The following is a 53,467-nucleotide window of genomic DNA, read 5'->3' on the forward strand; positions in this document are numbered from 1 at the left end:
GCAGCCTTCGACGCGGCGCCCTCGCCGCCGCCGCCATCGCGTTCTCGATCGCCTCGCTCGCCGCGTGCGGTGCCGGCAACAACGCCCAGACGCTCGAGGTCAAGCCGGACAACGCCGCGACCTCCGTCGGGGACATCAAGATCCAGAACGCCACCGTCATCACGCAGCCGGACCGCGAGTCCAAGGGTCCTGCCGTGATCACCGGGACGCTGTTCAACAACGGGGCCACCGCGCAGACGCTCGACTCGATCACCGTCGACGGAGTCGACAAGACCGCGAAGCTGACGGACGCCAAGGGGGGTTCGACGATCACGGTTCCGGCCGGCGGTTCCGTCGTCCTCGGCGGCAAGGGCAACGCCTCCGCCGAGCTGCCCAACAGCCGGACCGCGGTGCTCGACGGCAACGCGCAGGCCGTCACCTTCTCGTTCAGCGAGGCCGGCGACGTCAAGCTGAAGGCCTTCGTGGTCCCGGCCGAGAGCTACTTCCAGAAGTGGGGCCCGACCGAGATGCCGGCCACCCCGACCGCCACCGCGTCGCCCGAGACGTCTCCGACGGAGACGGCGACCGGAGCCGCGGGCCAGCAGGCCTCCGGCTCGGCCACGCCGGGCGCGGACGCCTCGGCGTCGTCCTCGGCGTCCCACGCGGCCGCCGGCCACTGAGCGGCCCGTACGCAGCCGTACAACGCCTGAGGGCGGCCTTCCCGACCGGGGAGGCCGCCCTCAGGCGTTTCGCGGAGCCGTTCTCACTGCGCCGTTCTCACTGCGCCGCAGCGGCCTACGGCTCGAACTTGTAGCCGAGGCCACGCACCGTGACCAGGTAGCGCGGGGCGCCCGGGTCCGGCTCGATCTTGGCGCGCAGGCGCTTCACGTGGACGTCGAGGGTCTTGGTGTCGCCGACGTAGTCCGCGCCCCAGACCCGGTCGATCAGCTGCATCCGGGTCAGGACCCGGCCCGCGTTGCGCAGCAGCATCTCCAGCAGGTCGAACTCCTTGAGGGGCAGGTCGACCTTCGAGCCGGACACCGTGACGACGTGACGGTCCACGTCCATCCGGACCGGGCCCGCCTCCAGGGCCTGCGGGGCGACCTCCTCGGGCTCGCCGCGGCGGCGCAGGACGGCCCGGATGCGGGCGACCAGCTCGCGCGACGAGAACGGCTTGGTGACGTAGTCATCGGCTCCTATTTCCAGGCCGACGACCTTGTCGATCTCGCTGTCCTTGGCCGTGACCATGATCACGGGGACGTTGGAGCGGCCGCGCAGCTGGCGGCAGACCTCGGTGCCGGGCAGGCCCGGCAGCATCAGGTCGAGCAGCACGAGGTCGGCGCCGTTGCGCTCGAACTCGTCCAGGCCGTCGGGGCCGGTGGCCGCGATGGCGACCTCGAAGCCCTCCTTGCGGAGCATGTACGACAGGGCGTCGGAGAAGGACTCCTCGTCCTCTACGACGAGCACTCGGGTCACGGAAGGACCTCCGGGGCGGCAGGAATGGATTCGTATGCGGTTGTGTGGTCGGGCCCGTGTGCGTCGTCATCGTCGCGTACGTTTCCGGGGCCTTCGGTAAGAGCTGTGGCGCGGGTGGCGGCCGCCTCGGGCAGCCGCAGGGTGAAGGTGGAGCCCTGTCCCTCCGAACTCCACACGGTGACCTCCCCGCCGTGCGAGGCGGCCACGTGCTTGACGATGGCCAGGCCGAGGCCGGTGCCACCGGTGGCGCGGGAGCGGGCCGGGTCCACGCGGTAGAAGCGCTCGAAGATGCGCTCCTTGTCCTTGTCGGAGATGCCGATGCCCTGGTCGGTGACGGCCAGCTCGACCAGGTCGCCGCCGGGTGCCGTGACCCGGCGGGCGGCTATCCCCACCCGCGTACGGGCGGGCGAGTAGTTGACCGCGTTCTCGACGAGGTTGCCGAGGGCGGCGGCGAGCTGGCCGCGGTTGCCCCAGACGCTGAGGTCGGCGGTGCCGCCCGCGGCCATCGTGATCTGCTTCGTCGCGGCGGGCTGGCGGCAGCGGTCGATGGCCTCGGCGACGAGCTCGTCGACGCGGACCGGCTCGGCGTCCTCCAGCGGGTCGTCGTTCTGCACCCGGGAGAGGTCGATGAGCTCCTGGACGAGGCTGGTCAGACGGGTCGCCTCGATCTGCATGCGGCCGGCGAAGCGCTCGACGGCCTCGGGGTCGTCGGAGGCGTCCATCACGGCCTCCGAGAGCAGCGAAAGGGCGCCCACCGGGGTCTTCAGCTCATGGCTCACGTTCGCGACGAAGTCGCGGCGGACGGCCTCGATGCGCCGGGCCTCGGTGAGGTCCTCGACGAGCAGCAGCACCAGCCGGGAGCCGAGCGGGGCGACGCGCGCCGACACCGCGAGGGCGTCGCCGCGGCCGGTGCCGCGGCGCGGCAGGTCCAGCTCGACCTGGCGTATCTCGCCGTCGCGCCGGGTGTCGCGGGCCATCTGCAGCATCGGGTCGACCGCGAGCTTGCCGCCGCGGACCAGGCCGAGCGCGTACGCGGCCGAGCTCGCCTTGACCACGCTGTCGGCCTCGTCGAGGACGACGGCGGAGGAGCGGAGCACGGAAAGGACCGTGTCGACGCCGGGCGGAAGGACCGGGTCCGTGTGCAGGGAGGTGCGGGTGGGGCGTTTCTGGTCGCGCTCGCTCCAGCGGAACGCCAGCATGGCGATCACGCCGGTGCACACTCCGGCGATCGCTGCCGCTGCGGCGACCGCCGCGTTCACGTCCATGTCTTCAGGTTATGCGGCTCTGGCAAGTCCTCCACAGCCGTCCGGGTGGCAGCTCGAACACTCGTCGCCCAGAGTTCACCTTGGGTACGGGGGTGGTTCATTTGAGGTGCCGGATCCGGACGCGTACGGGGCCGAACGTGGGACCGTGGGGCTGACCCGGTCCCACGGACAGCATCTGAGAGAGGGCACGTCGTATGCGTGACGCGTACCACGAGGAACTTGACTCGATCGGCGAGGGCCTGGTCGAGATGGCCCGCCTTGTCGGGTCGGCGATCGGGCGCGCCACCACGGCCATGCTCGACGCCGATCTGAAGCTCGCCGAGTCGGTGATCGCGGCCGACCAGAAGGTGGACGATCTCCAGCACGAGCTGGAGGCGCGGGCCATAGCCCTGCTGGCGCGGCAGCAGCCCGTGGCGACCGATCTGCGGATCGTGGTCACGTCGCTGCGGATGAGCGCCGATCTGGAGCGCAGCGGCGACCTGGCCCAGCACGTGGCCAAGCTGGCCCGCCTCCGCTTCCCCGAGCGGGCCGTGCCGCACGACCTGCACGCCACCATCCTGGAGATGGGCCAGCTCGCCCAGCGCCTGATGGCGAAGGCGGCCGAGGTCATCATCACCAAGGACGTCGATCTGGCGATGCAGCTGGAGCAGGACGACGACGAGATGGACCTGCTGCACCGCACGCTCTTCCAGCACCTGATGGACGAGAAGTGGAAGCACGGCATCGAGACGGCCGTCGACGTGACGCTGCTCGGCCGCTACTACGAGCGGTACGCCGACCACGCCGTCGCCGTCGCCAAGCGCGTCGTGTACCTGGTGACGGGCGAGCACGCGGACGACGTGCAGGCCGCGGCCAACGCCGCCGAGGGGGCCTGACCCCCTCCCGTCCAACGCGCGGGGCCCCGCACACCGTGAGGTGTGCGGGGCCCCCGTCGTGCGTCAGCCGCAGCAGCCGCCGCACTGGCAGGGCGCGCCCGACTGGCAGCCGCAGCCGCAGCCCGAGCCGCAGCCGCAGGCTCCGAGCAGCACCAACTCCGGGACGGGACGGCTCACTTCGACGGATGCTTCGGGTGTCTGGTCGGGCCTGGGGGACTCGGCAGCCATGGTTCCCTCCTCGACGGGGCCTCCCTGAACGGAGGTCTCCCCCATTGCATGCCCAGTGGGGTGGGCGCATCAACGGCGCACATGAGCGCGCGAGTTGACTTACGGTGGCGCGATGACTGACGTGATCGTCCTCAACGGCGGCTCCAGCTCCGGCAAGACGAGCATCGCGCGCTCCCTGCAGACGCTGCTCCCGGACATCTGGCTGACCCTCGGCACCGACACGTTCGTGGACGCGATGCCGGCGTCCGGCGCGGACATCGAGTTCGGGGCGGACGGGTCGGTGACCGTGGGGCCGGCCTTCCGGGTGGTGGAGGCGGCGTGGATCGCGGGGGTCGCGGCGATGGCGCGGGCCGGGGCGCGGGTCGTCGTGGACGAGGTGTTCCTGGGCGGCGCGGGCTCGCAGGCGGAGTGGCTCAAGGCGCTGCACGGCCTGGACGTGCTGTGGGTCGGGGTGCGCTGCGACGCGGCGGTGGCGGCGGAGCGGGAGGCCGCCCGCGGCGACCGGGTCGCCGGGATGGCCGCGAAGCAGGCGGAACTGGTGCACGAGGGCGTGACGTACGACCTGGTCGTCGACTCGGCGCGGGGTGACGCGCAGGCGTGCGCCCGGGAGATCGCGGCGCGGGTCACCCCCGGGTGACGGCCTGCCGGGTCACGCCCCCGGGTCCTCCGTCACGGGCAGGCACTCGGCGAGCAGGTCGACGACGTCGCGCCAGGCTCGCCGTGCGTGCCGTGGGTGGTGGCCGACGCCGGGGACCGTGGGGTGGTCGACCGGCGGGTGGTGGAAGGCGTGCAGGGCGCCGCCGTAGACCGTGAGGCGCCAGTCGACGCCCGCGGCCTGCATCTCGGCGGTGAACGCGTCCCGTTGCGCGGGCGCCATGATCGGGTCCTCCGAGCCGACCCCGGCCCACACGGGGCAGCGGATGTGCGCCGCCTCGCCCGGCCGGCCCGTGGTCAGTGCGTTGACCGTGCCGATCGCGCGCAGGCCGGCGCCGTCACGCCCGAGTTCCAGCCCGATGGCGCCGCCGGTGCCGTAGCCGACGGCGGCGATCCGGTCGGGGTCGGTCCGCGGTTCGGTGCGCAGCACGTCGAGCGCGGCACGGCCGATGCCCCGCATCCGGTCGGGATCGGCGAGCAGCGGCAGGCAACGGGCCAGCATCTCCTCCGGGTCGTCCAAGTAGCGTCCGCCGTGGAGGTCGAAGGCCAGCGCCACGTATCCCAGCTCGGCGAGGGCATCGGCCCGGCCGCGCTCGACGTCGCTGAGCCCCGTGCCCTCGGGCCCGACCAGCACCGCGGGCCGACGGCCTCCACCGGCCGGGAGCGCGAGGTGCCCGAGCATCGTCAGACCGTCGGCCGGGTACGCGACCGTCCGCGTCGTGATCGTCGCCTTCGTCGTGATCGTCGTCATGCGTCTCGACCGTAGTGAGCGCGGGGCCCGGTCCGGCCGGTGTTCTGCCGGCGGCAGACAAACCCGGGCCACTCCGCGTGCGGACCTCGCGGCGGGAGGGGCCCGGGACGCGAAAATGCCCCCCATCCGCGCGGTCTGCGCAGGTGGGAGGCATGATCACGAAAGCTACTTCTTCTTGCCCTGGTTCTTGACCGCCTCGATCGCCGCCGCGGCCGCGTCCGGGTCCAGGTACGTGCCGCCCGGGTTCAGCGGCTTGAAGTCGGTGTCCAGCTCGTAGGAGAGCGGGATGCCCGTCGGGATGTTCAGGCCCGCGATGTCGGCGTCGGAGATGCCGTCCAGGTGCTTGACCAGGGCGCGCAGGCTGTTGCCGTGGGCCGCGACCAGGACCGTCCTGCCCGTCAGGAGGTCGGGGACGATGCCGTCGAACCAGTACGGGAGCATGCGGACGACGACGTCCTTGAGGCACTCCGTCTGCGGGCGCAGCTCCGGCGGGAGCGTCGCGTAGCGGGGGTCCTCGAACTGCGAGTACTCGGCGTCGCGGTCGAGCGCCGGCGGCGGGGTGTCGTACGAGCGGCGCCAGAGCATGAACTGCTCCTCGCCGAACTCGGCCAGGGTCTGCGCCTTGTCCTTGCCCTGGAGGGCACCGTAGTGACGCTCGTTCAGGCGCCAGCTGCGGTGGACCGGGATCCAGTGGCGGTCGGCCGACTCCAGCGCGAGCTGCGCCGTGCGGATCGCGCGCTTCTGGAGCGACGTGTGGACCACGTCGGGGAGCAGGCCGGCGTCCTTGAGCAGCTCACCGCCGCGGACCGCCTCCTTCTCGCCCTTCTCGTTCAGGTTGACGTCCACCCAGCCGGTGAACAGGTTCTTCGCGTTCCATTCGCTCTCGCCGTGGCGGAGGAGGATCAGCTTGTACGGTGCGTCGGCCATGGGGCCGAGCCTAATCGACCGGTCTGCTCCCCGCCGATTGACGGTGGCCGTCAACTGATTGGCGCGCGCGTTAACCCGGGTCGTAAGTTACGTAAACCTGCCGCACCACTTACACAGCCCCCGGGGGATGCACCCATGTCAGTCGCCTCGCTCAGACGTGCCGCCAGGGAGTCCGTCGCCGGGCTCCCCCGCGAGTTCTGGTGGCTGTGGACCAGCACCCTCGTGAACCGGCTCGGCGGGTTCGTCCTCACGTTCCTCGCGCTGTACCTGACCGCCGCGCGGGGCTTCTCCGCCGCGTACGCCGGTCTCGTCGCCTCGCTCATCGGGCTCGGCGGCGTCATCGCCTCGATGCTCGGCGGGGTGCTCGCCGACCGGCTCGGGCGGCGGCCCACCCTGCTGGGCGCGCAGCTCGCCACCGCCGCGACCGTCGCCGTCCTCGCCTTCGTGCGCGACCCCGTCGCCATCGCCGCCACCGGCTTCGCGCTGGGCCTCGCCTCGAACGCGTCGCGGCCCGCGATCCAGGCGATGATGGCCGACATCGTGCCCCCGCACGACCGGGTGCGGGCGTTCTCGCTCAACTACTGGGCGATCAACCTGGGGTTCGCGGTCTCCTCCGTCTACGCCGGGTTCCTCGTCGCGCAGAGCTACACCTTCGGCTTCCTCGTCGAGGCCGCGATGACGCTGGCCTGCGCGCTCGTCGTCTTCGTGAAGGTGAAGGAGTCGCGGCCCGAACCGGGCCCGAAGGTCGCCGGGGCGGCCACCGTCACGATGGGCACCGTGCTGCGCGACGGCCGGTTCATGCTCATGGTGGGGCTCTCGTTCCTGGTCGCCGTCGTCTTCACGCAGAGCTCGGTGGGGCTGCCCATCGTCATGGGCGAGAACGGGTTCTCCAGTTCGGACGTGGGGCTGGTCGCCGCCGTGAACGGCGTCGTGATCGTCGCGCTGCAGATCCCGCTGACCCGGTACATCGAGCGGCGGGACCCGGGCCGGCTGCTGACCGTCTCGTCGCTGCTCGTCGGGTACGGCTTCGCGCTCACCGCGTTCGCCGGGTCGCTGGCCGCGTACGCGCTGACCGTCGTGGTGTGGACGCTGGGCGAGATGGTCAACGCGCCCACCCAGTCCGGCCTCGTCGCCCGGCTCGCGCCCGCCGAGGGGCGCGGCCGCTACCAGGGCGTGTACACGACGTCGTGGTCGGCCGCCGCCCTCGTCGCGCCGCTGGGCGGCGGCTGGGTGCTCGACTCGGCGGGCGCCGACTGGCTGTGGGCGGGCTGCGCCGTGCTCGGCACGGTGACCGCGTTCGGGTACTGGGTGCTGATGCGGGGGCTGCCGCAGGAGACCACCGCCGTCCATGAGGCGGTCCCTGAGACCGTCCAGGAAACCGTCCAGGAGGCCGTCCTCGTACGGGAGTCGGGCGCCGCGCCCGAGAACGCCCCGGCGTGACGGGCCCTTCGGGCGGGTACGGGTCCGTACATGTCCGATGTTCCGAGGACCGACGATCCGCCCAGAACGCTGGTGGGCGGTGTCGAGGTCGACGTCCCCAACAGCATTCCGGCGATCCGTGCGGCGCTCCCGGCGAAGCGCCGCACGGAGTTCGACAAGGCCATCAACGCGGCCGGAGTCGACGAGATCCACGCCGTCATGCGGCACTGGATGCTGGAGTCCGTCCCCGACCCGGAGGCCGACGCGATCCTCGCCCGGCTCGCCCGCGACGAGGCGGAGAGGCGGGGCCCGGCTTGAGCCGTCGCCGCAGGCGCAGCCCCTGCCGAATCGCCTACGCCCCGCCCGCCGACGACACCCTCGCCAAGATGGTGAACCCGGACGCGTTCCGCGCCGAGATGGCCCGCACCCTCGCCCACGATCCGTACGGACACGGCTCCAGCTCGGTGGCCGGTGAGCGCGACCGGCGCGAGGCGACCGTCGGCGGGGCGATAGTCCTCTACTACGTCTCCGGGTCCGTGCTCACCGTGACCGTGGTGCGGATGGTCGCGCTCGGCTGACCGGCCGTCCCCAGACGTCCCGTTGGGCGTCGTAGAGGTTGCGCGGGCGCACCGCGTCCGTCGTCCCGTACAGCTCCAGGCGGGAGTTGAGCGCGCCGGTGAAGTCGGGCACGTCGGTCTGGTCGAACTCCCGGACCGTGTTGACGCCGACCGTCGCGCTCCACGGCGCGAGGCCGTCGATCCGCATCAGACCCGCGCGCTCGTTGGTGACCCTGATGTTCCAGTGGGTGAAGCGCGCGCCGAAGAGCGGCCCGGCCGACGCGTCGCCGCCGTGCCTGCCGTTGTTGTTCACCGTGATGTCGGTGCGGACATTGGCGAACGGCATGCCGCGGTGCGAGTCGAAGGTGCCCATCTGCATCGCGCCGCGCGACCAGACGTTGTACGAGGACAGGCCCTCCACGTTAATGCCGTGCAGCTGGGTGCCGGAGGGGGCCGGGACCGTGCGCTGCCGGATCGCGAAGTCCTCGATCAGGTTGTCGTGCGAGCCCTCGCGGCAGAAGTACGGGTGGTGCTCGCCGCGGCCGCCGACCGTGGTGCGGCGCAGCGTCGAGGCGGAGGCGGCGACGAGGCCGAAGCCGTTGTCGACGTTCCACACCGTGACGTCGTCGACCCAGCAGTCGTACGTGCACTGCAGGGTGACGCCGTTGTAGCCCTTGTCGAGGAGGTGCTGCGCCTGCGGCGTCTCGACGGCCTCCAGGGTGAGGCCCGCCACTCCCGCGCCGGTCAGCGCCGTCACGTGCGTGGTGAGGCGCGGGTCCCACTCCGGGCGCACGTCCAGCGGGAGCGGGCGCTCGAAGGTGACCCGGTACCCCTGGACGGAGGCGATGCGCACCGGCCATTCGTAGGGGACGTACGAGGTGAGCTTGGTCTTGTCGTCCCAGTAGTACGCCTCGGGGCCCGGGCCGCCGCCCGCCATGTGCTCCAGGAGCGTGTGGTCCGCGTCGTCGGCGAGGCGGAGCAGGACCAGGTCACCCTTGCGCAGCCGGGACGCGTCGGCGACGGTGACCGACCAGGAGCCCTGGCGGGCCGCGTCGACGGTCGTCAGGGTCTGCCACGCGTCGCGCTTGTTGCCGGTCCAGCCCTCGAACGGCCAGTCCTTGGCGCGGATCGCGTCGGTGAGGGTGCGGAAGCGGTCCTCGGGGCAGAGCCAGATCAGGCCGCCCGCCCAGGACCAGGACGACTTGTCGCCGCCGTAGCGGGAGCCGTAGACGCCGATCAGTTCGGTGAGGTTCCTGGTCGCGTAGAGCTTGGTGCGGGCGCTGCCGGCGCCCTTGAGGACCACGTCGTCGTGCCCGATGTGGATCAGGTCGTCGATCCGGTAGGTGCCCGCGCCGAGGAGCACCGTGCCCCCGCCGGCCCTTCCGGCGGCGGCGAGGGCACGGTTGATCGCGGGGGCGCAGTCGGTCGTGCCGTCGGCGACCGCGCCGTAGGACTCGGCCCGCAGGACGCGGCCGGGGCGGTCGAGGGTGCGGCGGCCCGTGCGGTAGCCGGCCCGGCCGACGTAGGGGATCTGCGGGTGGGCGAACGGGTTCTTGGCGAACTCGCGCCAGATGTCCGGCACTTGGCCCGCGCTCGCGCCCGCGGCGCCCGTCCCGACGCCCGTCACCGCGGCCGCCGCCACGGCGACCGCCCCGCCCAACACACCGCGCCTACTGAGGTCCCGCACCGCTGCCACCCTTCACCGACGTACAGATATATGAACGACGTTCACGTGAGTGCCGGGCGCGAGCATGCCACGGAGACCCCGGGTGCGGAAGGGGTCGCGCGGCAGGGAACGGGCGGTGAACTAGCGGGAGGGCAGCGCTACTTGGCGGGACGCTGGGTCAGATGTGTGAACGCGTCGAGATTGCGCGTGGACTCGCCGCGCGCCACCCGCCACTCGTACTCCTTGCGGATCGCGCTCGCGAAGCCGAGTTCGAGGAGCGTGTTGAAGGCGCCGTCGGCGGCCTCCAGGACCGAGCCGAGGAGGCGGTCGAGCTCGTCGGGCGTGACGGCGGCGAGCGGGAGCTTTCCGGCGAGGTAGACGTCACCGAGCTGGTCGACCGCGTAACTCACCCCGTACAGACGGAGATTGCGCTCCAGGAGCCAGCGGTGCACCCCCGCCTCGTTCTCGTCCGGGTGGCGGATCACGAAGGCGTTCAGGGACAGGCTGTGCTTCCCGACGCGCAGCGAGAGCGTCGTCGAGAGCTTGCGGGTGCCGGGCAGCTTCACGACGTACGAGCCCGGCTCCGGGCTCTCCCACTCCAGCTCGGCGTCCTTGAGCACCGCCTCGACGGTCTCCGCAGCTTTCGGGTGGTCAGCCATGGTGCGAGGGTACGTGACGGCGGTGTTCCTGCATGGCGGCGGTGTAGACGTCGGCCGTGGCGGACGCGGCCGTGCCCCAGCCGAAGGACTGGGCGTGCCGGGCGGCCGCGGCGCCCATGCCGTCCACCAGGTGGGGGTGGTCGGCGAACTCGCGCAGCACGCGCGCGTAGCGGGCCGGCTCGTGGCCGTCGACCAGGAAGCCGGTCTCCTCGTCGCGCACCGCCACGGGCAGGCCGCCCACGGCGGCGGCGAGGACCGGGGTGCCCGCGGCCTGTGCCTCTATGGCCACCAGGCCGAACGACTCGCTGTAGGACGGCATCACCAGCAGGGACGCGGCCCGGAACCAGTCGGCGAGCTGGTCCTGGCCGACCGGCGGGTGGAACCGCACGACGTCCGAGATGCCCAGCTGGGCGGCGAGCTTCTGCAGCGCGGCGGGCTTGGCTAGGCCGCTGCCGCTGGGACCGCCGACCACCGGCACGAGGATGCGCGAGCGCAGCTCGGGCCGCTCGTCGAGCAGCACGGCGACGGCCTTGAGCAGGATGTCCGGCGCCTTGAGCGGCTGGATGCGGCCCGCGAAAAGCGGTATCAGCGCGTCCTGCGGCAGCCCGAGGCGGGCGCGCGCGGCGGCCCGCCCGTCGCCGGGCGTGAAGCGCTCCAAGTTGACCCCGGGGTGCACGACGGCGACCTTGCCGGGCTCGGCCTCGTAGTGCCGGACGAGCTCGTCGGCCTCCTCCGCCGTGTTGGCGATGAGGCGGTCGGCGGCGCGCACGATCTGGGTCTCGCCGATGACGCGGGCGGCCGGCTCCGGGGTGTCGCCCTCGGCGAGCGAGGCGTTCTTGACCTTGGCCATGGTGTGCATGGCGTGCACGAGCGGGACGCCCCAGCGCTCGGCGGCCAGCCAGCCGACGTGCCCGGAGAGCCAGTAGTGCGAGTGGACCAGGTCGTAGTAGCCGGGCCGGTGGCCCGCCCACGCCTGCATGACGCCGTGCGTGAAGGCGCACAGCTGGGCGGGGAGGTCCTCCTTGGCCAGGCCCTCGTAGGGGCCCGCGTCCACGTGCCGCACGAGGACGCCGGGCGCGAGCTCGACCTCCGGCGGCAGCCCGCCGGTGGTGGCCCGCGTGAAGATCTCCACCTCGACGTTGATCGAGGCCAGGCGCCTGGCCAGCTCCACGATGTAGACGTTCATGCCGCCCGCGTCGCCCGTGCCGGGCTGGTGCAGCGGCGAGGTGTGCACGCTGAGCATCGCCACCCTGCGGGGCCTGCGCTGCGCCCCGGGGAACCTCAGCCGGGCCGGAGCCGCCCCGGAACGGCGGAACCTGGTCACGTACTGGCTCACGTGGCGGGCCCTCCTCGGTCGGGCTTACTGCGGGTGCTGCGGGCACGGCTCAGCGAGGGCAGAGGCCCTCGTCCAAGGGCGGCAACGCCGGAGCGCTCCCCTCCATTTCCACTTTGCCGAATCATTACCGTAAAGGGCTCAACCAAAGCCCTCCCCGCGCAGCGCATACCCTCGTAGCCATGAGCCCGCGTTCCCCGTCCCGCCCCGTGGGAACCGTGACGCGCGGCACCACCAACCCCAACCGGCTGCGCCGCATGGACCGCTGGATCGCGGGCGCGCACGGCGCCGCCCTGCGCCGCGCCGCGGACCCGGTGGCCGTCGACCTCGGCTACGGAGCGGCGCCCTGGACCGCCGTGGAGCTGCTGGCCCGGCTGCGCGGGGCCGCGCCGCACGCGCGCGTGGTCGGCATCGAGATCGAGCCGGCCCGGGTCGCGGCCGCGAAGCCGTACGAGCGGGACGGGCTCACCTTCCGGCACGGCGGCTTCGAGCTGCCCCTGGAGACCGCGCCGACGCTGATCCGCGCCGCGAACGTGCTGCGCCAGTACGACGAGGAGCAGGTCGCCGCGGTGTGGGAGCTGCTGTGCGGGCGGCTGGCGCCCGACGGGCTCCTGGTGGAGGGCACCTGTGACGAGATCGGGCGGCGGCACGTCTGGGTCGCGCTCGGCCCCGAAGGACCGCGGACGGTGACGTTCGCGACCCGGCTCGGCTCCCTGCACACCCCGTCCGACCTGGCCGAGCGGCTGCCCAAGGCGCTGATCCACCGCAACGTGCCGGGCGAGCCGGTGCACGCGTTCCTGCGCGACTTCGACCGGGCCTGGGCGGCGGCCGCGCCCTACGCCTCGTACGGCGCGCGGCAGCGCTGGATCCGGGCGGTGCGGGACCTGACGGCGCACTGGCCGGTGGTGGACGGGCCCGGCCGGTGGCGGCAGGGCGAAGTGACCGTGGCGTGGGGGGCGTTGGCGCCTCGCGGGGCCTGAGCGAATCCGAGGGAACGATCTCCGCGCTCCGTTCGTCACACCGTGCGGGGTCTGTCGTATTTGGCGCGCTCGTGGCACCATCCCCGGAGCGCACGCAAGTTACTGACGGTAAATCAGATTCGGGTCCTTGGTTGTCTCGGCTGTGGGGGCGGAGCGGATGAGCAAGCGGAGTACGACGACGATGGCGGCCGTGGCGCTGGTCTGCGCCCTGACCGTCCTGACGGCGCCGGGTGCGGCGTACGCGGCACCGACTCCCCCGCCCTCCCCCTCCGGGCCGTCCGGGACGCCGGCAACGCCCGGCGGCACCAAGGACCTTGAGGCCGTCCGCGCGAAGATCGACGGGCTGTACCACGACGCGGCGGTCGCCACGGACGCGTACAACGCGGCGGAGGAGAAGGCCGACAAGCAGTCCGTCGAGATCGTGCACCTCGCGCAGAAGATCGCCGCGGGCCAGCAGCGCCTGGAGCGCCTGGAGAAGAACGCGGGCGCGGCGGCCCGCGAGCAGTACCGCACCGGCGGCATCCCGCGCGAGGCCCAGTTCATGCTCTCCGGCGACCCCCAGCAGTTCCTCGACAACGCGGGCCGGGCCTACCAGGGCCAGCAGGCCACGAAGAACCTCGTGTCCCAGCTGACCAGGACCCAGAAGGACCTCGCCGACTACGCGGCGGACGCCTCCGCCAAGTGGAAGGAGCTGGAGGAGGGCCGCAAGAAGAAGGCCGCCGCGCAGAAGAAGATCGAGAAGCAGATCAAGGCCGCGCAGAAGATCGAGAGCCGGCTGGAGAAGGAAGAGCGCGAGCGACTGCGCAAGCTGGAGGAGGAGGCCGAGCAGAAGGCGCAGACGGCCTGGCTCTCCTCGGGCGTCCTCAAGGAGATCAACGGCAGGGCGACGAAGGCCGGCAAGGCGGCCGTCCGGTTCGCCACCGCCCAGATAGGCAAGCCGTACGTGTGGGGCGCCGAGGGCCCGAAGTCCTACGACTGCTCGGGGCTCACCTCACAGGCGTGGGCGGCGGCCGGCCGGCCGATCCCGCGGACGTCGCAGGAGCAGTGGAAGCGGCTGAAGCGCATCGACATCAAGGACATACGCCCCGGCGACCTGATCATTTACCACGACGACGCCTCCCATGTCGGGATGTACGTCGGGGACGGCGCGATCATCCACGCCCCGCGGCCGGGGCGGTCGGTGACGGTCGCGGGTGCCGGTTCCATGGCGATCCTCGGAGTGGTCCGGCCCGACGCGTGAGCCGGGTCGGCAGGGCAGCCGCGGTGACCTGCACCACGTGACGGGGCGCACCCGGGCGGCTGCGGTTCCGGCGCCCCGGCGTGATGTTCGTCATCCCGCCGGAGCCCGCCGACGCCCGCAACCTGCCCAATTCCGGTACCGGTTGCGGCATATGACACTGGCGGTTTGCCGCTCGCCATTCCGTTCGAGCCTCGGGTACCGCTAAGGTCCCCGTCGGTGGTTCGAGGACCTTCGTCCCACCGCGCCCTCGGGGGGAGGGAAGGAAACCCAAGCGATGCCCGTACCCGTACCGCGGCAGAGAGCGATCCCGGCCGTGGAAGGTGGTCAGGCTCACGCTGCGCCGACGCCAGCGACTCCACTGTCGGCCGGTCTGCCCAGGCAGAAGACAGCCCACGACACGACCGGGACCACCGACCGCACCGACCACTTCGACAGGACGGACAGGACCGACACCACGGACAGCGCCGGCACCAGCGACGAGCACCACGACAACCGGCTCGACGACAGGCACGACGCCCGGCACGATGGCCAGGACGACACCGGCAGCGGCACCGCCGGCCCGTCCACCGGCCTGACGCTCCTGGTGATCGAGGACGACCCGGCCGGGTCCCTCAGCGTCCCGGAGATGCCCGACGCCGCCGGCAAGCCCGTCCGCGTGCGCACCGCCCGCAACCTCACCGAGGCCGAGCGGCTGCTCACCGACGACGTCAACTGCATCCTGCTGGACCTCGCGCTGCCCCGCGCCAAGGCCGACGAGGACGAGCTGGAGACCCTCCGGCACGTGCTGCGGCTCGCGCCCCGGCACGCCGTCCTGGCCCTGACCACGTCCGGCGACGCCGAGCGCGGCGCCGAGGCGGTGCGCGTGGGCGCCCAGGACTACCTGCTCCGGGACGAGCTGGACGCGCGCCTACTCGGCCGCGCCGTCCGCTACGCCGTGGAGCGCAAGCGCGCCGACGTGGCCCAGCGCAAGCTGACCGAGTCCCGCATCCGCGCCCAGGAGAACGTCCGCCTGGAGCGTGGTCTGCTGCCGACGCCGCTGCTCGACGGTTCCCCGCTGCGCTTCGCGGCGAGCTACCGCCCCGGCCGCTCCCGGGCCCTGCTCGGCGGCGACTTCTACGACACGGTGCGCACCCCCGACGGCACGGTCCACGCGATGATCGGCGACGTCTGCGGGCACGGCCCGGACGCCGCGGCGCTCGGGGTGCAACTGCGCATCGCCTGGCGTGCGTTGACGTTCGCGGGGCTGTGCGGCGACGAGCTGCTCAGCACGCTCCAGCAGGTCCTGGAGCACGAGCGGTCCGACGACGAGATCTTCGCGACGCTGTGCACGGTGGACATCTCGCCGGACGGCCGCCGCGCCGGCCTGTGCCTGGCGGGCCACCCGTCCCCGCTGATCAGCAGCCCCGGCCGGGCCGCGACGCTGCTCCCGTACGAGAACAGCGGGCCGGCCCTCGGACTGCTGCCGCGGGCCCGATGGCCGCGGATGCAGGTGGAGTTGGGCGCGTCGTGGAGCCTGATGCTCTACACGGACGGCCTGATCGAGGGCCGGATCGGCCAGGGCAACCAGCGCCTCGGCCAGGAAGGCATGGTGGAGCTGATCCGCCGCCAGCGCGATCAGGGGCTGGGCGGCGAGGAACTCCTGGAGGCGGCCATGAACGAGGTCCGCGACCTGAACGGCGGCGACCTGACGGACGACGTCGCGGTCCTGCTCCTGGACCGGCACGTGGACCGCTGACGCGGCCCGGGAGGGGACCGGGCCGGGGCCGGGTCAGCGCCCGCCGTTGTACGGCCCGTACGGGCCGTCGCTGCTGGAACCGCCCCTGCGGCCCCCGCCGCCGGTGATCTGCCGGACGGCGGGCCGCACGTCCACCATGTACACGATGGTCGCGACGAGCCCGATGATCGGCAGGAACGACAGGATCGGGAACAGCAGGTTCACGACGAAGGCGATGCCGAGGATGATCAGCCAGAACGGCTTGGTCTTCTTGTCGGCCGCGCGGTAGGCGTCCTCGCGGCGGATCGCCGCGTCGATGAAGGCGAAGCCGCTGAAGACGATCAACGCCATGCTCAGCAGCCACATGAGATTGGCGAACCCCTGCATCAGCACAACGCCACCACCAGAATCGACTTTCCCTAACGGCCCGGACCGGCCGGACGGACTGCGGTCACCGTACCCGCCCAACGAGCCGGACACTCCACAAGTGCCCGGCTCGTCATCGCACCGTCTCCGCCCGGCCTACTTGGCGGGCGGCGTGGAGCCGGGGCTCGTCTTCTTCGCCGTCGTCTTCTTGGCGGCGGGCTTCTTGGCGGCGGCCTTCTTCGCGGGCGCGGACGTCTCGGCGGCGGCCGCAGTGCCCTCCGCGCCCTCAGCGCCCTGCGTGCTCTTGTCCTGCGGCTCCGGCTCGACGGCCACGGCGATCTCGGTGATCTCCTCGGCGGCCTCGCCGCGCCAGTGCTTCACGGCCTCCTCGCCGTGCTCGGCGACCTTCTCGTAGGTCTCGCGCGCCTTCACGGCGGCCTCGGCGGCCAGGCCGACGCCGCGCAGCGCGAGGTCCTGGGCGGTCTCGCCGAACTTCTTCAGATCGGAGTCGAGGACGGCGACGAACTCGTTCACCTTCGCCGCGATGGTGGCCTGGGCCTCCTTCGCGCGAGCGGTCGCCTTCTCCTGGACGTCCTTGGGGTCGGTGTCGCGTACGGCCTCGAAGCGCGCGGGCGCCTCGGCCCGCAGCTGCTCGACGAGCCCCGGCACCTTCTTGGCCTGCTGGAACGCCAACTCGGCGGTGCCGGCGGCGAAGTAGAGCGGGGTCGGGTCGCTGAGGGTCTTGCGCAGGTCGTCCTTGATGGCCATGGCGTGGTCCTCCCGGATCACATCAACTGCTGCTTGAGGGCTCGGCATCGCCACCGGCCTCTTCGGCTGTCTTGTCGGTCCCGGTCCCGTTCTCCTTGCGGAAGGACTCGTAGATCTGCAACAGGACTTGCTTCTGGCGCTCGTTGAGCGAGGGGTCGGCGAGGATCACCGCACGGGTCTCCACCTCGTCCCGCTCCCGCTCCGCGTCGAGGATCCCGGCGCGCACGTACAGCGTCTCGGCGGAGATCCGCAGCGCCTTGGCGACCTGCTGCAGCACCTCCGCGCTCGGCTTGCGCAGCCCGCGCTCGATCTGACTCAGATACGGATTGGACACCCCGGCCGCGTCGGCGAGCTGCCGAAGCGACAGCTGCGCGGTGCGACGCTGCTCGCGCAGGTACTCGCCGAGGCTTCCGACGTTGAGCGATGCCATGTACCGATGGTGCCGCACCCGCGCTAACTTTTGCAAGCAACTGCTTGCAAAAGTGTTCCAGGCCACGTGGCGGGCGCGCGGCCCGCTCCGGGAATCCCGTGCGGCACCACCGGGTTGCCCGCAGGGAGATCCGTACACCGAGGGAACGGGAACCACGCGGTACAGGGAATTCCCATGGCGTCACCGGGTGTGCAGCCCGAACCCCGGCGCGGCGTCGGTCCCGTGGCCCGGCTTCAGCTGGAGCGTGTCGTCGTAGTCGCCGCCGCGCTCCGGCCGGTACGGGATCGGCTCGGCCGTGGCGATGCCGGTCAGGCGGTCCCGGTACGCGTCGGCCAGTCCGGCGAAGCGTTCCGCGGTCAGGTCGACGGCCCGGTGGGCGACGAACGGCTCCAGCACGTCGAACCCGGTGAACCACAGCACCCCGTGGTTGAGGGGGAACAGCAGGTCCTCGATGGACCCGTTCACACCGCGCCCGGTGTAGTTGCTGCCCCGGCCGCCCGTGGTGGTGACCACCATGGCGCGCTTCCCGGCGAACGGCCCGGCGCCGTAGCGCGGCACCCCGGGCCCGTAGGCGAAGTCGAAGGTGAACACCCGGTCGATCCAGCCCTTGAGGATCGCCGGCATCGTGAACCACCAGAGCGGATAGTGCAGGATCACCAGGTCGGCGTCCCTGAGCTTGCGCTGCTCGGCGCGGATGTCCGCGCCGAGCCGGTCGGAGGTGTACGCCGCGCCGGAGGCGCGCATGAAGTCCGGTCCCGTGATGCCGTCGAAGTCGCCGTAGTCGGCCTCCGACTTCCACTTCATGGCGTACAGGTCGCTGACCACGACCTCGTGGCCCTGGTCGCGCAGCGTCCGCACGGCGACGTCCTTGAGGGAACCGGTCAGCGAGTTCGGGTCGGGGTGCGCGTGGACGATGAGTACGTTCATGCCGCCGATCCTGGGTCCGCGCCCCGGCCGGAACCAGAGACCGGGGTGTCCACCGGATCCCGGTTCCTGGGTCTGGCAGGGCCCCCTTCGCCGCTGCCCGCGCGGCCGGCCGGTCCGCATACTGGGGGCATGGACGATCTCGGTGACCTCGGCGCCTTCCTGCAGTCCCGCCGGGCGCGGGTGGAGCCGGCCTCGGTCGGCGTCACCGTCGGCGCCCGCCGCCGGGTGCCCGGGCTGCGCCGCGAGGAGCTGGCGCAGCTGGCCGGGGTGAGCGTCGACTACTACACGCGCCTCGAACAGGGGCGGGCCACCCAGCCGTCGGAGCAGGTCCTCGACGCGCTGTCGCGGGCGCTGCGGCTCGACGACGCGGCGCGCGGCCATCTGCACCGGCTGGCCCGGCTGCGCCACCACCGGCCGCCGCCGTCCCACTACCCCACCGAGATCCGGCCCCAGCTGCGCCAGGTGCTCGCCGCCCTGCACGCGTTCCCCGCGCTGGTCCTCAACCACCGGATGGACGTGGTGGCGTACAACCGGCCCGCCGGGCTGCTCTACGGGGACCTGGACAGGGTGCCGGCGGCCGAGCGCAATCTGGCCCGGGCGGTCTTCCTGGACGGCGGGCGCGGACACGTCTACGTCGACCTGGACGCGTGCAGGGCCGACACCGTGTCCCACCTGCGGCACGCGGCGGGTGAGTTCGCCGGCGATCCGGAGCTGGCCGCGCTCATCGGTGAACTGTCCATCGGCAGCCGCCGGTTCAGCGAACTGTGGGGCGCGGCCGACGTCGGCGTGCGCAGCCACGGGCCGAAGCGCTTCCGGCACCCGATGATCGGCGAGATCACCCTGCACCAGGAGCGCTTCGTGCTGCCCGACGGCTCGGGCCAGGAGCTGCTCACCCTGACCGCCGAACCGGGCGGCACCGACGAGGACAACCTGCGGCTGCTCGCCAACCTCGACGCGTAGCGACGACGGGTCGAGCCGTTCGGCCCACGACCATGGCGCACGTCACAGGAACTCCGCCACGACGGCGGAGAGGTAATGGCTGTGAGGGACACAGAGAACGATCTGCGGCTGCGCGTGCGCGCCGGTGAGCGCGAGGCGTTCGCCGAGCTGTACGAGCAGTGCGCCGCCTCCGTCCATCAGCACGCCCTGTGGCTCACCGGCGACCGGACGACGGCCGAGGACGTCATGTCGGAGAGCTTCCTGGCGGCCTGGCGGGGACGGGAACGACTGCACGAGGAAGGGGGATCCCTGCTGCCCTGGCTGCTGGGGATCGCCACGCACAAGGCGGAGAACGTCCGGCGGGGGCTGCGCCGCCGCCACGCGTTCCTCGCCCGGCAGCGGCAGCAGCCCGTGGTCGCGGACTTCGCGCCCGAGGTCGCCGCGCGCCTCGACGACGCCCGGCGGCTGCGGGCCGTGCAGGGCGCGCTGGACCGGCTCCGACGGCACGAGCGGGAAGTGCTGACGCTGTGCGTGTGGTCGGGGCTCGACTACCAGCAGACCGCGGAGGCGCTCGGCGTCCCCGTCGGCACCGTGCGGTCGCGGCTGTCGCGCGCCCGCGCGAAGCTCGCCCGACTGGCGAGCGAGGCGGCGGACGCGGGGGCGACGGATACGGGAACGACGGATACGGGGGCGGCGGACGCGGAGGCGGCGGATACGGGAGCGGCGGCGCCCGGCGGCAGTGGTGCGCGCCCGACGGAACCGCGCACCGCTCGCGGAGAGATGACCGGTGGGACCGCGATCGCGGCCCTGCCCGTGCGGGAGGAGACGGCATGACCGAGCACGACACCGACGTCGAGGAGATCGCCCGGCTGCTGCCGGCCCCCGACCGGTCCGGCCTCCCCCACGAGCGCCACCTCCACCACAAGGAACAGCTGATGCGACGCATCGACAGCGACCGGCCCGCCACCGGACGCCCCGCCCGCCCGCGCCCCGCCCGCCGCGGGCCCGCCTTCCTGCGCCCGGCCCTCCTGGTCCCGGCCGCGGCCCTCGCCCTGGGCGGGATCCTCGCCACCGGCATCGCCCTCACCGGCACCGAAACCGACTCCGGCCCCGGAACCGGCGGCCGGGCCACCCCTGCCGTGCGCCCGGCCGCGGCGCTCCTCGACCAGATCTCCGACGCGGCGGGCCGCGGCACCGAACTGCACGTCCGCGCCGACCAGTTCGCCTACACCCGGGCCAAGGTCCGCGGGGCGGATCTGACCAGCGGCAAGGCGGTGGTGGGCCCGCTGGAGGAGCGGGAGACGTGGATCTCGCAGCAGCCGGGCCCGCTGCACAAGCTGGGGGTCGCCAGGGCCGACGGCGAGACGCTCCCCCTCAACGCCGAACTCGGCGACACCGACGGCACCCCGGCCGGCTTCAACCGCCCCACGTACGACTGGCTCGCGTCCCTGCCCACCGACCCGGACGCACTCCTCGACCACCTCTACGCCGAGCTGCCGAAGACCAAGGGCGAGGAGCGCGACCAGGCGGTCTTCGACTGGATCGGCGGCACGGTCGGCGAGGTGATGCCGCCCCGGACGGCCGCGGCGCTGTACCGGGCGGCGGCCCGCATCCCCGGCGTCACCAAGGCGCCCGGCGCGCGCGACGTGACCGGCCGGCGCGGGGTGGGGATCGCCCGCGAGGACACGACGTTCGGCACCCGTACGGAGTGGGTCTTCGACGAGCGGGACCTGACGTTCCTCGGCGACCGCAGCTACCTCGTCAGGAACACCGAGTACGGCACGGCGGGGACGCTCATGTCCGGTACGGCGGTGCTCGACCACGCGCTCGTCGACGAGGCGGGCGAGGAGCCGGCGACCGCCCGGGAGAGCTGAGCTCAGCGGCCGACCGACCGTACGTCGGGCCACGCCACGCGCAGCTTGCGCGGCGCCCCGTTCAGCCACTGCGGCACTCCGCCCGGCGGTTCGATCGGGGCGGTCTCGACGACGGTGCCGCCCATCGCGCGGTAGAAGCGGCGGGCCGCCTCGTTCTGCTCCTGCACCCACAGGTACAGGGCGGGTCCCGCCGCCCGTTCGGCGACGGCCGCGGCGGCCCGGCCGAGCAGGACGGTGCCGGTCCCGCCGCGCCTGCGGTCGTTCGTGACGTGCAGGTTGTCGACGAGGCTGCCCCAGCGCCCGTCGTGGTCGAGCACCACGTGCACGAAGCCGACGAGCCCGGCCGCGTCCTCCGCGAGCACGGTCACCCCGTGCGCCGGATCCGCGCCGAGCCGCGCCGTCCACACCGCCCGCCGGTCGGCGACGACGTCGCCGTCGAGGAACGCGTCGGCGTACGCGCCCCGGTAGTGCCGTCGCCAGCTGTCCGCGTGCAGCAGGGCGACGGCCTCGGAGTCGGCGGGTCCTGCAGGGCGCAGGTGCAGGTGCGGGTGCGGGTGCGAGTGCGGGGCGGTCATGCCCGGCAGGGTAGGAACCGGACCGGGCCAGGGTCCACCGGATTCTCCTTCGCCGTCCGCCTCCACCGCCTCTACCGCCTCTACCGCCTCCACTGCCTCCACCTCGGTCACGCGACGTCGAGCGCGGTGCCGTAGAGCCGCGTCACCTTGATCCGGATGACGACGCGCCGCTCGGCGACGGCTTCGGCGAGGAACGCGTCCTCGGCGCCCTCGTCGACGAACTCCCGCGCCATGTCCAGCAGTTCACGCCCGACCGCGTCCCCCGCCTCGACCGTCGGCGCGGTCACCTCCGCCTCGCCCTCGGCGACGGCGAAGGCCCAGTCGTCGCGCCGGACGTGCAGCGCGGCGTGCGGATCGGCCCGGAACTGGCGGGGTTTGAGGCGGTCCTCGGTCGTGGAGATCCGCAGGGTGCGGTCGCCCTGGCTCCAGTGGTAGAGGACGGTCGACAGATGCGGGTGTCCGGTGGCGCGCACGCTGGCGAGCACGCCGAACTTCCCTTCCTTGAGAATCTGTTGGAGTTCCTGCTCGCTGAGGGAGCGGGGTGCGGGACCGGCCATGACGGCCTCCTTCGGTCGAGGTTCGGGAGAGTGGTCCGCGGTACGGGGATCGGGCCGCGGTACGGGGGTCAGGCCGCGGTCACGGTGGTGGCGGGCGCCTCACGGGTCGGCTGCGGAGTCGGTGCGGCGGGCCGGCGCAGCACGAACAGCGCGACCAGGAAGGCGGCGCCGATCAGCCCGGACCCGACGGCGAACGCCAGCCGGTAGCCGCCGGTGAGCGCGGCGGCCGGTGAACTCCCGCTGCCCGCGAGGGAGTCGGCGCGGGACGCGGCGAGCGTCGAGAGGACGGCGACGCCGAGCGCCATGCCGATCTGCTGGGTGGTGTTGAACAGGCCGGAGGCGAGCCCCGCGTCCTCCTCGCTCGCCGCGGACATCCCGAGTCCGGCGAGCGCGGGGAGCACGAGCCCGCCGCCGGACACCAGCAGCATCACGGGCAGCAGGTCGGGCACGTAGGCGCCCTGCACGGGCACCCGGGCGAGATAGCCGAGGGCGCCGGCGAGCAGGACGAGCCCGGCGAGCAGCACCCGCCGCTCGCCGAACCGGGCGGCGAGCCGGGCCGAGGCGCCGAGCGAGACCGCGCCGATCATGACGGCGGCGGGCAGCATCGCGAGGCCGGTCTCCAGGGCCCCGTAGCCGAGCACCTGCTGCATGTAGAGCGCGGCGAGCACCTGGAAGGCGAACATCGCGGCGAGGGTGAGGATCTGGGTGACGTTGGCGCCGACGACGGCGCGGGAGCGCAGGATGCGCAGCGGCATCAGCGGGGTACGGGCGCGGGCCTGCCGCACGACGAACGCGGCGACGAGGGCGAGCCCGGCCACGATCGTTCCGGCCGCCTGCCACGAACCCACGCCGTGCGCCTCGATGCTGACGACTCCGTAGATGCCGAGCATCAGCCCGGCGGTGATCAGCAGCGCGCCCCAGGCGTCGGCCCCGGCGCGCAGTCCGAGCCCGCGGTCGGCGGGGAGCGCGGGGAGCGCGAGCGCGAGGACGGCGGCGCCGATCGGCAGGTTGATGAAGAAGATCCAGTGCCAGTCGAGGACGTCGGTGAGGACGCCGCCGAGGACCTGTCCGATCGAGGCGCCGGCGGCGCCGGTGAAGCTGAACACGCCGATGGCTCGGGCTCGTTCGCGCGGGTCGGTGAAGAGCGTGACGAGGATGCCGAGTCCGACGGCGGCGGCCATCGCGCTGCCGACGCCCTGTAGGAAACGTGCGGCGAGCAGCACGGCCGGGCTGCCGGCGAGCCCGGCGAGCAGCGACGCGGCGGTGAAGACGCCGGTGCCCGCGAGGAACATCCGCTTGCGGCCGAGCAGGTCACCGAGCCGGCCGGCGAGCAGCAGCAGGCTTCCGAAGGCGATGAGGTAGGCGTTCACGACCCAACTCAGGCCGGTCGGCGTGAAGTCGAGGTCGCTCTGCATGGCGGGCAGCGCGACGGTGACGATGGAGCCGTCGAGAATGATCATGAGGGTGCCGGCGGCGATGACGCCGAGGGCGAGCCAGCGGGAGCGGGCGGGCCCTCCGGGCCGTGCGGGTGTGGCGGGCGTGGCGGACATGGCGGAGCCCTTCGGTCGGGGTCGGTCGACCGCCCCTGCCGGGCGGTGACGACGGAGTGACCGTAGCAGATGGTTTCGTTGCATACTATATCTCTCGGAACGACTTATGGACTACCCTGGTCCCATGACCGCCATGACGCCCGCCCCCACCCGGACCAGGCCCGACCTCTCGTACCTCCTGGACCACACGAGCCACGTACTGCGCAGCCGGATGGCCGCGGCGCTCGCCGAGATCGGGCTGACGGCGCGGATGCACTGCGTGCTGGTGCACGCGCTGGAGGAGGAGCGCACGCAGAACCAACTGGCCGAGATCGGCGACATGGACAAGACGACGATGGTCGTCACGGTCGACGCCCTGGAGAAGGCGGGGCTCGCGGAGCGGCAGCCGTCGAGCACGGACCGGCGGGCGCGGATCATCGCGGTGACGGAGGAGGGGGCGCGGACGGCCGCGCGCAGCCAGGAGATCGTGGACCGGGTCCACGAGGAGGCCCTGGCGGCGTTCCCTCCGGGTGACCGGGAGACGTTCCTGCGCCTGATGACTCACTTGGCAGAGGGCCACCTGAGCGAGCCCCTGCCGGGGCCGGCGGGCGTTCGGCGAGCGCGGCAACGGGGTTGACCGAACGGTTCTTCGGCTGCGGGTAGGTGGGCAAGATACCGACCGCGTCTGCCGAGTCGGGCATTCGTCGCCGACCAACGGCCGGTGGGGCTTCTCGCGCAGTTCCCCGCGCCCCCGAGATGCGCGCCCTTCGGGCGGCATCTCCCCGGCGGGGGAAGGCTGCGCGCAGCGCATGCCTTTCAGGGGCGCGGGGAACTGCGCGAGAAGCCCCACCTGCCCGCGGTCGGCTAACGGGCGGGCGCGGCCACGGCGCGAAGCCGTGCTTCTAGGGGCGCGGGGAACTGCGCGAGAAGCCCCACCTGCCCGCGGTCGGCTGACGGGCGGGCGGAGTTACGGGGGGAACGGGAGATCGCGGGCGTGGATCACGTCGAGGCGGGACACGGCCCGGGTCAGCACCACGTACAACCGCTCGAGCCCCCGCCCCACCTCCCCCTCCACGATGGCGACGGGCTCCACCACCACCACGTGGTCGTACTCCAACCCCTTGGCGACCCGAGCCGAAAGCACCGTCACCCGCGCCCCCAACTCCTCCACCCCCGCCACACCGACCCCCGCCGCGCGCAGAGCGCCCCGTACCCGCTCGACGTCCCCCTCCGCCGCGATCACCCCCACGGACCCCTCGTACGCGAGAGCCCGCCGCACCGCCCCCACGGCCCCGCTCACCACGTCCGCCACCCGTTCCACCACCAGCTCACCGTCCGACCGCAGCGACCGCGCCGCGGGCACGTCGACGTCGATGAGCTCCAGGACGCGGTTGGCCGGTGCGAGGACCGCCGCCGGCACCCGGAACCCGGTCGTCAGCGGCACCACCCGCGCCTCAGGTTTCCCCAGGTGAGCGAGGAGCTCGCCCCAACTCCGCGCGGCCCAGGGCGTGGTGCCCTGCGCCAGGTCGCCGAGCACGGTGAGCGATCCGAAGACGGCGCGCCGCGCGATGGCCCTGGCCTGCATCGGTGACAGGTCCTGCGCCTCGTCGACGACGATGTGCCCGTACCCCTCGGGGTGTTCGAGCAGCCCCGCGATCTCGTCGAGCAGGACGAGATCGGCGGCGGACCACCGGGCGGACTTGTACGAACGCGCGGGCTTGTCCCACACCAGCGCCTTCTGCTCCTCACCCGCCAGCACCCCGTCCGCCGCCGCCCTCAACTCCGCGCCTCCGAGCAGCAGTCGGTACAACACCTCTTCCGCACGCACCTTGGGCCACACCGCGTCCACGTACGCCCGCATCGGCCGCGACCGCTCCATCCGCTGCTGCCAGGCCCGGTTCACGGTCCCGCCCCGCCGCTCCGCCTGCTCCTGGAGCGCCCGCACGGCCCGGCTGCGGACGCGTTCGCGCCCCACGAGGTACGGCAGGTCCTCCTCCCGCACCTGCTCGACGATCCGCACCAGGTTCTCGGCCGGCAGCCGCCACCAGGCCCCCTCGTCCTTCACGGCGAGCGAGTCGGTGACGGCCCGCGCCGACACCCGCGCGTACAGCGCGCGCCGCAGCACCCGCGCCATGCGCGGATCGTGCTTGACGACGGCCGCGGCCTCCTCGTCGTTGCCCCGCACCTCCCCGCGCGCCACGAGGTCCTCGACGGTGGACTGCCGCACCCCGTTCTCGCCGAGGGCGGGCAGCACTGCGGAGATGTACGACAGGAAGGTCCGGTTGGGGCCGAGGACCAGCAGGCCGCCGCGCTGGATGCGCTGCGGGAACGTGTAGAGGAGGTACGCGGCCCGGTGCAGCCCCACGGCGGTCTTGCCGGTGCCGGGCGCGCCCTGCACGCAGATCGACGTGCCGACGGAGGCGCGTACGAGATCGTCCTGTTCGGGCTGGATGGTGGCGGCGATGTCGCGCATGGGCCCGACGCGCGGCCGCTCGATCTCGCCGGCCAGGATCCGGCTGGCCCCGGCCGCCTCGCCCGCCCCGAGCCGCTCGTCCTCCATGCCGGTCAGATCGGCGGAGTCGCCGACGCTGCCGGGCGCCCAGCCGAACCGGCGCCGCACGTCCACACCCTGTGGATCGCTCGCGCTCGCCTGGTAGAACGCCCGCGAGACCGGCGCCCGCCAGTCCACGACGAGCGGCGGCACGGCCGGGTGATCACTGATCCGCAGCCGCCCGATGTAGTACCGCTGACCGGCGTGGTCCCCGGCCCCGGCGTGCCCGAAGTCGAGCCGCCCGAAGAACGACGGTGCCTGGGGCAGTTCCTTGAGCCCCTTGGCCCGGCTGCGCAGTTCGTACCCGAGCACCTCGGCGTCGGCGCCCGACGCGGAGGCGTTCTCACCGATGACGACCTGTTCGTCGGCACCCTCGACCATGGCGGTGAGGGCGCTGCGGCACAGGTCGTGGAAGCGGCGCTCGGCGTCGAGGTCAGGGACGGTCCCGGCAGGTCTCATACCCCCACCGTAACGCAACTCGGTTAAATTATTGACCCGGTAACGCGATCCCGCTGCGCACGCCCCTCACCCGTACCGCCGCCCGACCCCCTCCTCCAGCTGCCGGAACCCCAGCTCCGCCGCACGCACGGCATCCGCCTCGACGCCGTCGGCGGTCTCCCCCGCGGTGATCCGCCGCACGTTCTCCTCCGCCAGGATCCGCTGCACCGCCACGATCTGCCCGGCGGCCAGCCGCGCCTCGACCTCCGGCCCGCCGAGCGCCCGCGCCAGCGCCCGCTCCGACCGCTCCTGGTACCCGTGCATCCGCGCCACCAGCGACGGCGTCCCGTACAGCAGCCGCAGGAACGCGAGCACCTCCGGGTGATCGCACAGCCCGGTCACCGGATCCCGCCGGGCCAGCCCCGCCAGGAAGCTCCCCCGCAACGCCCCGACCGCCGACTCCCCGTCCCCGCGCCCCGCCACGACCCGCGCCGCCTCGTCCTCGTGATCGGCGAACCGGTACAGGACGAGGTCCTCCTTGCTCGGGAAGTAGCGGAACAACGTCGGCTTGGACACGTCCGCCGCGGCCGCCACCTCGGCCACGGACACGGCGTCGTACCCCTTCTCCAGAAAGAGCCGAACCGCGGTATCGGAAAGCCTCACCCGAGTCCGCTGCTTCTTGAGCTCGCGCAGGGAGGGGGGTGGGGGGTCGGGGGTGGTCATGGGCAGAGGGTACGGGGCGACGGAACGGTGAGCCTCAGCCGACGGTCACGGGCGGCGCCAGAGCCAGGACGAGGTAGGGGTTGGCCGCCGTGGACGAGCCCGGGGACAGGTCGAGCCAGTCCAGGGCCTTGCGGAGCGTCGTCGAGTACGAGCCCACGGCACGCCGGACGTTGGGGGCGTCGAGCCCACATCCGGTGACCATGCGGTCCAGGTCCACATAGGCGGAGCGGACGAGTTCGAGCCCCTGATAGACGGGGAAGTCCCGCTCCCAGTCGGGAGTGCAGTCGTCCGGCATCATCCGCGCCCAGCGGGCCGTCATCCGCTCCCTGACCTCCCTGGTCGTGGGCGTCAGATGGATGTGCCGCACCAGGTCGTGCAGCGGATCGCCCACCATGGCCATCTCCCAGTCGATGAGCGTGAGGCCGAAGCCCCGCTCCTGGCGCACCATGTTCCACGGATTCAGGTCACCATGGAGCAGGACGGGGCGCCGGTCCTCCACCTCGTGTTTGGCGAGTCTGCGGGCGAGCTCCACCTCGCCGGGAAGCCCGAGCCTTGCTGCGAGAGCCTTCGACGCGGGAGAGAACTTCCCGACCATGCCGGCGAGCCGGCCGCACAACCACTCGTAGAACCCGAGGCCGCCCATGCGTTGAGCGAGCGGCCGGACATCGACCCGGGTCAACTCGGCCAATTGGTCCACGAGACTGTTCACCTCACAGGGCAGGAGCCCGTGCACAGGGTGACGCGGGCGACGGCGGTCGTCGGGCGGGCCCTCGTACGAGTGGATGGTGAACCGGTCCTCGAAGTCGCTGATCCCGAGTGCCAGGACGCGAGGCGCACACACCATGGCCGGGGATTCCTCGATGGCGCGCAGCACCTTGTGCTCCTCGAGGAACCGGGGCTCCAGTGGAGTGGCCGTACCGAACTTCCTGCGCACCATGACGGGCTCCCGGCCCGTGACCCTGACCACCGTCGCCAGATGGGCCGTGCCCTTGTACACCTGCCGCGCAGCCGCGGCGCCCTCCGCCCGCAGCGCGGCCTCGACGGCGGGCCCGGGAAAGGTGTCGCGCAGCGGGACCTTGGCGTCGCACAGCCATCCGACGGTGGCACCGGCCTCCTCGCCGCGCAGACGTGCCCCTCGCGCGACCTTCCACCGGTGGACGAGCCACGCGATCGCCTCCGGGTCCAGTACGTCACGCAGCCCGAGCGGGCTCTGGGCGAGTCTCAGGGCACGGTGGATCTCCTGCGACGCCGCCACCAGTTCAGCGCGGTCGAAAGAGGTGCCCAGGCCGCTGACCGCCCGGATCACGTCCGGGTACACCGACTGGGCGTGTTCGAAGTCGACGTAGTGCTGCAGGTCGTCGTCCAGGCCCACGACGGCCTCGGGCCGGAGGCCGCCCATCCTGATCCGCCACCGCTCGATCACCTCGGCCCACTGGGACTGCGGATACGCCATCCGCACCAGATGGACGGCCAGGTCGTACAGCGGATCGCCGTACGTCGCGAGTTCCCAGTCGACACAGAACAGCGGGACGTCGCCCATGCCGGTCACTATGGCGTTGTCCCGGTGCACATCCCCATGAAGCAGGCTGAAAGGGCGTGACATCAGGTCGGGCACCCAGAGGCATCGCGACGTCAGCGCGTCCTCCGGCACGCCCAAGGCGACGAAGAGCCCACCGAAGTCGGTCCAATTGGGCTTACGAATCTGCTCGTCGGCCTGGATCAGCAGGGTCCGCAGGAAACCACGGCTGTCGCCCTCGCGCGGCCAGTAGGGCGGCAGGGGAGGCAGCTTCGCCCCGGGCACCCGGGCCATGTCCGCGAGCAGTCCCGCGAAGGCGTCGACCAGTGGAGGATCGACCGGCTTGCCATTGGGGCAGGCGTCGGAGAGCGGCCTGCCCTCCATGTAGCTGTGGAAGGCGAGTTCGCCGCGCCGTGCCAGGCACTGCGGCACCGGCCCCAGCGTTCCGTCGATGGCGTCCAGGACCGCCCGTTCGTCCGCCCAGGACCGGATCACCACCCTCGGCGTCCCGGCCTTCCGGCTCCTGACGACGACCCGGGAACCCGGCGGCCTGCCGAGCGCCGCGGCCTCCTCGTCGGTGAGCCGCACCACGAGGTTCGTGTTGTGGTGCCCGCTCCGCACCTCGCCGTGGTGCCGCGCACGCGCAGCGACGACGCCCCACAGATCTCCGGTCTCCTCTTTGGCGACCTCGTCCGATCTCTGGGCGCTCGGGGCGATGACAGCGCCCACAGGCCGCTCCTGGATACTCATGCATCGGGCCGTAACAGGCCCACACAGTAGTACCGGACCGGAAGGCCCACGACCGGAGCACGAGTGTGCCCTGTATCGGTGATGTAAAGAAACCCGCTCGGAGTCCCCTGTTCGACTCTCGACCGATTTCGACTCTCGACCGATTCAGCGCGCCAGGTGATCCCACACCGAGTCGAACCACTCCTGCCAGGTGTCCACGAAGACCGAGCTGCGGGAGCGCGGGTCGGCGTCCTTGACGTAGTGCATGAGCTTGGAGTCCATGGGGACCACGTCCAGCGCACGGATCGTTTCGGTGTCGGGCAGCACGATGGGCCGCTCGGTGATCGTGTACGGCCCGTGCACCGCTTGTGTGCCATTGATCAAGTAGAGCTTGAGCACCGGTGGGATCTTCACATAGCGAATCTCGATGTGAGCCGACTCCAGCAGCCCCTCGGCCTGCAATTGCAGCAGGCTCTGCCGGATGGAAGCGCTGTTGTGGCGCTCGATGTCGTGCAATCGCTCCTTCAGCCGGACGGTCAGCTCGTCGTCCGGCCGGTCTCTCTGCGGCTCGTCCGGACCCGCCAGTGCCCGTGGATACGGCGAATCGAGTGACTGCGCCGGCAGGAGCATGCGGAGGGCGACCTTGCGCGGCGCCACCTTCCGATCCCTGATCCGGTCGACCTGGGTCTTCACCTGGGTGTTCAGGGACTCCGATGTGAGCGTGTAGACGTCCAGCACGATCTCCGGCGCGTCGAATGCCTCGTCGAAGAACTCCCTGAGCGTGACCTGACCTTCCTTTGCGTCCTTGGCGGTGTCCGACTGGACCTGCATCACCTTGACGACCCGCGTTCCGCTCCCCTGGCGCGACTCGATCCAGCCCTCCCCCTTCAGCACCTCCAGGGCCTTCTGGACCGTGTCCCGCGCGACGTCGAACTCTGTCGCGAGCTCACGCTGGGGCGGGAGGAAGGAGCCGAGCGGATACGCCCCGCCGGCAATGCGGGCGCGCAGATCCTCCGCGACACGGAAGACCTCCCTGCCGCCTCCTGCTTCCTGGCTCTTCACCACCCTTGGAACGTACCTCTGCCAGTCCAACCGCACACCGAAACCGGCCAAGTTCCCTACATTCTGAGGGCGTTGCTTAACGATCTGCCTGGACGGGGAAGACCAATTCAAGTCCAGCAGCCCAATTGGGCTGACTGGCAGACCAGTTGTCGGGCCAACGGGTCGACGACGATTCCCCAAGGGGTGGGGCCCATGAACGTAAGCGCACTGCTGCCACCGCTCACGGCCCTGCTGGGCTTCGGGCTGGAACAGTTCGTCCAGTCCGAGTACGGCTTCCTCGGCCTGCTGCTCCTGGCGGGGTTCACGCTCCTGTGGTCGGCCGAACGCAAGTCGTCGCACGGAGCGGTCATCGGCGTCGTGCTGACCCTGCTCGTCCTCGCTCAGGCCTGACCCCGGGCCACGTGGTCCCAGAGCCCGTCGAACATCATCTGCTCCGCCTCCACGAAGGCGGCCTCCTCAGGGCCGCCGTCCTTGTCGAAGACGAACATGGACGTGTCGAAGCCCTCCACGTCGCACAGCGCCACCGGGCTCGCGCCCTCGTAGTCGTCGACCTCGCGCAGGAACCGGCCCGGGACGTAGTGCCCGATGAGCACCTCTCCCCGGTTCAGCAGATACGCCTTCCGGCTCGGCGTGCCGACGGTGTAGCGGAACTCGATGCTCGCGTCGATGCCGCTGCGGCGCAGCCCCGCCAGGTTGTTGCGCAGGACGGTGCGCTGGGCGTCCCGCTGGTTCAGGTAGCGCTGCTTGACCGCCTTGTCGAGGGCCTCGTCGTGGCCCCAGCCCTTCTCGGGCGAGGGATAGTCGAGGTCCTGCTCCAGGCTCGGCAGCAGCACGCGCATCGACACGGACTCCGGTTCGCACGCGCCCTCGTACACCCGCCGCAGCGGCTCACCCAGCGCCGTCATCAGCGTCTCGGCCGTCAGACAGGCCACGTCCACCCGCACGTGCGGCTGCTCGAAGGCGGCCACCAGGCGCGGGCCCAGGATGCTTCGTGCCTTCCGTGACCCCGTCGGGGGCGTCGCGCGGGCCGGCTGGGGGGCCACGGTCGGCGGACTGCCCTTGCTCACGTTCGTCAGCAGCCCGTCGCCCTGCAGCCGCTGCAGGGCGTGCCGGACCGTGCCGCGCTCGACGCCGAACTCGTCGGCCAGCGCGGCCTGGGTGGGCAGTCGGTCGCCCGGCTTGAGCACACCTGACGTGATCCGGCCCCGCAGTTCTTCGGCGATCTCGTCCGAGGTGGCTCTGGGGGTGGAGCCGCTCTTTTCGTCCACCGGACTACTCCCGTCCCGCCGTGCCAAGTCCCGTCAACTCTACGTCAGTTGGCAGCCAACTCCACCCCGCGTATCCACAGGATCTGGATGCCCGCAGGTCAGCGCCGCTTCTGGAGGAGCAACAGGATCGGCTCCAGGGTGGAGAACACGTACGAGGCTCCCGCCACCCTCAACGCCTCGTCCTTGCGCTCATTGCGCGCGTATCCCAGGAACGGAACCCCCACGGCCCGTGCCGCGGCCAGGTCCGTGGGCGCGTCACCGACCATCACGGCGTCGGCCGGCGCGGCCTCCATGGCGTCCAGGGCACATTTGAGCAGGTACGGGTCCGGCTTGATGCGATCCAGGGCCTCGGCGGTGCGCCCGTAGACATGTGGCTCGAAACAGGCGAGAAGGTCGCGTCCACGCAGATAGCTCCGCGCCGCTTCGGCCGAGTTGTTGGTCGTGACGGCCAGGCGTGCGCCCACGGCGTGCCAGGTCCGGATGAGCGCGTCCGCATACGGCGTCGGCCAGGCGCTCGCGGCCGCCCGCACCTCCTGCTGCGTGAGGTGCCGCTCCAGATCCGGCACCAGGTCGTCGGTTCCCGGCTGAGCGGCGACCTGCATCAGCATCCGGTGCGGATCGGTCGATCCGGTTCCCTTCCGCCCTCGCGCCGCCAGCCACTCCTGCTGTTGCCGGGCGATCGCATCGGCCGGCCGACCGGCGAACAGCCGGCAGATGGGTCCGTCGAAGTCGAAGAGCACATAGCGCGCGCCACGGACCACTTCCGCCACGTCCCGTTGTGTTCGGGTCTCTTCAGCCATCCGCCCAGTCTGCCCGGGCCCCTGCGCGAGTCACGCCGTGGCGCGCAGGATGTCGAGGACCGGCTTCCAGGAGGTGATCACCTGCTCCGCCCCCGCGTCCCGCAACGCCCGCACCGCCCTCTTGTTGTACGCGAAGCCGAGGAACCGGACACCCGCCGCCCGCGCGGCCGCCAGATCCGTCACGGTGTCGCCGACCATCAGCGTCCGCCGCGGTGCCGCGCCGATGGCGGTGATGGCGCGATTGAGGCAGTGCGGATGCGGCTTGAGCAGGCCGAGGTCCGCGGTGCGGCCGTAGATGTGGGGCTCGAAGTAGCGGGAGAGGCGTCGTTCGTCCACGTAGCGCCGGGCCGCCTGGGGCGAGTTGTTGGTGGCGATGGCCAGGCGGGCGCCACGGGCCGCCCACGTGGGGATCACCACATCCGCGTACGGCGTCGGCCACGCTGTGGGGACCGCACTCAGCTCCTGGGCGGCGTGACGTTTCTCCATGGCGATGACGAGATCGCTCTTCGGCCGCTCGTGGGCCACCCGGGCCAGGCGGGCCAGCGGGTCCGGAGGATCCAGGAAGCTCTGGGAATCGCCTCGCTCCCGCTCCTCGGCCTTCAGCACCTCCCCGAGGCCCTGGTCCTTCAGCCACTGCTCCTGCTCCAGCGCGATGACTTCCGCCGATCGCCCTGCGAACAGTCGGCAGATCGGCCCGTCGAAGTCGAGGAGCACACACCCCGAGTCCCTGACCAACTCGGCCAACTCAGTCAATTCCCTGTCCGATTCGGTCTCTTCAGCCACCGGAACAGTCTGCTGCGTTGCATCTGAAGTCACTAGGAGAGTGTCAGGTCGGACGTGATGGTTTCCCAGAGCGCGTCGAACCATTTCTGCGACTCCTCCACGAACGCCCGGTCCCGGTGACCCGCCCTGCGTTCGAAGGAGAAGAGGAGGGCCTGGGTGCCGGTCGCGGCGTACATCTCCAGCTTCGTGCCGCTGTCGATCTCCTCCTCGCGGCGCGTGACCATGTAGTACGAGAGGAGCGCCTCGACCTCGTTGAGGAGGTAGAGCTTGACGGGGGGCGTGAACGGCAGGGCGCGGAAGGTGACCTTGACGTCGATGCCGTGGGAGGAGCGCAGCGAGCGGAGGTTGTGGCGCAGGACCTGGCCCTGGGCGTTGCGGGTGGCGAGCCAGCGCTGGTGGACGGCCTGGTCCTCGGCGCGGTCGGCGCCCTCGGAGACCGGCACGGGGAAGGCCAGGTCGATGTCGCGGCTGGGCAGCAGGATGCGGACGTCGATGGATTCGGGGCGCATCCGGCCCTCGTGGATCAGGCGCAGCGGCTCGCCGAGGGCCAGCATCAGCGTCTCGGAGGTCATGCAGACCGCGTCGATGCGCACCTGGGGCGCCTGGAACGCCTCGACCAGGCGGGGGGCCAGGGCGACCATGGTGGGCTGCGGCTCGTCGCGGCCGGGCGCCGACGAGGCGATCCGGGGCGGGGCGCCCTTGCTGCGGTTGCTCAACAGGCCGTCGGACTGGAGGAGTTGGAGGGCCTGGCGGACGGTGCCGCGCTCGACGCCGAACTCCTCGGCGAGCGCCGCCTGCGTGGGCAGTTGCTCACCGGCCTTGAGCTCGCCCGACCTGATCCGCCGGCGCAGGTCGTCGGCGATCTCCTGAGGGCCGAGCCGCCGGCTGCCGTTGAGTGCCGCGTCCGCCATGTCTGCCACGCTCTCCTGGGTCACAACCAAACGCTACAACTTCCCATTATTTGGCGGGAGTTGTTGGAACCTCGTTTATTTCTCCCGACCAAGTGGGGACAACCATTGTGTAGTTGGTCGCCAACTTGGCGCAAGCTGGCCGAGGGTGGTAGTCCAGCGGACCAACCTGCTCCAGCCGGGACCGGAGCAATGGCCGAAGCCGATGAGAGCCGATGAAGGAGGAAACGTCATGCCCGTCCTGAGCCTCCTCTCCGCGGTGTTCGTGATCACCTTCGAGCAGCTTGTCCAGTGGCACTACGGGCCGGCCGGCATCGCCGGACTGCTCCTGCTGACCATCGGCGTCAAGGCCAGGAGCGCGACCTGCAGCTCCATCGGCGGCGTGCTGCTCGCCATCATGGTGGCAGGACCCGCACTCCACTAGCGCACCGGTGCCGCACCGCGTCGACAGCCTCTAGGAACTCAGGGTCAGTTCCGAACTGATCGTGTTCCAGAGGCTGTTGAACCACAGGTGCGACTGCTCCACGAAGGTCGTGTCGCGCAGCCCCGTGCCCTGCTCGAACGCGAAGAGCAGCTGCCGCAGCCCCTGCGCGTCGTACACGTCCACCCGCTCGTGGTCGATCTGCTCGCCCCGCCTGCTCAGCGTGTAGTAGGCGAACAGCGCCTCGTTGGCGTTGAGGAGGTAGAGCTTGACCGGCGGGGTGAACGGCAGGGCCCGGAAGGACACCTCGACGTCGATGCCGTGCGTGGCGCGCAGGGCCAGCAGGTTGTGCCGCAGCACCTGCCCCTGCGCGTTGCGCTGCGCGAGCCAGTTGCGCTGCAGATGACCGCCGACCGCCGCTTCCGCCTCGGCCTCGAGATCGGAGGCCGGCGCGGGGAAGGCGAGGTCGATGTCCCGGCTCGGCAGCAGGACCCGGACTCGTACGGTGGCCGGTTTCAATCGGCCCGCGTGGATCTGGCGCAACGGTTCACCCATCGCGAGCGTCAGCGACACCGCCGTCAGACACAGGGCGTCGATCTCCACGTCCTGCTGGGCGAAGGCTGCCGCGATGCGTGGGGCGAGCGCGACCATCGTCGGCTGCGGGGGCGCGCCGGGCCCGATCGGCCCGGCCCCCGGGTCCTCCGCGACGGTGGCGGGGCTGCCCTTCGAGACGTTGGCCAGCAGGTGCTCGGACTGGAGAATCCGCAGCGCCTGACGCACCGCGGAGCGCTCCACGCCGAACTCGTCCGCCAACTGGGCCTGAGTGGGCATCCGTTGGCCAGGACTCAACAGCCCGGACCGGATCCGGGCGCGCAGCTCGTCGGCCACGTCGCGGTACGTCCACTGCGTCCGCTGCGGCCGGGTCCGTCCATTGACGGAGGCATGTTCCGGGCTCACAACCAAACACTACAACTTCCCGCCATCTTCGGGGAGTTGAAAAGAAGGTGGTTATGAGTCGCGCTTCAGCGGAGATAAGTACCAGTGAGTTGGTGACCAACTTGGACGACATGGTCGGACAACCTCGGGGGTTGGCGTCGACCACACGGGTTGGTCTACGTCACCGCGATGCCGGAAGAGTTGGTCACCACTCGGACCCGAAGGAGGTAAGTCCCCATGCCGGTCTTCGCCATCCTCATCGCCGCTCTCGCCATCGGATTCGAGCAGCTCATCCAGTGGAAGTACGGGCCGATGGGCATCATCGCCTTCATCGTGCTCTCCATCGGACTCAAAGCGAAGAACACCATGATCAGTGGCATCGGGGCCGTCGTCCTCGTCATGCTGCTGGCCCAGAGCGGCTGACCGGGCTCCCTTCCGGAGGGGAGCCGGGAGCCCGGTCGGTCCTGCACCTCGCAGGCGCGTCAGAACACGTCGGGGCACCACGGTCGCCGCGGCGTACGCAACAGGGCGTCGGCAACGGCGGCGGCGCCCGCCTCTTCCTCCACCAGCCGGCCCAGGGCGGCGAGCCGCACCGCGGACTCGTCACCCAGCCACAGCGCCCCCAACTCACCGATGTCGAGAGTGAGCTGGGGAGCCGCGGCGCTCGGCGCGCAGACCGCGCCGTCGGGCGCCGCCGCCAGCCGGAACCGTCCGCCGGCGAGCCCGGCCCGGTCGTGCACCTCCAGGACGAGCTCCCCGCTCGTCGCGTACGAGCGGGCCTCCAGGGCCCGTACGACGTCCAGGATCCGCACCCACAGGAAGTCGGCCTGCGTCACGACGCGGGCGGCCCGCGGGTCGGGCAGCAGGTGCGGGAGCAGGTCGTCCGGGGCGCGGTCGCCGGACCGGACGGTGGCGACCCAGTCGATCGCGCACAGGTAGTGCCACAGCGCCCGCTCGGCGGCCGGGGTGGCACCGAGCAGCTTCAGGACGCTCGCCGTGTTGCCCGGCTGCTTGCCGTCGCCCCACTTGTTCTCGCAGGTGTACGCGACCAGGCCCGCCACCTCGCCCCGCGCGTCGCGGTACACCGCGTGGAACGGCTCGCTCCAGGTGTCCTCGGGGGTCGACCACTGGCCGGTGTTGTACTGCCACCAGTACGCGTCCCGGGAGACGGCCCCCGCGACCGTGGTGCGCAGCCGGTCGTGCAGCTCGGGGCCGATCTTGCGGACCTCGTCGGGGTCGGCGAGGTCGATCCGGCCGCCGTCGTCCGGTCCCGACCAGCGCGGGTCGACGCCGGCCCGCGGCACGTCGATCTCCCAGCGCGTGGTGGTGGTCGCGGGGCCGAACCCGTACCGCCCGTAGATGTTGTACTCGGCGGCGATCAGCGTGGCGGCGACGTCGCCGCGCTCCTTCGCCTCGGCGAGGTCGGCGGCCATCATCCGGGTGAGCAGGCCGCGGCGGCGGTGCGTGGGGCTGACCGTGACGTTCGTGATGGCGTCCGTGGGGACGGTGGCGCCGCCGGGCAGGCTCAGGTCCTGGGCGAACGAGCGGAAGGTGGCGACCTGGCGGCTGCCGCCGCCGTCTCCGGACGGGGCGAAGGCTGCGCGGGTGCGGGTGAGGTCGAAGTGGGCGCGGCTCTTTGCCAGCCGCTCCGGCGAGACGCTGGGGGTGAGCAGGAACCCGGTGTTCAGGGCCCGCAGCCAGCCGCTCAGCTCGCCGTCGTCGTCGTCGGTGATGGGTCGTACGTCACTCATCCCCTCACGCTAGGCGCGGCCCGCACGACTGTCGCCTGGATTCCCGGGTGCGGCCCGGTGGGGCTTCTCGCGCAGTTCCCCGCGCCCCTGAAATGCACGGCTACGCGCCGTGGCCACGACCGGTCGTTCGCCGGGTGCGGCTCTCGTTCTGGTTGCTCGCGCAGTTCCCCGCGCCCCTGCGAGGCGCACTTCGTGCGACCTCTCAGGGGGCGCCGATGGGGCTGCGGCGAAGCCGCATGCCCTCCAGGGGCGCGGGGAACTGCGCGAGAAGCCCCACCGGCCGGAGGGCGGCAGAGGGCGGCCGGAGTTACGGCGCGACCAACCCCCACGTACCCGCACCCGGCAACGGACGGGCGGAGTTACGGTGTGCCGCCCAGGAGGTCCGCTACCTGGGCCTCACCGTCCCGGTAGCGGCGCGCAATCTCCGCGCTGCAGTCGTCCGCCACCCGCTGCAACTGCTGCCGCCGCCGCGAGACCTGCTGCTCGTACCGGACGAGACGCCCCATCGCCGCGTGCAACTCGTCGTCCGTACGCGCCGCCAGGTCGGAGAGTTCGACCTCGGCCAGCATCTCGGCGGCCAGCCTCCGGAACTCCTCGCTGTGCGGCGTACCGAGCGTGACGTGCCGCGCCGACGACCGGTTCCGCGTCGGCTGGTCCCGCAGGATCTCCGAGAGCCGGTCCACGACCGGCGACTCCGGGTCACGGCGCCCGCCCAGCTCCGCCCGCAGGATGTCGATCCGGCCCTGCAACAACCGCCGTACGTAACTGAGATCGGCCTCGTCCTGCTGCGAGTCCCTGCGCAGCGTGCGCAGTTCGGGCAGGCGCAGGGCCGTCAGGTCGGGCGCGGGAGCCGGCGGCAGCTCAGGGCTGTCGGTGCGCTGGACCGGCGGCCTGGCCATCGGCGCGACGCGGTCCGTGTGTGTCAGCGACACGGGCTCGTCGGGGGGCAGCCCCGAACTCGCTGTGTGGCTCATGGCATGGGCATCCATGGTCTGCTTCCCGTCCCCTCGACCGGACCGACCCGGCGTGCCGAAGGCACACCGTGTGTGAGCATGGTGCCACCCCTGGTGGCCGCTTAGTGCGCGAGTGCCCCATATCGGCCCCGGATGGGGGGTTCGGGAGCACGCTCGGGGCGGCACGGCATGATGTCCGTATGCGTGCAGTGGTGCAGAGGGTGGACGGCGCGAGCGTCGTCGTCGCGGACGAGACGGTCGGCGAGATCAAGGGCGAGGGGCTGTGCGTCCTCGTCGGGGTGACGCACGAGGACACCAGGGAGAAGGCGGCCCAACTGGCCCGCAAACTCTGGTCGATCCGGATGCTGGCCGACGAGAAGTCGTGCAGCGACATCGACGCGCCGCTGCTCGTGATCAGCCAGTTCACCCTGTACGGCGACGCCCGCAAGGGCCGCCGCCCCACCTGGAACGCGGCCGCGCCGGGCGAGGTCGCCGAGCCGCTGGTCGACGAGGTCGTGGCGCAGCTGCGGGCGCTCGGCGCGACCGTGGCGACGGGCCGGTTCGGGGCGCAGATGCGGGTGTCCCTGACGAACGACGGCCCGTTCACGGTGCTGCTGGAGATGTGAGCTCAGGGCTCGACGACGACTTCCTGCGCCGCCGCCGTCGTCTCGGCGATCAGCTCCGCGTCGAGCGGCACGTTCCGCTTCACCAGCGCGAGCGCGATCGGGCCGAGCTCGTGGTGGCGCACGGACGTCGTGACGAAACCGATCTTGCGGCCCTCGGGCCCGTCCGCGGCGAGCCGGATCTCGGCGCCGTGCGGCGGCAGGTGCACCTCGCTGCCGTCGAGGTGGAGGAAGACGAGGCGGCGCGGCGGCTTGCCCAGGTTCTGCACGCGGGCGACGGTCTCCTGCCCGCGGTAGCAGCCCTTCTGGAGGTGCACGGCCGAGCCGATCCAGCCCAGCTCGTGCGGGATGGTGCGGTGGTCGGTCTCCAGGCCGAGCCGCGGCCGGTGCTGCTCGACGCGCAGCGCCTCGTAGGCGAGCAGGCCGACCGCGGGGCCGTGCTCCTTCGCGTACGCCTCCAGGTCGCCGCGCGGCAGGAACAGATCGCGGCCGTACGGCGTCTCGCGCACCGCGGCGCCGTCCGGGACGGGCGCGATGGAACCCGCGGGCAGGTGCACGACGGCGAAGTCCGCGGTCCGGTCGGCGGCTTCGACGCGGTAGAAGAACTTCATCGACTCCAGATACGCCAGGAGTGTCTCCTGGGTGCCGGGCTCGACGTGCGCCCAGGTCGTCGTGCCGTCGTCGACGAGGTACAGGGCGTGCTCGATGTGGCCGTTCGCGGAGAGGACCAGCGCCTCGGTCGCCTGCCCCGGCGGCAGATCGCTGACGTGCTGGGTGAGCAGCAGGTGCAGCCAGCTCAGCCGGTCGTCGCCGGTGACGGTGATGACGCCGCGGTGCGAGAGGTCGACCACGCCCGTCCCGTCGGCGAGGGAGCGCTGCTCGCGGAACAGGTCGCCGTAGTGGGCGGCGACGCCTTCGTCCACGCCCTCGCCGGGGACGGCGCCGGGCAGGGTCAGCAGGGGGCTGCTCGGTGAATGTGGCTGCATGTTCACACACACTACGACGAGCGGGCGGACCCGCTTATTCCTGCGTCTGCACCTGCGTCTGTCCCTGAGCCTGGTCCTGAGCCTGGTCCTGGGACCGCTCCTTCTCCGCCGTGCAGTCCGCACAGCGGCCGAAGATCGCGAAGTGCTTCAGGTCGGTGTCGAAGCCGAACTCGGCGCGCAGCTTGTCGGTGAACTCGCGGGCCACGTCGACGTCGGCCTCGATGACGCTCGTGCAGTCCCGGCACACCAGGTGGATGTGGTGGTGCCGGTCGGCGAGGTGGTACGTGGGCGCGCCGTGGCCCAGGTGCGCGTGGCTGACGAGCCCGAGCTCCTCCAGGAGCTCCAGGGTCCGGTAGACCGTGGAAATGTTGACCCCCGACGCCGTCCTGCGCACTTCGCTCAGGATGTCGTCGGGGGTCGCGTGCTCCAGGGTGTCCACGGCTTCCAGGACAAGCTGGCGCTGCGGCGTCAGCCGGTAGCCGCGCTGCCTCAGGTCGCTCTTCCAGTCGGTGCTCACCACACCCACGAGTCTAGGCCCAGTCGGCGCGGGGCCTACTTGAAGAAGGCGATGCCGTCGTCGGGCAGCTCCGGGAGGTTGCGCGCCATCTCGGCGACCTCCTCCGGGGAGACGACCTTCTTGAGCTGGGCCGACATGTAGGGGCGCAGCGGAACCTCGGGGGTCTGCTTCTCGCCGACCCACATGAGGTCGCTCTTCACGTAGCCGTAGAGCCGCTTGCCACCGCTGTACGGGCCGGAGGCCGCCGTCCGGGCCACCGCGTCCGTCGCCAGGTCGATCTGCGGCTTCTTGTCGGCCAGCTCGCCGTACCAGACCTCGACGACGCCGTCGTCGCGGACCATGACGACCTCGACCTTGCGGTCCTTGCCGACGCGCCAGTAGCCGGACTCGGACTCGAGCGGCTTGACCTTGTTGCCGTCCTTGTCGAGGACCCAGGTGTGCGAGTGGTACTCCAGGAAGTCCCGCCCGTCGTGGGTGAAGGAGACCTCCTGACCGAAGTTGGCCTTCTCGGCGCCCGGGAAGTCGGTGACGCCGGCGCCCGCCCAGTTGCCGAGGAGGAAGGCGAGGGGGACGAGGTCGGGGTGCAGGTCCGACGGGATCTGGATCATGGGGAGCTCAATCAGATGGGGGTCAGCGCTGGCCCTGGTACAGCTTCTTCACGGTCAGACCGGCGAAGGCGAGAACGCCGACGCAGACCAGGACAAGGAGGGCTTCGAAGAAGACGGTCACGGCAGATGCTCCTCGGTGAGCGGCACGAGCGGAACTATGCGGATACAGAGCCGGGCCCCACTCTAGTCGGGTGGGGCCCGGCGCTCTCGGCGAGGTCGCCTCCCGATCAGCCGAGGAGCTGGTTCTGGAGGGCGACGGTCTGCTGGAAGGGGATCTTGGCGACACGGCCCGCGCGGGACTGCGCCACGAGGGCGACCACGTCACCGGACTGGATGTAGGCCTGCCGGACCTGCTCCTTGCCGTAGGGCCGGACCTCGTCGTAGACGTTCAGCTTCGTGTACCGCACGACGGAGCCGGATTCCCCGGTCCAGGAGAAGTTCTCCTCGGTGTCGGGGGCGCCGGTCAGCCCGTCGGAGCTCCCCACGACGTTCGCGTCGTACTCGCGCGCGAAGGCTCCCGTGTTGAAGCGCAGCAGGTAGATACGGGTGTGCGTGCCGTCCGGCATGGTCCAGCCGCGGGCCGCGATGTGCCGCAGGGCGCCGTCCTTGAGGGCCTGCGCGAGATCGGCGCGGGCGTCCTTCTCGTAGACGTCCAGGTACGTGGCCGTGGGCAGCCAGCCGTTCTTGCCGGCCAGCTTCTTGTCCTCGGTGGCGCCCTCGGGCGCGGGCAGGACCAGTTTGCGCAGGTCGGCGAAGTGCTCCTCGCGGGTGTTCCCCTCGGCGAACGCGGCCGGGGCGCCCGCGGGCAGCGGCGGCTTCTCGATCGCCGGGTACTCCCAGCGGCCGTCGCTCTCGGTGGCGAGGCCCGGCAGGTCGCCGCGGGTCCGCTCCGTGACGGCGTACGTGGTGCCCGCGCCGACCGCGGCGAAGACGGTGACGGCGGCGGTCCAGCGCAGGACGGCGCGCAGCACGCGGCGGTCCTTCTTCACCTTCACCGGTGCCGGAACGCCGGGCGGAAACAGGGGCGGGGCCGTGGGCGGCGCGGGCACGGCCGCCGTGAGCTGCATCGTCGACTCGGGAGCCGACTCGGGAGCCGACTCGGGAGCCGACTCGGACTGCTGGGTCATACCGCTTCCCCCCGCGACGAGATGTGGTCGAGCTGGCGGCTCAGGAGGCCGGCGACCGCCTTGCTGTCGATCGACTTGGGCGCGTACGCCGTCACGGTGACCAGGAGGTCGTCCTCGTACGCGCTGCACAGCAGCAGATCGAGCTTGGTGTCGCTCTCCCGGGGCGCGAGGAAGCAGTCCGCGGCGCGGTGCCCCTTGATCTTCGGACCCTTGGTGAAGCCGCCGAACGAGCGCAGGAACTCCGACCGGAACGCCTTGAGCTCACGGCCCGCCTGCCGGTTCTGGAGCTGGGCGAGCTGGATCTCGACGACGAGGCTCTCGTCGTGGTCGGCGTAGGCGCTGATGTTGTCGGAGGCGTAGCTGCGCATCGCCAGGCCCTTGAGCTTCAGCTTGTCGATGGACTTCTGCTGGGCCTCGCGCTGGCGGGCCGGCAGGTCGTCCGCGCTCTTCTTGAACCGGGCGACGGCCTCCCGGCCGGTGATCGCCTTGTCGTTGCCGAACTCGTCGATGTCGGGTCCGGGGATGTAGCCCTCGGGCATCGGCAGCAGGCGGCCGATCAGGTCGCCCTTCTCACCGGTCTTGCCGCCCGCCCGCTGCTCCTGCTGCTGCGGCTTGCCCCACACCGTGGTCGGGACGGTGCGGTCGGCGTCGTTCACCTTCAGCACGGTGAAGCCGGTGCCGCCCGCGACGGCGAGCACGACGGCGCAGGCGGCCGCGACGGCGGGCCAGCGTCTCTTCTTCGGCACGGCGGGGACCTCGGGGGCGGTCTCCGGGGGCGCCGGGAACTGGTCGCTCACAGGCGCTCCAACTGCCGCTCGGCGAGATCCATCGCGGCCTTCTTCGAGATCGGCCTGGTGTCGTACATCCAGATGTCCATGACGATGTCGCCGCGCGAGGCGAGCGCCCTGGCCTCGTACATCGGCAGATAGCCGGGCTTGGTCTTCGGGTGGTCGAAGACGTAGACCCGGCCGTCGGTGCTGCCGGCGATCGGCTCGCCGTCGTTGCCCGCCCACTTCTCGCCGTCCATGTACATCTGCTGGGCGTCGAGGAACTCGCGGGACCCGAGCTTCTCCGCGTCGCGGAACTGGATGAGGTGGACCTCGGTCGCCGACTGGTTCTTCTCCCAGACGCTCATGGCGGCCCGGCGGAAGGAACCCGCGGACAACTGGCCGAACATGTAGTCCGGCTCCTCGAAGTTGTTCGCGTAGCTGTACTGGTTGCGCCAGCCCTGCGCCGAGTCCGCCTTCTGGGTGCCCGCGGGCCGCGGCACCAGGAGTTTGCGCAGGTCGCCGTCGGTACGGACGCGATGGTCCCCGGTGGCGGCGAACGCCTGCCTGGCCGCGCCCTCGGCCTGCGGCACGGACTTCCGCGCCAGCGGCGGCAGCGCGTCCGGCTCCCGCCCCGCCTGCACGACGTATCCGGTGCAGACGCCCGCGACGGCGCCGAGTACGGCGGCGCAGGCGATCAGCAGGGTGGTGCGGCCGCGGCGGCGGGGCCTGCCGGGTCTTTCAGGAGGTGGCTCTGGTGCGGTGAGTGCTTGCTGCACGTGATCCAACGGGTCCCCCCACGGAACTCGAAGCGCGGATTCCGTATCCGCGCGCACAGGAGACCCACAACAACCTCTGCAGGTTGCACGGAAGTTGGTCACGAAGGGGACTCGATCGGCGGTCGGTCGGTGATCGGTCAGCGATCGGTCAGCGGGGGCGCTTCTTCCCGTCCAGTTCGTCCCACCACTCGTCGGACTTGCTGTCCCCTGACGGGTCGTCCCACCAGCGGTCGTCGGGGCCGCGCCGGTTCGCGACGACGGCGGCGACCGGCGGGATGACCATGGCGACGACGCACATGGCCACGGCGGCGGGGACGGACCAGAGACGTACGACGCCCCACGCCAGGACGAAGAGGGCGATGCAGACGCCCATCATGGCGAAGTACACATGCTTCCGCCGCGCGTACATATCTCCAGCGTAAGCCGAAGGACCGCACCCCGTACCAGTGGCGTCCAACCCCCGGGGGTGCGGCCCTTCAGCCGTTCTGTGCGCGTCGCGGCGCCGCCGTCACACGGCGATCGCGACCTCCGCGAGCCCGCCCGTCTGGGCGACGACCGTGCGGTCCGCCGTGCCGCCCGGGACCAGGGCGCGCAGCGTCCACGTGCCCTCGGCCGCGTAGAAGCGGAACTGGCCCGTGGCCGAGGTGGGGACCTCGGCGGTGAACTCGCCGGTCGAGTCCAGGAGACGGACGTAGCCCGTCACCGGCTCGCCGTCACGGGTGACCTGACCCTGGATCGTGGTCTCGCCGGGCTTGATCGTCGAGGCGTCGGGGCCGCCGGCCTTCGCTCCACACATACGTAACTCCTAGGAAGGAAAGGTCAGTTGGTTACTTGTTGGCGCCGAGCTCGATCGGCACGCCGACCAGCGAGCCGTACTCGGTCCACGAGCCGTCGTAGTTCTTGACGTTCTCCTGGCCGAGCAGCTCGTGCAGCACGAACCAGGTGAGCGCGGAGCGCTCACCGATGCGGCAGTACGCGACGGTGTCCTTGGACAGGTCGACCTGCTCGTCCTCGTAGAGGGCCTTGAGCTCTTCGTCCGACTTGAAGGTGCCGTCGTCGTTGGCGTTCTTCGACCACGGGATGTTGCGCGCGGACGGGACGTGGCCCGGACGCTGCGACTGCTCCTGCGGGAGGTGGGCCGGGGCGAGCAGCTTGCCGGAGAACTCGTCGGGCGAGCGCACGTCGACGAGGTTCTTGTTGCCGATCGCGTTCACGACGTCGTCGCGGAAGGCGCGGATCGAGGTGTCCTGCGGCTTGGCCTTGTACTGCGTGGCCGGCCGGTTCGGGACCTGCGAGCCGTCGACCAGGTCGCGGGAGTCGAGCTCCCACTTCTTGCGGCCGCCGTCGAGGAGCTTCACGTCCTGGTGGCCGTAGAGCTTGAAGTACCAGAACGCGTAGGAGGCGAACCAGTTGTTGTTGCCGCCGTAGAGGACGACGGTCGTGTCGTTGGCGATGCCCTTCTTCGACAGCAGCTCCTCGAAGCCGGCCTGGTCGATGAAGTCACGGCGGACCGGGTCCTGGAGGTCCTTGGTCCAGTCGATGCGGATCGCGTTCTTGATGTGGTTCTTGTCGTACGCGGACGTGTCCTCGTCGACCTCGACGATCGCCACGCTGTCGTTGTCGAGGTTGGCCTCGACCCAGTCGGCGTCTACCAGGACGTCGCTGCGGCTCATGCTGTGTTCCTCCGGGGCAGTTGCGGGGGCATGCGGAACGGAAGTGTGCGGGGATGCACGGGTGGCCCCGAGTCGAGCTCAAGGGGTCCTGGGGAAGCGGGGGTCGGCCGTCGCGGCCACGGCCCCGCTCAGAAGGTGCGACAGAGCATGGCGGCGACGCGGCACAGGTCTACTGCCCGCCGCTTCGTGAGATCCGCCTGTCGCTTCATGGGTCCGATCGTAAGGACGCACCCGCGACCGTGTCACCGGCGTGTCGAATCCTGAGACAGGATCGTCCGCATCCTGAGAACGATCACCCGTCGGGCGTACCCCGGGAGGGCCCCGGAGCCCTTGCGGCGCCGCCGTCTCCTGCTGTGCGGACGAGCCCGTCTCGAAGTACGGACGGGCGCCGCTGCGGAGTGTCTACCCGACGAGGTCGAGGTCCGAACCCGTCACCGAGATCTCGACGCCGTCCTTGACGGCCTCCACCTTGTCCAGCTCGATCCCGGCGGGCAGATCGTCGATCGCCTGCTGGAAGTCGGTGACGGCGCGGATCCGGCCCTCGGCCAGGTCGAACGCGCCCACCTTCGGGAGGCTGTCCGCGCGCGCCGAGACCTTGCCGTCGGTGACCTTGACGGAGCTGAGCACGGTCGGGCGCAGGGTGCCGAGCGGCGTCTTGAAGTCGATCGTCACCTTGATCCGGTCGCCGCCGCCGTACGCGAGCCCGCTGATCTTCGCCGTCACCCCGGGCGCGACCGGGGCCGGGTCCTGCTTGCGCACGGCCTTGAGGAGCTCGTCGTAGGAGATCCGGGCCGTGCCCGTGGCCGACTCGGCGGTGGCGGAGCTGAAGCTGCTGTTGAACTTCACGCCGTGCATCTCGGCGGTCAGGTCGGCGATGCGGATGCTGTCGCCGCCGCTCTTCGCCTCGTAGTCCTCGATGCCGATCTCGACGTCGTCGAGGGTGCCGCCGGCCACCTGGGTCAGGAACGGGAAGCCCTTGATGGAGACGTCGGGCGCGCTGGCCAGTCCCTCGCTGGTGCGCACCTTGTCGGCGGCCTTGTCCTCGGCGAGGTTGACCGCGATCCGGTCGGCGATCACGAAGAGGCCGCCGAGGATGACGACGACGATCAGCAGTATTCGCAGTGCGCGCATTGCCTTGAGGCTCCCCCACGTCCGGTGTCCTGACCGCGAGGTTACGTGGCCGTGGGCACGGGATGCGGGGATCCGCTCAGTTGTTCCCAAGTTGTCGATCAGGGGCGGGGGATCAGGCCAGCGCGCGGCCCAGGACGTAGACGGCCGGGGCCGCCGCGGCCAGCGGCAGGGCCACGCCCGCCGTCATGTGGACGAAGCGGGACGGGTAGTCGTACGACGCCGCCCGGTGGCCGATCAGCGCGCACACCGCGGCGCCGAGACCGAGCAGCGCGCCGTCCGTGCCCAGGTCGGTGAGGCCGCCGACCGCGATCCCCGCACCGGCACCCGCCAGCAGGGCCACGACGACGGAGGCGATCGTCGGCAGCGGCAGCGCGCGGGCCACGATCGCGACGGCCACGGCGACCGCGCCGACCGTCACCGCGTCCGGCTCGGCCGCGAGGTGGCCGGCGGCGACGATGGCGAGGGCCGCCGAGGTGACGGTCGCCATCAGGCCGTACATCCGCTCGTCCGGCTCCGCGTGCGAGCGGAGCTGGAGGACCAGCGTGAGCAGCACCCAGACGCCGAGCGTGCCGAGGATCGCCGCGGGCCCGTGCTCCCGGCCGGCCGCGAGCAGCGCGGCGTCCGCCACCACGCCGCCCAGGAACGCGAGGGCGATGCCCTGCCGGGCGGGCCACATGCCGTTGAGCCGGAACCAGCCCGCGGCCGTGACCGCCTGGAGGACCAGCAGCGGGACGAGCAGCGCGTACGAGCCGACGGCCGCGCCGCCCGCGAGCAGCAGGCCGAGGACCGCGGTGAGCGCCGCCGGCTGGATGCCCGGCTCGATGATCGGGGACCGGCCCTCGGCGCGGGCGCGCTGGGCGTCGGTGACCCGGGTGTTGCCGGTGGTGGTGGCCGGGCCGTAGCCGGGCTCGGCACCCGCGGCGGGGGCCGGGGCGGGTACGGGGGCGGGCTCGGGGGCCGGGGTCCTGGCCGGCTCGGCCGGTCCGTCGTAGGACCAGGCCGCCTGCTGCTGCGCGGCGCCGTGGTCGTAGCCCTGCTGGGGCAGCGGAGCGGGCTGCACCTGGGTGTCCCAGGTCTGGCCCTGCCACTGCTGCGTCGGCTCGGCCTCGTACGGGGGCTGGGGCTGCGCGTACTGCTGCTGACCTTGCTGCTGCCCGTACGACTGCTGCTGCCCGTACGGCTGCTGCCCGTACGACTGCTGCTGCCCGTAAGACTGCTGCTGTCCGTACTGCTGCTGCTCTCCGTACGACTGCTGCTGCCCGTGCTGCTGGTCGCCGTACAGGGGCTGCCCGTACTGGTCGTACTGCGGGTACTGCTGGTTGTTGCTCATCGGGGGGTCACCCTCCTGCGAACGGCGGGAGCACCTCGACCGTGCCGCCCTCGGCAAGCCGTACGGTCTCATGACCGCGCGTCCCGACGGGGTCGCCGTCGATCAGGAACGAGGAACGCTGCAGGACACGGACCAGGTCCCCGGGGTGTCGCGCGCGGACTCCGTCCAGGGCCGCGGCCAGGGTGTCGGCGTCGTACGGTTCCTCCGCGACGCCGGCGGCCGCCTTGGCCGCCGCCCAGTAGCGGATCGTGCCGTGAGCCATGCTCCCGACTCCTCTCAGTGGTGCGGCGTCCTATTGTGCGGCAACCGCCGCCGAGCCCCACTCCCCGATCCGGCGGAGCAGCTCGTCGCTCGCCGCGTGTTCCGCGTGCCCCATCCCGGGCTCCAGCCACAGCTCGGCACCGCCGTCCGCCGCCGCGGCCAGCATCCGCGGGTGGTCGACGGGGAAGTACGGGTCGCGGTCGCCGTGCACCACGAGCAGCGGGGTCGGCGCGATCAGCGGGACCGACTCGACCGGTGAGAGCGGGACCGGGTCCCAGTCGTACGGATGGATGCGGGTCCGCAGCCCGATCCGGCCCACCATCCGGCCCGAGCGGCGCGTCACGACCCAGTGGAGCCGCCGCATCGGGGCCGTCCCCCGGTAGAACCACCGCGCGGGCGCGCTGACCGCGACGACCGCGTCGGTGCGCGCTTCCGTGCGCCCCCTGTGCGACGCCGCGTGCCGCAGCACCACGGAACCACCCATCGAAAACCCGACCGTCACCACGCGCGCGTGCCCGAGCGAGCGCGCCCACTCGACGGCCGCCGCGAGATCCAGCACCTCCCGGTCGCCCACGGTCGACCGTCCGCCGGACCGTCCGTGCCCCCGGAACGAGAACGTGACCACGGCGCCACGCTGGGCGAACGCCCGCGCGGCCCGTCGTACGTGGGGCCGCTCCAGATCGCCGGTGAAGCCGTGCGCGAGCACGAACACCGGGCCGTCCGGGGGCCCGTCACCGGGTTCGTGGAAGGCGTCGACGGCGACTCCGTCCCGCGTACGCAGGACCACGCGCCGTGGTCGTTCAGTGATCGGCTGCACAGAAGATCCGCTCTCGTCATCTGCCGGACCCCAACTCATGTGGGCTATTCTGCTGGGCAGAGGACTCGGGCAATGCAGCCCCCGGGTCCTTTTGTGCTTTCAGGAGCGTTGTATACGAACGCTCCCCGGCAGCACGTTCCAGGCCCCGGGGCGCGGGGCCGACCAGCATCACCGCAGTACGAAGCAGTGCCGCAAACGTCCTCGCAGGGACCGAGGAGGAACCAGACGTTATGGGCGAGCGAACCGTGCACGAACGTATGACGACCCGGGCAGGTGGGGACCGATGAGCTCTCTGCTGCTCCTCACCAACGCCCTCCAGCCGTCGACGGAGGTGCTCCCCGCTCTCGGCCTGTTGCTGCACAACGTGCGAGTGGCACCCGCGGAGGGCCCCGCCCTCGTCGACACCCCGGGCGCCGATGTCATCCTCATCGACGGCCGCCGCGACCTCCCGCAGGTCCGCAGCCTCTGTCAGCTGCTCCGCTCCACCGGGCCCGGCTGTCCGCTGGTGCTCGTCGTGACCGAGGGCGGCCTCGCCGCGGTCACCGCCGACTGGGGCATCGACGACGTCCTCCTCGACACCGCCGGTCCGGCCGAGGTCGAGGCGCGCCTGCGCCTCGCGATGGGCCGCCAGCAGATCGTCGCCGACGACTCCCCCATGGAGATCCGCAACGGCGACCTGTCGGTCGACGAGGCGACGTACAGCGCGAAGCTCAAGGGCCGGGTCCTCGACCTGACCTTCAAGGAGTTCGAGCTCCTCAAGTACCTGGCGCAGCACCCGGGCCGGGTCTTCACCCGCGCCCAGCTGCTCCAGGAGGTCTGGGGCTACGACTACTTCGGTGGTACGCGGACCGTGGACGTGCACGTACGGCGGCTGCGGGCCAAGCTCGGCCCCGAGCACGAGTCGCTGATCGGCACCGTGCGCAACGTCGGCTACCGCTTCGTCACACCGGAGAAGCCGGAGAAGAGCGCCGACAAGAACACCACCAAGGCGGACAAGACGGAGAAGGCCGCCACCCCCAACACGGACGAAGCGGACAGCCCGGTCCGTGCGGGTGCCCGGGCCGTCACGGCGGAGCCCTAGGAAGGGCCATCACGCCCTGCCATCAGCAGGTCCATCCGCGTAGACTCCGCGCGTGGCCAAGGTGACTCGGGACGACGTTGCGCGACTGGCGGGTACTTCGACCGCCGTCGTGTCCTACGTGATCAACAACGGACCCCGGCCGGTCGCCCCGGCCACGCGCGAGCGCGTGCTCGCCGCGATCAAGGAACTGGGGTACCGGCCCGACCGGGTCGCCCAGGCGATGGCATCGCGGCGCACCGACCTCATAGGCATGATCGTGCCGGACGCGCGGCAGCCGTTCTTCGCGGAGATGGCGCACGCGGTGGAACAGGCGGCGTCCGAGCGCGGAAAGATGGTCCTCGTCGGCAACTCCGACTACGTCGGCGACCGCGAGGTGCACTATCTGCGCGCGTTCCTCGGCATGCGGGTCTCCGGCCTGATCCTCGTCTCGCACGGGTTCAACGACCTGGCGGCCGCCGAGATCGAGGCCTGGGACGCCCGCGTCGTCCTGCTGCACGAGCGCCCCGAGTCCATCGACGACGTCGCCGTCGTCACGGACGACGTCGGCGGCGCGCAGCTCGCCACCCGCCACCTCCTGGAGCACGGCAACGAGTACGTGGCGTGTCTCGGCGGCACCGCCGACACCCCGTCCGTCGGCGACCCGGTCTCCGACCACGTCGAGGGCTGGCGCCGCGCGATGCACGAGGCGGGCCGCTCCACGGAGGGCCGGCTCTTCGAGGCGCCGTACAACCGCTACGACGCGTACCAGGTGGCGCTCGGCCTGCTGGCCGGCCCGGACCGGCCGCCGGCCATCTTCTGCTCCACCGACGACCAGGCCATCGGCGTGCTGCGGGCCGCCCGCGAGCTGCGCATCGACGTGCCGGGCGAGCTGGCCGTGGCCGGGTTCGACGACGTGAAGGAGGCGGGGCTCACCGATCCGCCGCTGACCACCGTCGCCTCGGACCGCTCGGCGATGGCGCGGGCCGCGGTGGACCTGGTCCTCGACGACTCGCTGCGGGTGGCCGGGTCGCGGCGCGAGCGGCTGAAGCTGTTCCCGTCGCGGCTGGTCGTCCGCCAGTCCTGCGGCTGCGCCTGACGATCGGGCGCAGCCGCGGGACCGGGCCGCTCAGAACAGCAGGTTGTACTGGTTGAAGCCGGTGCCCAGGCTCTTGCGGGAGCCGAAGAGGTCGCTGGACGCCTTGTTGGTGCCGGGGTAGAGCCAGAGCGTGCCGCCCGAGTCGCGGGCCAGCACGTCGGCGATGCCGTCACCGGTCACGTCGCCGTTCGTCACGTACGAGGTGAAGTTCCAGCCCGTGCGCGCCTGGATGCGCGCCGCGAACGGGGTGTGCTCGACCTGCGTGCCCCGGTAGAGGTACAGGACCCCGGAGCCGTTGCGGACCAGCAGGTCGGCCTTGCCGTCGCCGGTCAGGTCGCCGCGGCCGAAGACCTTGACGCCCTTCCAGGACTTGTCGACGATCTTGACCTTGCCGTAGAACTCGCCGGTGCCCTTGCCCGGGTAGAGGTACGTCGAGCCGTCGGCGTCCACGGCGACCAGGTCGGGGCGCGAGTCGCCGGTCAGGTCGCCGGGGATCGCGTACGACGTGTAGCCGCCCCACACCGAGCCGATCTGCATCCACGCGAAGTCGCCCGCGGCGTGGTCGAAGTAGCTGCGGTACAGCTTGCCGTCGGCCTTGTCGCGGATGATCAGGTCCTGGTAGAAGTCGCGGTCCAGGTCGGCCTGGAGGGCCCAGCTGGTGCTCTGCCAGCCGTTGCCCTGGTAGGCGCGCTGCGCGAGCGAGGTGCCCTTGCTGTCCTGCTCGAACAGGCCGCCCGACGGCGTGCGCTCCAGGACGTCCGCGCGGCCGTCGAAGCTGAGGTCCGTGTCGTCGATGCGCGGCTGGGCCGCCCAGACGTACGAGGACACCTTGGTGAAGACCGGGTAGGCGCCCTTCGCGGTGCAGCCGGCCACACCCCACGAGACGATGCCGACGACCCGGCCGCCGACGACCACCGGGCCGCCCGAGTCGCCGTTGCAGGGGCTCGTGGTGCCTTCGTCGGTGCCGCTCGCCGGGGTGCCGGCGCAGAACATCGAGCCCTCGATGAACTCGTCCTTGCCGAGCACCGACTGCATCGCGCTGTTGCAGGTGGCGTCGGAGACCAGCGGCAGGGTCGCCTTGCGCAGGGTCGCCGAGAGGTCGGCGCCGTCGGCGCCCGAGGTCAGGCCCCAGCCGTAGACGGTGGCGGAGGTGCCGGCCTTGTAGGAGGTGGTGCCGTTGCTCTGGACCAGCTTCGTCCACTGCTGTTCCAGCGGGCGGTCGAGCGTCAGGACCGCGATGTCGTGCTGCACGGTCGCGTCGTCGTAGCGCGGGTGGTTCCACTGGCGCCAGACGCCCGCGACGGTGCCGTTCGTGTCGTCGAGCAGACCGGTGGCACCGGCCACGACGGCGCCGTTCTTCGCCCAGTCGAGACCGGCGACGCAGTGCGCGGCGGTGAGCACCTTGTTCGGGGCGACGAGGGTGCCGCCGCAGAAGTAACCGCTGCCGGCCGCCTCGTCGTAGTACGAGAGCTGGACCATCCACGGCGCCGACGACACGGTCGTCTCGGTGCCGCCGATGATGAACGGGGTCGCCTTGGGCGCCTTCGTCGCCGGCTTCGCCTGGGACCTGGCCGCCTCGACGACCCGCTCGCGCAGGACGGCGTCGGAGGCGGCGGGGGCCGGGTTCACGGCCTGGGCGGCACTCGCGTCCGGCAGCCCGGGCGGGGTGTCGGCCGCGGCGGCGGGCTCGGCCGCCACCAGGGCGCCGGCGCAGGACAGCGCCAGCGCGAGAGCGGCCGCGGGCAACGCCGTGACGGGGCGTCTCCAGCGGTCGCGCAGGGCAGGTATCACTCAGGACTCCTGATGTCGTGAAGATCGTGTGGTGATGCCCATCGGGCGCGGGGATCGTAGGCCCGCGAAGCCCCGTGCGGCGCCCTGTTCGCACCAGCCCGAAGAGTGTTGTCCCGGCCCCCTCCGGAATCTCACCCGGACGCAACCGGCCGTTTCCCGGTGCTGTCTTTATTTCGGGCAAACAGGGTTCTGCCGGGACTCTCAGGGCACGCTCAGGTGGCTCTCATGTACGCGCCACAGGCTGGGTGTCATGACCGAGAGCTTCCGCCGCGACGGCGAGTACCCGCAGGGCCAGCAGCAGTCCCCGTACTCCGAGAGCCCGCAGCAGAACCCCACCCCGTCCGCCCCCGTGGACGGCGCGTGGCCGCCCCCGC

Annotated in this window: 59 protein-coding genes (1 of these 59 only partly in view); 19 read left to right on the forward strand and 40 right to left on the reverse strand. The window is 71.7% G+C overall.

The genetic code is table 11. The annotated features are described in order from the left end of the window. Positions 1-659, forward strand: the 3' portion of a protein-coding gene (locus RBJ77_RS04340; RefSeq protein ID WP_255975227.1) for a copper chaperone PCu(A)C. The gene continues 7 nt to the left of window position 1, outside the view; only the last 659 of its 666 coding nucleotides appear in the window; its start codon lies beyond the left edge, outside the window; the stop codon is at positions 657-659. Between the two features lie 115 nt (positions 660-774). Here the strand turns inward: RBJ77_RS04340 and RBJ77_RS04345 are convergent, their stop codons facing one another. Continuing rightward, positions 775-1,455 (reverse strand): response regulator transcription factor, encoded by a 681-nt coding sequence (locus tag RBJ77_RS04345; protein WP_018527980.1) that lies wholly within the window; start codon positions 1,453-1,455, stop codon positions 775-777. Further along, entirely contained in the window at positions 1,452-2,720 is a 1,269-nt protein-coding gene (locus RBJ77_RS04350; RefSeq protein WP_372343767.1) for a sensor histidine kinase, read from the reverse strand. Before RBJ77_RS04350 ends, RBJ77_RS04345 begins: the two co-directional genes overlap by 4 nt. Before the next feature lie 194 nt (positions 2,721-2,914). Between RBJ77_RS04350 and phoU the strand changes: the two genes are divergently transcribed. Together phoU and cpt are read left to right on the forward strand one after the other, a co-directional pair. Continuing rightward, complete coding sequence (gene phoU, locus RBJ77_RS04355; RefSeq protein WP_255975225.1) at positions 2,915-3,595, forward strand: phosphate signaling complex protein PhoU; 681 nt, start codon at positions 2,915-2,917, stop codon at positions 3,593-3,595. Positions 3,596-3,935: 340 nt separating this feature from the next. After that, positions 3,936-4,460, forward strand: a complete 525-nt coding sequence (gene cpt / locus RBJ77_RS04360; protein WP_372343768.1) for a chloramphenicol phosphotransferase CPT — start codon at positions 3,936-3,938, stop codon at positions 4,458-4,460. Positions 4,461-4,472: 12 nt separating this feature from the next. On the opposite strand, the gene RBJ77_RS04365 is transcribed toward cpt, so the two are convergent. Next, on the reverse strand, positions 4,473-5,228 hold the full coding sequence (locus tag RBJ77_RS04365) for a dienelactone hydrolase family protein (protein WP_372343769.1): 756 nt from the start codon (positions 5,226-5,228) through the stop codon (positions 4,473-4,475). Between the two features lie 165 nt (positions 5,229-5,393). Continuing rightward, complete coding sequence (locus RBJ77_RS04370) at positions 5,394-6,155, reverse strand: phosphoglyceromutase (RefSeq protein WP_372343770.1); 762 nt, start codon at positions 6,153-6,155, stop codon at positions 5,394-5,396. A 135-nt stretch (positions 6,156-6,290) separates the two neighbouring features. Here RBJ77_RS04370 and RBJ77_RS04375 point away from each other — a divergent pair, with 135 nt between their 5' ends. The 3 genes from RBJ77_RS04375 (at position 6,291) to RBJ77_RS04385 (ending at position 8,152) form a co-directional block, all read left to right on the forward strand. Beyond that, positions 6,291-7,595, forward strand: coding sequence for an MDR family MFS transporter (locus tag RBJ77_RS04375; RefSeq protein WP_372343771.1), 1,305 nt, complete (start codon positions 6,291-6,293; stop codon positions 7,593-7,595). Between the two features lie 30 nt (positions 7,596-7,625). Next, positions 7,626-7,892: a hypothetical protein gene (locus RBJ77_RS04380; RefSeq protein ID WP_255975219.1), complete on the forward strand. Its 267-nt coding sequence runs from the start codon at positions 7,626-7,628 to the stop codon at positions 7,890-7,892. Positions 7,893-7,960: 68 nt separating this feature from the next. Continuing rightward, complete coding sequence (locus RBJ77_RS04385) at positions 7,961-8,152, forward strand: hypothetical protein (RefSeq protein WP_255975218.1); 192 nt, start codon at positions 7,961-7,963, stop codon at positions 8,150-8,152. Here the strand turns inward: RBJ77_RS04385 and RBJ77_RS04390 are convergent. The 3 genes from RBJ77_RS04390 to mshA all read right to left on the reverse strand — a co-directional run bounded on the left by RBJ77_RS04390 (position 8,115) and on the right by mshA (position 11,792). Next, complete coding sequence (locus tag RBJ77_RS04390; RefSeq protein ID WP_372343772.1) at positions 8,115-9,818, reverse strand: glycosyl hydrolase family 28-related protein; 1,704 nt, start codon at positions 9,816-9,818, stop codon at positions 8,115-8,117. The genes RBJ77_RS04385 and RBJ77_RS04390 overlap by 38 nt on opposite strands. A gap of 137 nt (positions 9,819-9,955) precedes the next feature. Then, positions 9,956-10,456, reverse strand: a complete 501-nt coding sequence (locus RBJ77_RS04395; RefSeq protein WP_372343773.1) for a YbjN domain-containing protein — start codon at positions 10,454-10,456, stop codon at positions 9,956-9,958. Further along, positions 10,449-11,792 (reverse strand): D-inositol-3-phosphate glycosyltransferase, encoded by a 1,344-nt coding sequence (gene mshA, locus RBJ77_RS04400; protein WP_372343774.1) that lies wholly within the window; start codon positions 11,790-11,792, stop codon positions 10,449-10,451. Before mshA ends, RBJ77_RS04395 begins: the two co-directional genes overlap by 8 nt. A 179-nt stretch (positions 11,793-11,971) precedes the next feature. Between mshA and RBJ77_RS04405 the strand changes: the two genes are divergently transcribed. The 3 genes from RBJ77_RS04405 (at position 11,972) to RBJ77_RS04415 (ending at position 15,744) form a co-directional block, all read left to right on the forward strand. After that, on the forward strand, positions 11,972-12,769 hold the full coding sequence (locus RBJ77_RS04405) for a class I SAM-dependent methyltransferase (protein WP_372343775.1): 798 nt from the start codon (positions 11,972-11,974) through the stop codon (positions 12,767-12,769). A 157-nt stretch (positions 12,770-12,926) separates the two neighbouring features. Continuing rightward, complete coding sequence (locus tag RBJ77_RS04410) at positions 12,927-14,009, forward strand: NlpC/P60 family protein (RefSeq protein WP_372343776.1); 1,083 nt, start codon at positions 12,927-12,929, stop codon at positions 14,007-14,009. A 274-nt stretch (positions 14,010-14,283) separates the two neighbouring features. Next, positions 14,284-15,744: a PP2C family protein-serine/threonine phosphatase gene (locus tag RBJ77_RS04415; RefSeq protein ID WP_372343777.1), complete on the forward strand. Its 1,461-nt coding sequence runs from the start codon at positions 14,284-14,286 to the stop codon at positions 15,742-15,744. 33 nt (positions 15,745-15,777) lie between these two features. Here the strand turns inward: RBJ77_RS04415 and RBJ77_RS04420 are convergent, their stop codons facing one another. The 4 genes from RBJ77_RS04420 to RBJ77_RS04435 all read right to left on the reverse strand — a co-directional run bounded on the left by RBJ77_RS04420 (position 15,778) and on the right by RBJ77_RS04435 (position 18,214). Further along, a complete protein-coding gene (locus RBJ77_RS04420) occupies positions 15,778-16,110 on the reverse strand; it encodes a DUF2516 family protein (protein WP_255975243.1) in 333 nt (110 codons plus the stop codon). A 135-nt stretch (positions 16,111-16,245) separates the two neighbouring features. Then, on the reverse strand, positions 16,246-16,857 hold the full coding sequence (locus RBJ77_RS04425) for a hypothetical protein (RefSeq protein WP_372343778.1): 612 nt from the start codon (positions 16,855-16,857) through the stop codon (positions 16,246-16,248). Positions 16,858-16,879: 22 nt separating this feature from the next. Next, on the reverse strand, positions 16,880-17,287 hold the full coding sequence (locus tag RBJ77_RS04430) for a helix-turn-helix domain-containing protein (protein ID WP_255975210.1): 408 nt from the start codon (positions 17,285-17,287) through the stop codon (positions 16,880-16,882). A 180-nt stretch (positions 17,288-17,467) separates the two neighbouring features. After that, positions 17,468-18,214 (reverse strand): NAD(P)H-dependent oxidoreductase, encoded by a 747-nt coding sequence (locus RBJ77_RS04435; RefSeq protein WP_372343779.1) that lies wholly within the window; start codon positions 18,212-18,214, stop codon positions 17,468-17,470. A 129-nt stretch (positions 18,215-18,343) separates the two neighbouring features. Between RBJ77_RS04435 and RBJ77_RS04440 the strand changes: the two genes are divergently transcribed. The 3 genes from RBJ77_RS04440 (at position 18,344) to RBJ77_RS04450 (ending at position 21,027) form a co-directional block, all read left to right on the forward strand. After that, on the forward strand, positions 18,344-19,174 hold the full coding sequence (locus tag RBJ77_RS04440) for a helix-turn-helix transcriptional regulator (protein ID WP_372343780.1): 831 nt from the start codon (positions 18,344-18,346) through the stop codon (positions 19,172-19,174). A gap of 75 nt (positions 19,175-19,249) precedes the next feature. Next, a complete protein-coding gene (locus tag RBJ77_RS04445) occupies positions 19,250-19,987 on the forward strand; it encodes an RNA polymerase sigma factor (RefSeq protein ID WP_372343781.1) in 738 nt (245 codons plus the stop codon). Beyond that, positions 19,984-21,027 carry a CU044_5270 family protein gene (locus RBJ77_RS04450; RefSeq protein ID WP_372343782.1) on the forward strand — a complete coding sequence of 348 codons (1,044 nt, stop codon included), beginning with the start codon at positions 19,984-19,986 and terminating at the stop codon, positions 21,025-21,027. Before RBJ77_RS04445 ends, RBJ77_RS04450 begins: the two co-directional genes overlap by 4 nt. A 2-nt stretch (positions 21,028-21,029) precedes the next feature. Here RBJ77_RS04450 and RBJ77_RS04455 read toward each other — a convergent pair whose 3' ends face one another. From RBJ77_RS04455 to RBJ77_RS04465, 3 genes are all read right to left on the reverse strand, one after another. Further along, positions 21,030-21,602 (reverse strand): N-acetyltransferase family protein, encoded by a 573-nt coding sequence (locus tag RBJ77_RS04455; RefSeq protein ID WP_372343783.1) that lies wholly within the window; start codon positions 21,600-21,602, stop codon positions 21,030-21,032. Between the two features lie 107 nt (positions 21,603-21,709). After that, positions 21,710-22,159 (reverse strand): TIGR03618 family F420-dependent PPOX class oxidoreductase, encoded by a 450-nt coding sequence (locus RBJ77_RS04460; RefSeq protein WP_372343784.1) that lies wholly within the window; start codon positions 22,157-22,159, stop codon positions 21,710-21,712. Positions 22,160-22,227: 68 nt separating this feature from the next. Beyond that, entirely contained in the window at positions 22,228-23,709 is a 1,482-nt protein-coding gene (locus RBJ77_RS04465) for an MFS transporter (protein WP_372343785.1), read from the reverse strand. Positions 23,710-23,833: 124 nt separating this feature from the next. Here RBJ77_RS04465 and RBJ77_RS04470 point away from each other — a divergent pair, with 124 nt between their 5' ends. Next, complete coding sequence (locus tag RBJ77_RS04470) at positions 23,834-24,325, forward strand: MarR family winged helix-turn-helix transcriptional regulator (RefSeq protein WP_372343786.1); 492 nt, start codon at positions 23,834-23,836, stop codon at positions 24,323-24,325. A gap of 330 nt (positions 24,326-24,655) precedes the next feature. On the opposite strand, the gene RBJ77_RS04475 is transcribed toward RBJ77_RS04470, so the two are convergent. From RBJ77_RS04475 to RBJ77_RS04490, 4 genes are all read right to left on the reverse strand, one after another. Beyond that, positions 24,656-26,698 carry an AAA family ATPase gene (locus RBJ77_RS04475; RefSeq protein WP_372343787.1) on the reverse strand — a complete coding sequence of 681 codons (2,043 nt, stop codon included), beginning with the start codon at positions 26,696-26,698 and terminating at the stop codon, positions 24,656-24,658. A 66-nt stretch (positions 26,699-26,764) separates the two neighbouring features. Next, positions 26,765-27,400 carry a TetR/AcrR family transcriptional regulator gene (locus RBJ77_RS04480; protein ID WP_372343788.1) on the reverse strand — a complete coding sequence of 212 codons (636 nt, stop codon included), beginning with the start codon at positions 27,398-27,400 and terminating at the stop codon, positions 26,765-26,767. Between the two features lie 34 nt (positions 27,401-27,434). Beyond that, on the reverse strand, positions 27,435-29,666 hold the full coding sequence (locus RBJ77_RS04485; protein ID WP_372343789.1) for a phosphotransferase family protein: 2,232 nt from the start codon (positions 29,664-29,666) through the stop codon (positions 27,435-27,437). Between the two features lie 144 nt (positions 29,667-29,810). Further along, complete coding sequence (locus RBJ77_RS04490) at positions 29,811-30,710, reverse strand: GntR family transcriptional regulator (RefSeq protein WP_372343790.1); 900 nt, start codon at positions 30,708-30,710, stop codon at positions 29,811-29,813. 189 nt (positions 30,711-30,899) lie between these two features. Between RBJ77_RS04490 and RBJ77_RS04495 the strand changes: the two genes are divergently transcribed. Next, a complete protein-coding gene (locus RBJ77_RS04495) occupies positions 30,900-31,097 on the forward strand; it encodes a hypothetical protein (protein ID WP_372343791.1) in 198 nt (65 codons plus the stop codon). Here the strand turns inward: RBJ77_RS04495 and RBJ77_RS04500 are convergent. The 4 genes from RBJ77_RS04500 to RBJ77_RS04515 form a co-directional block, all read right to left on the reverse strand. Further along, positions 31,088-31,975, reverse strand: a complete 888-nt coding sequence (locus RBJ77_RS04500; protein WP_372343792.1) for a GntR family transcriptional regulator — start codon at positions 31,973-31,975, stop codon at positions 31,088-31,090. The two genes, RBJ77_RS04495 and RBJ77_RS04500, sit on opposite strands and share 10 nt — an antisense overlap. 98 nt (positions 31,976-32,073) lie before the next feature. Next, positions 32,074-32,775, reverse strand: coding sequence for an HAD family hydrolase (locus RBJ77_RS04505; protein ID WP_372343793.1), 702 nt, complete (start codon positions 32,773-32,775; stop codon positions 32,074-32,076). Between the two features lie 30 nt (positions 32,776-32,805). Continuing rightward, on the reverse strand, positions 32,806-33,642 hold the full coding sequence (locus RBJ77_RS04510; RefSeq protein ID WP_372343794.1) for an HAD family hydrolase: 837 nt from the start codon (positions 33,640-33,642) through the stop codon (positions 32,806-32,808). Further along, the gene (locus RBJ77_RS04515; protein ID WP_372343795.1) at positions 33,591-34,469 is read right to left on the reverse strand and encodes a winged helix-turn-helix domain-containing protein; all 879 of its coding nucleotides are present in this window, start codon (positions 34,467-34,469) and stop codon (positions 33,591-33,593) included. Before RBJ77_RS04515 ends, RBJ77_RS04510 begins: the two co-directional genes overlap by 52 nt. A gap of 229 nt (positions 34,470-34,698) precedes the next feature. On the opposite strand from RBJ77_RS04515, the gene RBJ77_RS04520 reads away from it, so the two are divergent. Beyond that, positions 34,699-34,890, forward strand: coding sequence for a hypothetical protein (locus tag RBJ77_RS04520; RefSeq protein WP_255978158.1), 192 nt, complete (start codon positions 34,699-34,701; stop codon positions 34,888-34,890). Positions 34,891-34,920: 30 nt separating this feature from the next. Here RBJ77_RS04520 and RBJ77_RS04525 read toward each other — a convergent pair whose 3' ends face one another. Further along, positions 34,921-35,850 carry a winged helix-turn-helix domain-containing protein gene (locus tag RBJ77_RS04525; RefSeq protein WP_372343796.1) on the reverse strand — a complete coding sequence of 310 codons (930 nt, stop codon included), beginning with the start codon at positions 35,848-35,850 and terminating at the stop codon, positions 34,921-34,923. 210 nt (positions 35,851-36,060) lie between these two features. On the opposite strand from RBJ77_RS04525, the gene RBJ77_RS04530 reads away from it, so the two are divergent. Continuing rightward, on the forward strand, positions 36,061-36,246 hold the full coding sequence (locus tag RBJ77_RS04530) for a hypothetical protein (protein WP_255978162.1): 186 nt from the start codon (positions 36,061-36,063) through the stop codon (positions 36,244-36,246). A gap of 59 nt (positions 36,247-36,305) precedes the next feature. Here the strand turns inward: RBJ77_RS04530 and RBJ77_RS04535 are convergent, their stop codons facing one another. Next, a complete protein-coding gene (locus tag RBJ77_RS04535) occupies positions 36,306-37,574 on the reverse strand; it encodes a GNAT family N-acetyltransferase (RefSeq protein WP_372343797.1) in 1,269 nt (422 codons plus the stop codon). Between the two features lie 359 nt (positions 37,575-37,933). After that, on the reverse strand, positions 37,934-38,473 hold the full coding sequence (locus RBJ77_RS04540) for an ABC transporter substrate-binding protein (RefSeq protein WP_372343816.1): 540 nt from the start codon (positions 38,471-38,473) through the stop codon (positions 37,934-37,936). A 254-nt stretch (positions 38,474-38,727) separates the two neighbouring features. On the opposite strand from RBJ77_RS04540, the gene dtd reads away from it, so the two are divergent. Continuing rightward, positions 38,728-39,153: a D-aminoacyl-tRNA deacylase gene (gene dtd, locus RBJ77_RS04545; RefSeq protein ID WP_372343798.1), complete on the forward strand. Its 426-nt coding sequence runs from the start codon at positions 38,728-38,730 to the stop codon at positions 39,151-39,153. A 2-nt stretch (positions 39,154-39,155) separates the two neighbouring features. Here dtd and RBJ77_RS04550 read toward each other — a convergent pair whose 3' ends face one another. From RBJ77_RS04550 to RBJ77_RS04615, 14 genes are all read right to left on the reverse strand, one after another. Then, positions 39,156-40,136, reverse strand: a complete 981-nt coding sequence (locus RBJ77_RS04550; RefSeq protein WP_372343799.1) for a folate-binding protein YgfZ — start codon at positions 40,134-40,136, stop codon at positions 39,156-39,158. A gap of 34 nt (positions 40,137-40,170) precedes the next feature. Next, complete coding sequence (locus RBJ77_RS04555) at positions 40,171-40,656, reverse strand: Fur family transcriptional regulator (RefSeq protein WP_372343800.1); 486 nt, start codon at positions 40,654-40,656, stop codon at positions 40,171-40,173. 32 nt (positions 40,657-40,688) lie between these two features. Continuing rightward, on the reverse strand, positions 40,689-41,261 hold the full coding sequence (locus tag RBJ77_RS04560) for an FABP family protein (protein ID WP_372343801.1): 573 nt from the start codon (positions 41,259-41,261) through the stop codon (positions 40,689-40,691). Positions 41,262-41,488: 227 nt separating this feature from the next. After that, positions 41,489-42,388, reverse strand: coding sequence for a hypothetical protein (locus tag RBJ77_RS04565; protein WP_372343802.1), 900 nt, complete (start codon positions 42,386-42,388; stop codon positions 41,489-41,491). After that, positions 42,385-43,185, reverse strand: coding sequence for a hypothetical protein (locus RBJ77_RS04570; RefSeq protein ID WP_372343803.1), 801 nt, complete (start codon positions 43,183-43,185; stop codon positions 42,385-42,387). The genes RBJ77_RS04565 and RBJ77_RS04570 overlap by 4 nt, the downstream gene beginning before the upstream one ends. Continuing rightward, entirely contained in the window at positions 43,182-43,934 is a 753-nt protein-coding gene (locus RBJ77_RS04575; protein WP_372343804.1) for a hypothetical protein, read from the reverse strand. The genes RBJ77_RS04570 and RBJ77_RS04575 overlap by 4 nt, the downstream gene beginning before the upstream one ends. 148 nt (positions 43,935-44,082) lie before the next feature. Next, positions 44,083-44,343: a DUF3099 domain-containing protein gene (locus RBJ77_RS04580; protein ID WP_372343805.1), complete on the reverse strand. Its 261-nt coding sequence runs from the start codon at positions 44,341-44,343 to the stop codon at positions 44,083-44,085. 99 nt (positions 44,344-44,442) lie between these two features. After that, positions 44,443-44,730: a DUF1416 domain-containing protein gene (locus tag RBJ77_RS04585; protein ID WP_127832476.1), complete on the reverse strand. Its 288-nt coding sequence runs from the start codon at positions 44,728-44,730 to the stop codon at positions 44,443-44,445. A gap of 31 nt (positions 44,731-44,761) precedes the next feature. Continuing rightward, entirely contained in the window at positions 44,762-45,607 is an 846-nt protein-coding gene (locus RBJ77_RS04590; protein WP_372343806.1) for a sulfurtransferase, read from the reverse strand. A gap of 128 nt (positions 45,608-45,735) precedes the next feature. Further along, positions 45,736-45,816 (reverse strand): putative leader peptide, encoded by an 81-nt coding sequence (locus RBJ77_RS04595; RefSeq protein WP_350310325.1) that lies wholly within the window; start codon positions 45,814-45,816, stop codon positions 45,736-45,738. 193 nt (positions 45,817-46,009) lie between these two features. Beyond that, positions 46,010-46,738 carry a DUF2993 domain-containing protein gene (locus tag RBJ77_RS04600; RefSeq protein WP_372343807.1) on the reverse strand — a complete coding sequence of 243 codons (729 nt, stop codon included), beginning with the start codon at positions 46,736-46,738 and terminating at the stop codon, positions 46,010-46,012. A 112-nt stretch (positions 46,739-46,850) separates the two neighbouring features. After that, positions 46,851-48,068 (reverse strand): hypothetical protein, encoded by a 1,218-nt coding sequence (locus RBJ77_RS04605; RefSeq protein WP_372343808.1) that lies wholly within the window; start codon positions 48,066-48,068, stop codon positions 46,851-46,853. Between the two features lie 7 nt (positions 48,069-48,075). Further along, entirely contained in the window at positions 48,076-48,330 is a 255-nt protein-coding gene (locus tag RBJ77_RS04610; RefSeq protein ID WP_255978186.1) for a MoaD/ThiS family protein, read from the reverse strand. A gap of 30 nt (positions 48,331-48,360) precedes the next feature. Next, on the reverse strand, positions 48,361-49,185 hold the full coding sequence (locus tag RBJ77_RS04615) for an alpha/beta hydrolase (protein ID WP_372343809.1): 825 nt from the start codon (positions 49,183-49,185) through the stop codon (positions 48,361-48,363). A 244-nt stretch (positions 49,186-49,429) separates the two neighbouring features. On the opposite strand from RBJ77_RS04615, the gene RBJ77_RS04620 reads away from it, so the two are divergent. Further along, positions 49,430-50,227 (forward strand): response regulator transcription factor, encoded by a 798-nt coding sequence (locus RBJ77_RS04620; RefSeq protein ID WP_372343810.1) that lies wholly within the window; start codon positions 49,430-49,432, stop codon positions 50,225-50,227. Positions 50,228-50,279: 52 nt separating this feature from the next. Next, the gene (locus tag RBJ77_RS04625; RefSeq protein WP_372343811.1) at positions 50,280-51,302 is read left to right on the forward strand and encodes a LacI family DNA-binding transcriptional regulator; all 1,023 of its coding nucleotides are present in this window, start codon (positions 50,280-50,282) and stop codon (positions 51,300-51,302) included. A 30-nt stretch (positions 51,303-51,332) separates the two neighbouring features. On the opposite strand, the gene RBJ77_RS04630 is transcribed toward RBJ77_RS04625, so the two are convergent. Next, positions 51,333-53,093, reverse strand: a complete 1,761-nt coding sequence (locus RBJ77_RS04630; protein ID WP_372343812.1) for a trypsin-like serine protease — start codon at positions 53,091-53,093, stop codon at positions 51,333-51,335. Between the last annotated feature and the right edge of the window lie 374 nt (positions 53,094-53,467).

This window comes from Streptomyces sp. KL116D, assembly GCF_030766975.1.
GTDB lineage: Bacteria > Actinomycetota > Actinomycetes > Streptomycetales > Streptomycetaceae > Streptomyces > Streptomyces longispororuber_A.

Coding starts and splice junctions, on each gene's coding strand:
- RBJ77_RS04350 (WP_372343767.1), bottom strand. CDS start 2,720: ATGGACGTGAACGCGGCGGTCGCCGCAGCGGCAGCGATCGCCGGAGTG.
- phoU (WP_255975225.1), top strand. CDS start 2,915: ATGCGTGACGCGTACCACGAGGAACTTGACTCGATCGGCGAGGGCCTG.
- cpt (WP_372343768.1), top strand. CDS start 3,936: ATGACTGACGTGATCGTCCTCAACGGCGGCTCCAGCTCCGGCAAGACG.
- RBJ77_RS04365 (WP_372343769.1), bottom strand. CDS start 5,228: ATGACGACGATCACGACGAAGGCGACGATCACGACGCGGACGGTCGCG.
- RBJ77_RS04370 (WP_372343770.1), bottom strand. CDS start 6,155: ATGGCCGACGCACCGTACAAGCTGATCCTCCTCCGCCACGGCGAGAGC.
- RBJ77_RS04375 (WP_372343771.1), top strand. CDS start 6,291: ATGTCAGTCGCCTCGCTCAGACGTGCCGCCAGGGAGTCCGTCGCCGGG.
- RBJ77_RS04380 (WP_255975219.1), top strand. CDS start 7,626: ATGTCCGATGTTCCGAGGACCGACGATCCGCCCAGAACGCTGGTGGGC.
- RBJ77_RS04385 (WP_255975218.1), top strand. CDS start 7,961: ATGGTGAACCCGGACGCGTTCCGCGCCGAGATGGCCCGCACCCTCGCC.
- RBJ77_RS04395 (WP_372343773.1), bottom strand. CDS start 10,456: ATGGCTGACCACCCGAAAGCTGCGGAGACCGTCGAGGCGGTGCTCAAG.
- RBJ77_RS04405 (WP_372343775.1), top strand. CDS start 11,972: ATGAGCCCGCGTTCCCCGTCCCGCCCCGTGGGAACCGTGACGCGCGGC.
- RBJ77_RS04410 (WP_372343776.1), top strand. CDS start 12,927: ATGAGCAAGCGGAGTACGACGACGATGGCGGCCGTGGCGCTGGTCTGC.
- RBJ77_RS04415 (WP_372343777.1), top strand. CDS start 14,284: ATGCCCGTACCCGTACCGCGGCAGAGAGCGATCCCGGCCGTGGAAGGT.
- RBJ77_RS04420 (WP_255975243.1), bottom strand. CDS start 16,110: ATGCAGGGGTTCGCCAATCTCATGTGGCTGCTGAGCATGGCGTTGATC.
- RBJ77_RS04425 (WP_372343778.1), bottom strand. CDS start 16,857: ATGGCCATCAAGGACGACCTGCGCAAGACCCTCAGCGACCCGACCCCG.
- RBJ77_RS04430 (WP_255975210.1), bottom strand. CDS start 17,287: ATGGCATCGCTCAACGTCGGAAGCCTCGGCGAGTACCTGCGCGAGCAG.
- RBJ77_RS04435 (WP_372343779.1), bottom strand. CDS start 18,214: ATGAACGTACTCATCGTCCACGCGCACCCCGACCCGAACTCGCTGACC.
- RBJ77_RS04440 (WP_372343780.1), top strand. CDS start 18,344: ATGGACGATCTCGGTGACCTCGGCGCCTTCCTGCAGTCCCGCCGGGCG.
- RBJ77_RS04445 (WP_372343781.1), top strand. CDS start 19,250: ATGGCTGTGAGGGACACAGAGAACGATCTGCGGCTGCGCGTGCGCGCC.
- RBJ77_RS04450 (WP_372343782.1), top strand. CDS start 19,984: ATGACCGAGCACGACACCGACGTCGAGGAGATCGCCCGGCTGCTGCCG.
- RBJ77_RS04455 (WP_372343783.1), bottom strand. CDS start 21,602: ATGACCGCCCCGCACTCGCACCCGCACCCGCACCTGCACCTGCGCCCT.
- RBJ77_RS04460 (WP_372343784.1), bottom strand. CDS start 22,159: ATGGCCGGTCCCGCACCCCGCTCCCTCAGCGAGCAGGAACTCCAACAG.
- RBJ77_RS04465 (WP_372343785.1), bottom strand. CDS start 23,709: ATGTCCGCCACGCCCGCCACACCCGCACGGCCCGGAGGGCCCGCCCGC.
- RBJ77_RS04470 (WP_372343786.1), top strand. CDS start 23,834: ATGACCGCCATGACGCCCGCCCCCACCCGGACCAGGCCCGACCTCTCG.
- RBJ77_RS04475 (WP_372343787.1), bottom strand. CDS start 26,698: ATGAGACCTGCCGGGACCGTCCCTGACCTCGACGCCGAGCGCCGCTTC.
- RBJ77_RS04480 (WP_372343788.1), bottom strand. CDS start 27,400: ATGACCACCCCCGACCCCCCACCCCCCTCCCTGCGCGAGCTCAAGAAG.
- RBJ77_RS04485 (WP_372343789.1), bottom strand. CDS start 29,666: ATGAGTATCCAGGAGCGGCCTGTGGGCGCTGTCATCGCCCCGAGCGCC.
- RBJ77_RS04495 (WP_372343791.1), top strand. CDS start 30,900: ATGAACGTAAGCGCACTGCTGCCACCGCTCACGGCCCTGCTGGGCTTC.
- RBJ77_RS04505 (WP_372343793.1), bottom strand. CDS start 32,775: ATGGCTGAAGAGACCCGAACACAACGGGACGTGGCGGAAGTGGTCCGT.
- RBJ77_RS04510 (WP_372343794.1), bottom strand. CDS start 33,642: ATGGTTCGACGCGCTCTGGGAAACCATCACGTCCGACCTGACACTCTC.
- RBJ77_RS04515 (WP_372343795.1), bottom strand. CDS start 34,469: ATGGCGGACGCGGCACTCAACGGCAGCCGGCGGCTCGGCCCTCAGGAG.
- RBJ77_RS04520 (WP_255978158.1), top strand. CDS start 34,699: ATGCCCGTCCTGAGCCTCCTCTCCGCGGTGTTCGTGATCACCTTCGAG.
- RBJ77_RS04530 (WP_255978162.1), top strand. CDS start 36,061: ATGCCGGTCTTCGCCATCCTCATCGCCGCTCTCGCCATCGGATTCGAG.
- RBJ77_RS04535 (WP_372343797.1), bottom strand. CDS start 37,574: ATGAGTGACGTACGACCCATCACCGACGACGACGACGGCGAGCTGAGC.
- RBJ77_RS04540 (WP_372343816.1), bottom strand. CDS start 38,473: ATGGCCAGGCCGCCGGTCCAGCGCACCGACAGCCCTGAGCTGCCGCCG.
- dtd (WP_372343798.1), top strand. CDS start 38,728: ATGCGTGCAGTGGTGCAGAGGGTGGACGGCGCGAGCGTCGTCGTCGCG.
- RBJ77_RS04550 (WP_372343799.1), bottom strand. CDS start 40,136: ATGCAGCCACATTCACCGAGCAGCCCCCTGCTGACCCTGCCCGGCGCC.
- RBJ77_RS04560 (WP_372343801.1), bottom strand. CDS start 41,261: ATGATCCAGATCCCGTCGGACCTGCACCCCGACCTCGTCCCCCTCGCC.
- RBJ77_RS04565 (WP_372343802.1), bottom strand. CDS start 42,388: ATGACCCAGCAGTCCGAGTCGGCTCCCGAGTCGGCTCCCGAGTCGGCT.
- RBJ77_RS04580 (WP_372343805.1), bottom strand. CDS start 44,343: ATGTACGCGCGGCGGAAGCATGTGTACTTCGCCATGATGGGCGTCTGC.
- RBJ77_RS04585 (WP_127832476.1), bottom strand. CDS start 44,730: ATGTGTGGAGCGAAGGCCGGCGGCCCCGACGCCTCGACGATCAAGCCC.
- RBJ77_RS04590 (WP_372343806.1), bottom strand. CDS start 45,607: ATGAGCCGCAGCGACGTCCTGGTAGACGCCGACTGGGTCGAGGCCAAC.
- RBJ77_RS04595 (WP_350310325.1), bottom strand. CDS start 45,816: ATGAAGCGACAGGCGGATCTCACGAAGCGGCGGGCAGTAGACCTGTGC.
- RBJ77_RS04600 (WP_372343807.1), bottom strand. CDS start 46,738: ATGCGCGCACTGCGAATACTGCTGATCGTCGTCGTCATCCTCGGCGGC.
- RBJ77_RS04605 (WP_372343808.1), bottom strand. CDS start 48,068: ATGAGCAACAACCAGCAGTACCCGCAGTACGACCAGTACGGGCAGCCC.
- RBJ77_RS04610 (WP_255978186.1), bottom strand. CDS start 48,330: ATGGCTCACGGCACGATCCGCTACTGGGCGGCGGCCAAGGCGGCCGCC.
- RBJ77_RS04615 (WP_372343809.1), bottom strand. CDS start 49,185: ATGAGTTGGGGTCCGGCAGATGACGAGAGCGGATCTTCTGTGCAGCCG.
- RBJ77_RS04620 (WP_372343810.1), top strand. CDS start 49,430: ATGAGCTCTCTGCTGCTCCTCACCAACGCCCTCCAGCCGTCGACGGAG.